Below are 57,671 nucleotides of genomic sequence, written 5' to 3' on the forward strand. Positions count from 1 at the left end.
TTGAAGAAGTTGCTTTTTTCATTTATGCTCTTGATTGTTTTAACTCTGCATTGACTGCTTCGTCAAATTCTTTTTCTGATTTCGAAACAACTACTGCTGCTACACCGTTACCAATTAAGTTCGTTACAGCACGAGCTTCTGACATGAAACGGTCAACCCCGATTAATAGCGCAATCCCTTCAACCGGAATCATTGGGAAGGCAGCTAAAGTTGCTGCAAGCGTGATGAATCCTGAGCCTGTTACTCCAGCTGCGCCTTTAGATGTAATCATTAGGATACCTAGTAGAGTGATGATTTGAACCCAAGTTAGTTCTACGCTATAAGCTTGTGCGATGAATAATGCGGCCATTGATAGGTAAATTGCTGTACCGTCCAAGTTGAATGAATAACCTGTAGGAACAACTAAACCTACAACTTGCTTAGAGCAGCCATATCTTTCTAGTTTACGCATCATTGATGGCAGGGCAGACTCGGATGAAGATGTACCGATTACCAAGAAAATTTCATCCTTAATATAAGCGATAAATTTAAAGATATTAAAGCCGTAGAATTTCGCGATGGAACCTAGGACTAGAATAAGGAATAGTGCCATTGTAATATAAACGGCCGCCATTAAGAATCCCAAGTTTCCAAGAGCTTCTAAACCAAAGTGACCAATCGTGTAAGCCATTGCACCGAATGCACCAATTGGAGAGAACTTCATAACCATACCAACGATTTTAAAGAAAATTTCTGAAACTTGTTCAAAGAAAGTAATTACTGGTTTCGATTTTTCACCAAGAGCTGCTGCTGCCATACCGAATAGTACAGCTGCGAATAATGTAGGCAATAATTCGCCGTTGGCTAATGCGCCAACAAAGTTTGATGGAATAATACTTGCAATGAAAGCACCAATCCCATGTTCTTGGTTTGCTGCTGCTTCTGTATATTGCGAAACATCCGAACTATTAGCAGAGTCTACATTCATTCCATCGCCTGCGTTAACTAGAAGCGCAACAGCGATACCAATCGCAAGTGCAATTGTAGAGACAACCTCAAAATAAATTAATGCTTTACCCCCGATTTTACCGACTTTCTTCATATCACCCATTGCCCCGATTCCGATAGCAACAGTTAAGAAGATAATTGGCGCAATTAACATCTTGATTAATTTTATGAATAAATCCGCTAATACTTTCAGGCTTGCACCGAACTCCGGCCAAATCGCCCCAACGATAATACCTAAAATGATTGCAATAATAACTTGGGCAGTCAAGTTCTTAAATAATTTCATTTCTCACCCATCCTCCTTATAAACTAATTCAGCAATAATGATATCGCTTTCAATATCTGAAACTATCATAACTCATCGTTTTCAAAAAATACTGTTTAGTTTTTAAAGGTTATATCGTTCATTTTGTTCTATAACATGTGAAAATGCTCACAAAATGCCATATATCAATGTTCTACCTGTTATAATACTATCTCTAGAATGCTGAATAGTGTTATAGTACAAATGTTGTATAGATAAAAAAAACTACCTTTTTCGCAAGGTAGTGTAATATTGTTCATTTTGTTCGTTGTGAATCAGTTTGATCTTATCTCTTTTAAAAGAGCTTCGAGATAATGGCTATTAATTTTCTTTTCGTAACGTGAATAAATTGGATTTAATTTTTCTTTCCAGGCGTTTTTTGTTTGTTCATCCAATTCATAAATATTCACATTTGGATTGGCTTTTAAATACGATAAGTTTTCTTCATTAAATAACTCAGCCCGTTCAAATTGCCAGTCCTGCATTTCTTCAAGCGAATCCGTGATGATAGTTTGAATTTCTTCATCCAGGCTATTCCAAAAATCTTCATTGATCATGACGGCATAGGCCAGAATCCCGTGATTTGAAAGGGTAATATGATTTTCCATCGTATGGAATTGCTTTGAGTAAATATTCGAAATTGTATTTTCTTGTGCATCTACAATATTATTCTTTAAGTCGGAGTAGACCTGGCCAAATGGAATGGCAATTGGTTTAGCATCCAGAAGATGAAATTGTTCCTGTAAAATGTCACCCGACATCATTCGCACACGCTGTCCTTTAAATTGCTCCACTTCGATAATAGGGGAAGTAGAGGCAATCTGCTTAAAACCATTGTTCCAGAAAGTCAATCCCTTTACATTAATTCTTTCAAGCTCCTGTAAGAGTGATTTACTTGTGTCTCCATTTAAGACCTTTTTTAATTGTTCATTACTTTCTATGATAAAAGGCAGATCTAGTACTTGCCAATTAGGTAATGTGTTTGTCACCTTTGAACTTGTCGGGGCAATCATTTGTACTTCGTTATCGCGAAGTGCTTCCAATTCATTTTCATCATTATATAGCATGCTATTAGGATAGATTTGAACAACTACTCTGCCATTGCTTTTTTCTTCAACTAACTCTTTAAATTTCTCGGCTGCAATTCCTTTAGGGGTATTTTCAGCCACTACATGGCTAAAGCTAATCGTTATTTGTTCATTCAAACCTTGTTGTTCGTCGTCATAAGGAAGTGTGGAAGTTGAAAAAATACTTTGACGGTAGCTAAATAGTACGATTAAGATAATGATGGTAATAAAAGATCCAGTTAGAAATAATTTCATTTTTTTCACCACATGACTAAAATTAATATTGAGTATCGGAACAGACAAATTTAGGTAAAGTCCACAATATTTATAGATAATTATATACATTAAAACAATAATGTAACAGTTTTATTTAAAGGAGAGACAACCATGAAAATACGAAAATTATCGGTGAACCAGAAAATCATGATGTTAACATTTTTCATAATTGTCTTTTCTTTTTTAATTGCTGGCACCTTTGTTATTGGAAGTTTATTAAAAGAAAAAGAAGAAGATATTGGACAAGAAGCAATGCTTGTAGCTCGTACTGTTGCAAATTTACCTGAAATTAAAACACTATTGCAAAGTAATGACTTTGAGACAGCATCCGCAACAATTAACGAAATGGTAGAGGAAATCCGCTTTATAAATCAAGCAGATTATATTGTTATAATGGATATTGATCGTAAAAAGTACTCCCATCCATCGAGTCGGGAAATCGGACAGGTAAGCAAATCATCGGATATGGATCCGGCTTTTGTTGAACATTATTATTTATCCAAAGCAAATGGCGACCAAGGAACAACAATCCGAGCTTTTGTACCCATTATGAATGAGTTTAATATCCAAGTTGGGGTAGCACTGGTAGGATTTATACTGCCCTCCGCAACTCAGATTTTTACTGATTATCAAAGCGAAATATTGATTACCATTGCAATTTCCGTTCTCTTCAGCATTTGGGGAGCGCATACACTTGGAAGACATATAAAGTTGCAGATGTTTGGTCTTGAACCGCATGAAATCTCCAAACTGTATGTAGAAAGAACGGAAACTTTCAATGCCATGCATGAGGGGATTATTGCGGTAGATAAAGATTTGAATATTACTATTTTCAATAAAAAGGCAAGTGAGATTTTAGGGGTTGAAGGGGAACATTCCCTTTATATAGGGAAAAATATTTATGATGTATTACCTGATACTCGATTGCCCGAGATTGTCCTTTCCGGAAAGCCGGTATACGACCAGGAAATTTATGTGAATGAACACAGTATTTTAAGCAACAGGATTCCCATACTTGTGAATGGAAAAAAGGTAGGGGCAGTCGCGGTCTTCAAGGATTTAACTGCCTTTAAACAATTGGCGGAAGAACTAACAGGCGTAAAAGCCTTTGTACAAGCATTAAGAGTGCAGACCCATGAATACAAGAATAAGTTGCATACCATCTCGGGGTTGTTGCATTTAGGACATATTAAACAGGCATTGGAGTATTTATCCCAAGTGCAGGATGAACATGATACAGTAACAAAATTTCTAAATGAGCGTATTTACAATGAAAATATTTCCGGATTATTATTAAGTAAGATAAGCCGGGGTAAAGAGCTTGGAATCGCAGTAAACCTGGATAAGGAAAGTAAATTTACAAAATTTCCCGAAAAACTGGATCATCACGATTTTGTTGTGTTATTTGGAAATTTAATCGAAAATGCTTTTGATTCATTCAGTTCGGTTTACGGAGAGGAAAAAGAAATTAACATATCGATAGATGATAATGATGGCATGCTTGCTATTTTAATAAGCGACAACGGAGCCGGAATGTCCGAAGAGATACAAAACCATATTTTTGAGAGTGGGTTTTCAACAAAGGACAAAGAGGGTAGGGGAATCGGCCTCTATTTAGTCAATGAAATCGTACAGAAAGGCAATGGTACAATAGAAGTAACGAGTGAAATAAATAAAGGGACGACATTTATCATTACATTCGAAATTTAAGGGGGAATTCATCGTTGGAGTCGATTAAAGTATTGCTTGTAGAAGATGACCCAATGGTAAGGGAAGTAAATCGACAATTTATCGAGCGTGTAGAAGGGTTCAAAATCATCGCTATGTGCAGTAATGGGGAGGAAGGCTATAACCAGATTATTGCACTGAGGCCCGATTTGGTCATTATGGATATCTTTATGCCCGAACAAGATGGGTTAATTACGCTTAGAAAAATACGTAATTCGAATTTGCCTGTTGATGTGATTACTGTAACAGCAGCAAATGATATGCAAACAATTCAACAAATCCTGCATTTAGGTGTTTATGATTATATTATGAAGCCGTTTACCTTTGAAAGGATGCAGCAAACTTTATTAAATTATTGTAACTTTAAAATGAAGACATTTGGTGTCCAGGATATTACACAGAAGGAATTGGATGAGATGATTCATCCATATCGCGAGATGGATGAATCCACCGGAAACGAACCTACATTGATGACTGAATTGCCAAAAGGATTTAATCGAACAACTTTAGATAAAGTTCTCCTTTTTGTAAAAGCATCCAAGGAGGGGGTATCAGCAGATGAAGTGGCCGCAGGTATCGGTGTCGCTCGCGTTACGGCACGAAGGTATCTGGACTTTCTGGAAAAACAAAATTTTATCCAGGTAGATGTACATTATGGCGGGGTTGGCAGGCCAATCAACCATTATTATGTATAATCTCTATAAAAATTCAGTAGTCATTTCGTGATGTAGGAAATGGCTATTTTTTATGTTCACAAAAGGATTGTTTTCAGGTTTTTCGAGAAGTCTCCACACATTTCCCGACCTATTTCGGATGTTGGATAAATGCTAAATCTAGTAAAAACGTACATTTAAATGCCTAATTGCATATGATACCTTAGAACAACTTCGTCTTAAGTGTAAAGAAAGGAGATTTATATGCGCCCTCAAAGTTTTCGTCAGCCCTTGCCACCCAACCGTCCTTTTAATCAGTTCCAAGGACCAAGAGGCAATTATGGAGCTAGACCACCACGATTCCCGTTCCCGCAGCCAGGAATGCAGCCGCCCCCTATCCAAGGTCAAGGTCCGGCACCTGGACTTGGGATTGGCACAGGAGGAGCTACGCCAAGATTACAATCGATTATGGATACTGCCAATAGGTTTTTGGCAACTGCACAAAGTTTTCAACCTCTAGTTCAACAAGCAACACCGATGTTTCGTAACTTACCTGCTCTCTGGAGGCTATATAAAGGGTTTCAAGGATTACCAAAGACCTCTGCTTCCAAGGATGATGAATCTGGAGAACAATTTGATTTCGATGAAAGTCTGGAAAGTCCGGAAATGTTTGCAAAACCCGAAAAGGCTGTTAAAGAAAAAACAGTTGAAAAACACAATAGACCAGAAAAACCAGCTAGACCGGAAATGTTTAAAAGACCTGCAAGACCAGCAAGCAGAGATAGATTTGAAGAATATGATTCATTTGAATCGCCTACAATTACTGAAAGAGTAAAACCCAAAAAAGTATCGACTAGACCATCAGTCCCGAGAATCTTCCAGCCACCCTATCATTTTGATGAATAGTGAATAATAGGCTGAAAGGAAGTTTTGTATTAAACGTGTCGCTCCGTTATAATAGAATTATGTATGGACTACAGAAGGAGTTGACATGATGCAAGTCATTAAAATAAATCCAAGAGGCTATTGTTATGGTGTAGTTGATGCAATGGTCATTGCACGGAATGCCTCTTTAGATAAAACATTACCAAGACCAATCTATATATTAGGCATGATAGTTCACAATAAACATGTAACGGATGCTTTCGAAAGGGATGGCATCATTACACTGGATGGCGAAAACCGAAAAGAGATTATTGAACAGGTTGAATCGGGTACTGTTATTTTCACAGCGCATGGCGTTTCCCCCGAAATTCGCGAGATTGCGAGAAAAAAAGGACTTGTTTCAATTGATGCGACATGTCCAGATGTAACCGTGACACACGATCTGATCCGTGAGAAGTCTGCGGAAGGATATGATATTATCTATATCGGCAAAAAGGGACATCCGGAACCAGAAGGGGCTATCGGCGTCGCACCCGACCATGTTCATTTAGTGCAAAGTGAACAAGATATCGAGAACCTGCAATTGAATAACGATAAATTGCTTGTGACGAACCAAACGACAATGAGCCAATGGGATGTAAAAGCTGCAATGGATAATTTAAAAGTAAAATATCCACATATTCAAATTCATGAAGAGATTTGTCTTGCTACGCAAGTTCGACAAGAAGCCGTTGCAGAGCAAGCAGGTAAAGCGGATCTACTAATCGTTGTTGGAGATCCAAAATCAAATAACTCAAATCGCTTAACACAAGTATCCGAGGAAATTGCCAACACGCCTTCATATCGTATTGCAGACATTACAGAATTAAATCTTCAGTGGTTGGAGGGAATTGAAACTGTTGCAGTGACTGCCGGGGCATCTACACCAACCCCGATCGTAAAAGAGGTCATTACGTTCTTGGAGAAATTCAACCCTCAAGTTCCATCAACACATGAAATTAATCGAACAGTGACAATAGATAAAATTCTGCCAAAAATTAAAGAACCAAAACCAGTTGAAAAAATTATGCCCTATTAAAATGGGGTAAACTAAAAAATCAGGAACATTCCTGGTTTTTTTATTTTGCTTACGGTTCATTTGAGCGAATAGCTTAAATATTCGAAAAGCCTTGATGCAGCTTGAGTTCGACATTAGTTTAGTTGTTCTTTGTTCATAATAGATGGTACAATATGAAACATATTAGGAGGTACGAAAAATGTCGAAGTACTCAGATTATGATTTTAGGCCATTTTTAAAGGAAGCAATTTCAAAACTTGGCTTTGAAGAACCAACACCCATTCAAAAGGAAATGATTCCGCTGATTCTAAAAGGGAAAAGTGCTATTGGACAAGCACACACCGGGACAGGGAAAACACATAGCTTTCTATTGCCGATTGTTCAACGCCTGAATGAAGAGAAACAAGAGGTGCAAGCGGTAATAACTTCTCCGACGAGAGAGCTTGCACAGCAAATTTTCGATGCATTAAGCGTGTTAATCGAAGAAACAGATATTCAGGCGAAACTGTTCATTGGTGGAACAGACAAGCAAAGAACGATTGATAAATTAAAAACACAGCCGCAAATTGTTGTAGGAACTCCGGGTCGAATTCGCGATCTAGTGAAAGAAGGGGCACTACTTGTCCATACTGCACCAATCCTGGTGGTAGATGAAGCTGACCTGGCTTTTGATATGGGATTCATCGAAGATATAGATGGTTTTGCATCCCATATGCCAGAAAAACTTGAAATGTTTGTTTTCTCCGCAACTATTCCTGAGAAATTACAACCGTTCCTGAAAAAATATATGGAAGCACCCGTCCATATCCATATGAATGATAAACGACCAGTAGCTGAAGGAATTGATTTTGTTTTAGTTCCAGTTCGTTCAAAATCCAGAAATCGCCGTTTAGTTGAAGTAATGGAAGCAATCAATCCTTATTTAGCGGTTATTTTCTGCAACACTAGAAAAAATGCTGAAGCTGTTGCTGGATACCTGGCAGAGCAAGGTTACCGAGTAGGACAAATTCATGGGGATCTAAGCCCTCGCGACCGAAAGAAAATGATGAAACAAATTCGCGATCTAGAATTCCAATACATCGTTGCAACAGACTTGGCAGCGCGTGGAATCGATATTCAAGGGATTTCCCATGTCATCAATTATGAAATTCCGGATGATCTGGAATTCTTCATTCACCGTGTAGGACGAACAGCTCGTGCAGGAAATAAAGGAACAGCCATTACATTATTCGAGCCGGAAGATGAAGATGCAGTAGTTCGTGTAGAAAAGATGGGGATTCCATTCGTTCAAAAAGATGTAAAAAATGGAGAATGGATCGAATTAAAAGAACGCCATGCACGCCAAAATCGAGCGAAGCATGAAAACGAAATTGACGCAATCGCAAAATCGAAGGTACGTAAACCTAAAAAGGTAAAACCAGGCTACAAACGAAATATGCGTTGGGAAATGGAAAAAATTAAAAAGAAAGAAAGACGAAAGAAAAATCGTCAAAAATAATGAAGAATCATTGTTTAGTTTAAGTTATAGGAGGACTTGAAAATGTTGCTAGGTTCACACGTTTCGATGAGTGGGAAAGAAATGCTTCTAGGTTCAAGTAAAGAAGCGGCTTCCTATGGGGCGTCAACGTTCATGATTTATACTGGTGCACCGCAGAATACTCGCCGCAAAGCAATTGAAGATTTAAATATTGCAGCGGGACTCGAACATATGAAAGAAAACGGACTTTCAAACATTGTGGTTCATGCACCATATATTATAAATATTGCAAATACCACAAAGCCTGAAACGTTTGCTTTAGGCGTCGATTTCCTGCAAAAAGAAATTGAACGCACCGCTGCTATCGGTGCAACGCAAATCGTTCTGCATCCTGGTGCCCATGTAGGTGCGGGTGTTGAGGCAGGAATTGCAAAAATTATTGAAGGCTTAAACGAGGTGCTATCCTCTGACTACCCTGTCCAGATTGCTTTGGAAACAATGGCAGGCAAGGGGACAGAAATCGGAAGATCATTTGAAGAATTAGCCCAAATTTTTGATGGCGTTAAAAACAATGAGCGTTTATCCGTCTGCTTTGATACGTGTCATACACATGATGCTGGCTATGACATCATTAACGATTTTGATGGTGTATTAGCTAAGTTCGATCAATTAATTGGAATCGACCAAATAAAGGTTGTCCATATTAATGACAGCAAAAATGTATGTGGAGCTGGCAAAGATCGCCATGAAAATATCGGCTTTGGACATATTGGATTTGAAGCACTTAAATCGATTGTTCATCACGAAGCCTTTAAAGAGGTACCAAAAATACTCGAAACGCCATGGGTAGGACCTGACGCAAAGAATAAAAAAGCACCATATAAATATGAAATTGAAATGCTTAAAACCGGGGAATATAAACCAACAGAAATCGAAGCATTACTAGTTTAATAAAGACTCAAAAACATCAAGCAAACTAACTTGCTTGATGTTTTTTTGCTAAGGAAATTATAAAATTTTTGCGTTGTGTAAAACTTTTAATAGTAATGTATGCAGGAGAAAGTAGTGATTTGAAAACATCAAAAGGAAATAGGGCAGCCGCTATTGCAACATGCAGGAAGCAAAGTGCATGGAACAGTAGAGAGGAGGCGCTATTGGGATGATGCATTAAGAAAAGTGCATCGAATGCTAGTAGGGCAATTCATATTACGATGATTCCAGAAGAAAACCGCTTCAAGAGGTAGCAAAGCAAAAGTTATCTAGATTAAAACTGTATAGTTATTTAAATAGAAAAGAGTCATTTATCGCACTACGGTAATACCTGATAGTTTACGCCAGCTTCCATAAAAGCCCCGCTTCTTCTTTGAAATGAATACTTTCCTGTTTACTTACTTGAAATACTTTATTTCTAAACTAATCAGTGAACACTAAAAACCTCGCTATCAGGTAGCTTGAACAAGTCGTATAAACACTCAATAATACATATAAATAGAGGAAAATTAATATAATTCTATAATCAATTTGGTTTTGTTTAAATGAATCGCTTAAGGATTAAAAAAGAAGCCAATACTAATAACATCTCAATTTTTTTGGAGGAATTAATGAAAACGAAGCTAATTCTTTCTCTGATCATTTTTTGTCTATTTATTATTCCACATCATCTTGTACAAGCAGCATCAAATCTAGAAAGTAGTGTCCAGAACCAATTAGGAAGCGAAGATATCAGTGTTTCATTGCGTGAATTAGATAGTGGAGAACTGCTATTTGAAAAAAACGGCGATTTAACGATGAAACCGGCATCTACGTTAAAGCTATTAACAGCATCAGCAGCACTCGGGATGCTCGGGCCGGATTATCGATTTCGAACAGAGATTTTTATAGATGGTGAGATAGAAGGCAAAACCCTAAACGGTGATCTCTATATCAAGGGTGGAGGAGATCCTACTTTACAGAAGAAGGATTTTATTTTTTTGGCAGGAGTCTTGAAGTCTAATGGAATTTCTGAAATCAAGGGTAATATTTATGGCGACGATTCCCTATTTGCAGGAGAACAACTCACTCCCGGTATTGCCAAGGAAGATGAGAGTTTCTATTTTGCCGCCAGAACATCTGCTTTAACCATGTCTCCTGATAATGATTACGATGCCGGAACAATTATCATCCATGTAAATGCTGCAAATGCAGGAGAGCGGCCACAAGTAACAGCGGATCCGGGAACAAGTGGCTTGATTATTGACAATCAAGCGTTGACAGTAAGTAGAAATCAGCCAAATACGATTGAAATTTTACGTCAATATGGAACAAATCAAGTTACTATAACGGGTAATATACCCCTTAGTACGACCTTCAAGGATTGGGTAACATTGATAGACCCAACTATCAATACATTAGAAGCCATCAAAGCCTCTTTGGAGGAATCTGGACTAACTTTGGCTAAAACCATTAAACTTGAGCGAAAATCAGTACCCAGAAAAGCAAAATCAATTTATACAAAGCATTCCTTACCGCTGGAATCCCTCATGCATCCATTTTTAAAGCTGAGTAATAATAGTATGGCTAATATTTTCATTAAAACATTAGGTCGTGAGTTTAATGGGAAAGGTGATACGAATGAAGGGCTGATTGCATTGAAGGACTATGGAATCTCGATCGGTTTGAATATGGAGAACTGGCGCCTTGAGGATGGTTCGGGTTTGTCGCATGCCAATAAAGTATCAGCAAATGAACTCTCACTTTTATTGACTAAAATGAATGAGATCCCTTCGTATAAAATCCTTCACTCTAGCCTGCCCATTGGTGGACAAGCTGATCGCAAGGTAGGGGGATCCTTGAAAAATCGATTCATCGAAGAGAAATATAGAAATCGGGTTATTGCAAAAACAGGGCATATATCAGGAGTCTATACATTAGCAGGCTACGTAAAAGCAAATAGCGGGCGTACTTATGCTTTTGCCATCATGACACAAAACCAGGCAGCCAACAGACTTAATGCAATCGACCAAGTAGTAAAACAAATGATTAAAGACTATTAGAGAACTTAATCATCGAAAAGCTAGATGGGTTTACTCAGCTGCACGTGAGTGGGTAAAAAATGAGTCTACTTTTATCTATTAAAAAGAGGTTTCTTTCAAAGAAGCCTCTTTTTTGTATAACCATCTTAGTTAATAGTTCTCCATATACTTTAAAAGTTTCTTTAATTTCTTCTTTCCAATAATTGATTCTACTTCTTTTAAAAAAGAATTCGGTATCCCGGTGAATAGCCAAGTGATGGAAGCGCGTTCTGAGAGCGGTCTTAATCGCTGCACCTCTTCAAGCGTTAAATCGATTCCATATTCCCTTGAAAATTTAACGATCTCTTTATCTGATTTAGATAAAAACTGTTCAATAAGCTCAATCTGTTTCAAAAAACTACATCCTTTCAAAAGTTCATTTCATTTTAAAATCAAATTTACTTATAATAAGATTACTTACTTTACAATTTGCGGCGAATCAACTATACTAACAAGTTGTAAATCGTAATGATTATGAATTAGAAAGAAGAGAAAAAATGAGTCAAACATTTATTGATATAAAAAACGTGTCTTTTCAATATGAATATACGCAAGTATTAAAAAACATCTCATTAAAGGTGGAGGAAGGAGATTTCCTGGCAATACTCGGGCCGAATGGTTCAGGTAAATCCACATTACTTAAATTATTGCTAGGGTTATTAAAACCAATGAGTGGGGAAGTTCAACTTTTTGGTCAATCGAACGAAACATTTCGTAATAGAGAATGGATTGGCTATGTTTCCCAAAAATCCAATGCATTTAACTCGGGCTTTCCAGCTACCGTCGAAGAAGTTGTAAAAAGTGGCTTAACGAAAAAGGTAGGCCTATTTAAGAAAATGCCAAAAGATGCAAATGTTAAAGTAGAAGAAGCTTTAACCTCTGTAGGTATGGAGCATTTTCGTTCTCGGAATATAGGTCAGTTATCCGGCGGTCAGCAACAGCGAGTGTTTATTGCAAGGGCTCTTATTTCAGACCCGAAAATTTTGATTCTGGATGAGCCGACTGTAGGGATCGATCACGAAAATGTTCAATCATTCTATGATATGTTGGCAAAGTTAAACGAGGAACAAAATAAGACAATTATTTTGGTGACACACGACGTGGATACAGTTTCAAACCGAATAAGTCATGTTGCCTGCTTAAATCAGACGATTCATTTCCATGGGTTCAAGAAGGAGTTTGATACAATTTCGCAAACTCAATTGGATAATTGGTATGGACATTCAGTTAGAAAGATTCATTAATGAGGAGAAGGCAGAATGATCGAAGCAATTTTAAACTATGAATTTTTACAAAATGCCTTTATCTCAGGGCTAATTATTGGAATCATTGCACCATTATTAGGTGTTTTTATCGTTGTACGCAGAATGTCCCTTATAGCGGATGCATTATCACATGTAACGTTGGCAGGGATTGCGGGGAGCTTATACTTAAGTCAGAGCTTCTCGGCACTAATTCTGTTAAATCCTATTTACTTGGGAATTGTGGCAGCAGTAAGCGGCTCAATTTTAATTGAACGCTTGCGCAGGCTATACAAACATTATGAAGAGTTGGCCATTCCGATTATCATGTCGGCAGGGATTGGACTAACTGCAATCTTTATCTCATTGGCAAGTGGATTTAATACCGACTTAATGAGCTATTTATTTGGTTCGGTTTCGGCTGTATCGAGACAGGACTTATGGATTGTCATATGTATTGCAATCGTTGTCATCGTCTTCTTGTCCTTATTTTTCAAAGAGATGTTCGTTCTGGCCTTCGATGAAGAATATGCGAACGCTAGCGGCCTGCCTGCAAAATGGATCCATTTCTTATTTATGCTGGTCGTTGCCTTAGTGATAGCAGCAAGTATGCGGATTGTGGGGATATTACTAGTTTCTTCACTAATAACATTGCCTGTGGCAGCCAGTATGCGTATTGCAAAAGGGTTTAAACAAACGATCATTTATTCGATTCTTTTTGGGGAAGCAGCCGTTATCCTTGGATTGATAAGTGCCTATTATTTGAATTTGGCACCGGGTGGTACAATTGTTGTTACTGCAATACTTATTTTATTGATCGTCATCCTTGTGAAAAAAATCGTACTTAATATAAATGCAAAAGAAAGGGGAGCAGTTAAATGAATCTGACAAAAGCATGGGAAATACTTAAGGATAATGGTTACAAAAAAACAGATAAACGTGAGTTAATATTGAATATGTTCCAGGAAACGGATAAATATTTAACTGCAAAAGATCTTTTGTCTGTTTTAAAGAAGGATTTTCCCGGGATGAGTTTTGATACAATCTATCGAAACTTGTCTACTTTTGTGGACCTGGGGATTTTGGAGGAAACCGAGTTGAGTGGTGAAAGGAATTTCAGAATGCAGTGTGAATCCGATCACCATCATCACCATTTCATTTGTATGGAGTGTGGGAATGTAAAAGAAATCTCTATCTGCCCGATGGAGTTGTTAAATGAAAAACTTCCAGGGTATACGGTTGAAGCACATAAATTCGAAATATATGGGAAATGTGTAAATTGCAGTTAAGCGCTGTGTTCTATTTTCTCTTCTCTATAAAAAATATGAATACTATTTTTTAGAAAAATATGATATATTTCACTTAAGTGAATAGTGTTTGCAGGAAAAAGATGCGTGAAAACGATTAAATGGGAATTCGGTGCAAAACCGAAGCTGTATCCGCAACTGTATGTGTTAATTTCAAGAATTCGCCACTGTCTATCTTTAGATGGGAAGGCTCGTTGAAATGCTATACACAAGCCAGGAGACCTGTCTTTTTCTGATCGTAACTAACCTCTTCGGAAATAAAGGGAATGTACGGCATAATTGAATAAATAGAATTCTATGATTTATTCTGTTGATTTTTGCCATCCAATTTTCGCGGATGGCTTTTTATTTTCGTTTCTAGATGAATGGGTTTTTCACTTATTGACTTTTTGGGGGTGGATTGAAGATTCGAAAGGATATAAGGTTTAGTTGTTATCCATTTATGCGCGAGCAACAGAGTTTAGTAGATTTTGAAATTCGAACAGATTCCCTGACGACACGAATTGGGGCTGTTTTGCCAGCTTTACGTACTATTGAGAATTGTCAAGTGGTCTATGAGGATTTGCAAGTCATCCAGCCTAATGCTTATCATGTCAACGGCTCTGTGCGTGGGAAATTAGCGATTTCAGAGGAAGATTTACAATGGTTGAGTGACCGATATGATTACTATGTAGGTCAAGTAGGGGATGTAATCAAGCAATTTCTTCTACCGCAAGGAAGTGAAGCGGGTGCTTTGCTTCATGTTTGCCGCAGTGAAGCGAAAAAATCATATCGTGCACTCCACAAAGTAAGTGAAGAGCGTGATGTTCCGGAAATTTTATTCGACTATTTGGGTCTCCTTGCAAATGTATTTTTTGTGATGGCCGTCTACATTAGCCGTAAACAAGGCGTTGAAGAAATTCCTTTTGTAAGTAAATCCTATCCTATAAAGAAAAAACGAAAAGAGGAAATACAATGAAATTAGTAAACAAAAAGTGGCTTGCTCCATTAGCTGTCTCATTGCTATTGGTGGGATGTGGAGATTCGGAAGACACAACCAAGAGCGATAAAGTTGAAACAAAAGAGACAACTAAGAACACGGAAACTACTGAAGAAACTGGTCCCTATACAGTGATGGATGACCGTGGTGTTGAAGTGACATTTGAAGAAGTACCGGAATCAATCGTTTCTCTGCAGCCAAGTAATACGGAAATCTTATTTGAGCTGGGGGCAGGAGAGCAAATCATCGGTGCAACAGAATATGATACATATCCTGAAGAAGCACTTGAAATCGAACGTGTTTCAGATTCAATGACGATTGATACAGAGAGAGTAATTGAAATGCAGCCTGATGTTGTATTTGCCTACACAGTAGGTGAAGAAGCTCATATCGAACAACTGGAAAGCGCCGGATTAAAGGTATTTGTTATCAAAACTGCGGCAACAATCGACGATGTTTATGGAGACATTGAGCAAATGGCGGAAGTACTGAAAGTTGAGGAAAAAGCAGATGAAATCGTTTCTGGAATCGAAGATCAAATTGCAGCGGTTCAAGAAAAAACAGCATCAATCGATAAGAAGGAAAAAGTATACTTTGAAATAGCGCCTGCTCCAGAAATTTGGTCAGTTGGCTCTGGTACTTTCCAGCAAGAGCTTATTGAAGCGGCAGGTGTTGAAAACATCTATGCTGATCAGCAAGATTGGTTTGAAGTAACAGAAGAGGATTTAATTACCCGTAATCCAGAAGCAATTATCACAACAGTAAATTACAGCGAGGATCCAAAAGGGGAAATAATGGCCCGTGAAGGATGGTCGAATATTACCGCTATTCAGAATGAGGAAGTATATGAATTAAATGCCGACATCATGGATCGTCCAGGACCACGAATCGGCGAAGCAATTGAATTAATCGCATCCACAATCTATCCGGAAATATTTAACTAAAAAGCAGCAGGGCAAATTCTTGGATCAAGAGTTTGCTCTTTTGTTATTCAAGATTTATGAAATTTCCTTGGAGGTACAAATGTGTAAATTAGTCTTTATCACAGGAGGCGTTAGAAGCGGAAAAAGCGCTTTTGCGGAATGCTATGCAAAACAGCTCCATCAACAATTTGAACGTACATATCTGTACTATATTGCTTCGGGTGTTGCTATGGATGAAGAGATGTCAACCCGAATTAAACGGCACCAGGAAGATCGTCAGGGCTCGGCGGTTGTATGGAATACAATTGAAATACAAGCGGACTTAGGGCCAGCCGAAGCAATTTCCCCCAAGCAATCGGTAATTCTCTGGGATTGTATAACAACTTGGCTAAGCAATGTTCTTTATAAAACGGAAGAACTTGACGAGAATGGCAGAATGGTTGAAATTGAAAAGTATTTAGGAAAACTAAAGAAACAGCTTATTCAATGGACAAAGGATGGCGGGATTGTGCTGCTTGTATCAAACGAAATCTTGGATGAACCAAATTCCTCCTACTCAGAGGTAAATGTGTACCGCCAACTATTAGGGGAATTACATCAGTGGATTGCTCATTATAGCGACGAGGCATACGAAATGGATTACAGTAAGGTGAAACGTTGGAAATAGGGAGGTACCCATTTTGAAGAACAGCATAACCGGATTTCTTTTAGCATTTCAGTTTTTTTCCTCATTACCAATTCGTAAGCAACTTCCGATGAATCAGCAAACAGTAACAATCATGTATATAATGCTTCCTTTTTTAGGGTTATTGATGGGAGGCAGCCTAATTCTCCTAAACCTGATCAATGAACAATATTTTCAGGTTTCTGTTTTATTATTTGCTATTTTGGTTGTTGTTGCAGGAATCGTCATGACGGGAGGACTCCATTTAGACGGTTGGATTGATATGGGTGATGCATATTTTTCTTATCAGAATCAAGAGAGAAGGCTCGAAATCCTGGAAGATTCAAGGGTTGGCGCCTTTGGGGCTATATGTTTAGTCGTATTGCTGCTATTAAAAACAGGATTTATCTATGAACTGTTACAAAATCATCCACGGAATATCAGTTTTTATTTCATTACAATCCCTTTTCTAAGTAGATTAGCCCTATTATTCTACTTCATTATAACCCATACAGTGAAAGAGAAAGGGTTAGCCGCCTTTTTTAAATCTAATGTAAACCACACAATAATTTGGAGCGCGCTTATAATCTATACGCTATTGTTCACTATACTTTCATATATTTCTATTGGGCTAGATGGAATTATTTTAGTTGGATGCATGCTTCTGTTCGTTGTTCTATATAGAATATGGACGATTAAAAACTTCGGAGGAATGACAGGAGACTTGCTGGGAGCACTAAATGAAGGGACTGAGCTGTTCTTATGGGGAATCCTGCTGTTGTTCATCTAATAAGACACGAAAAGACAGATGCTAACTTGAAAAGGAAATACATTGGTTGGACCGATGAACCTATTGATATAAAGGAACAGTATTTCAATATTACTATAAATCCTGGTGTGGTTTATGGAAGTGATTTAAAAAGGTGCATCGAAACAGCACACCTATACTTTCCGCAGGCTACCTATTTACCGGATAGAAATCTCAGAGAATTAAACTTTGGGGATTTTGAAATGAAGACTTATGAAGAACTGAGGAACTTATCTTTGTATCGCCGTTGGATTGATGATCCCAAAACAACTACACCTCCCAATGGCGAGTCCTATGATGATTTTGAGCAAAGGGTGCTTCGCTCTTTTTTTCACATTGTTTCGCAAAATGACGAAAGCACTTTTGTTGTCCATGGTGGCGTCATTCGCGTTTTGCTGTTTTTATTTGGTCCGGTGGAAAACACTTTTCAGCAGATCATGATATCCCATAGAACCATCTATTCTCTGCAATGGCCTGATTATTCGGAATTGAAGGAGGGGAAACGGTGCAAATTGTTATCGGAGGAGCCTATAATGGCAAAAGAAAATTTGTAAAAGATAGATTAGCAAATCAATTATCAGGCAATTACTATTTTTTTGAAGGCATAATACCGAATGAAACGAAGTTCTATAAAGAAGACGTCATTATTATAGGAGATTTCGAAAAGATCATTCTTCAAAAAATACATTTGGATGAAGAAGCAATAGCGGAAGAAATTTTCAACAACCTTTATCGGTTGAACCAGCAAGTACAAGTCATTTGTATTTGTACAGATATTGGAAGGGGGATTGTACCTTTATTAAAGGAAGAAAGAAAATTACGCGATGCTTGTGGACGTTTATATCAAAAGCTTTTTTCCGAAAGTGAAAGTGTCGTTAGAGTTTGGTATGGCATCCCACAAGTATTAAAGGGTGGGGGGCTGTAAAAGTGGAGATTTCGAAATTAAAAAAATTGATCTTAACAGCGTTAGTTGCTGCAATTTGTGTAATCGGAAGCTTTATAAAGGTACCTGGATTTGTGGCCACTGCTGCATTGGATTCTGCCCCTGCATTAATTAGTGTCGCATTTTTACCACCACTGTACTCAGGATTCGCGGCAGGCCTGGGACATTTAGCAACAGCTCTAACATCCGGATTTCCATCAGGACCATTTCATCTCCTCATCGCTTTGGAAATGTTGATCATTACGTATATCTTTAATGTACTGCATAGAAATGGATTACATATATTAAAATGGATATTTTTCATTATCGGAAATGGTGTACTTGCTGCACTACCTTTCTATTACCTAATTTCACCCGCATTTTTTATTGGCGCTGTGCCAAGCTTGGTGGTTGCAGCAGTCATCAATGCTGTAATTACGGCGATTGCCTTGCCTATTATCGGGAAAGTATCAGCGAAAGGAAAGTATGAAATATATGAGAAATGCGATTAAAATAGACGAGACGTCGGTCGTGACGATTGATAATTCAGGCTGTATTGGTGAAAAAGAATTGGATGAAGTGCATGCTTCAAATGAATTGACTGCTTACTATACTACACGTGTTGCGTTATTTGAACAGTGGTGTGCGGGTGCAGAGCCTACACATATCTTCTTATCAAACTTTACCGGTGAGGAAGCGTGGGAAGATTATAAGAGGGGGATTCAAGCAGCATTTGACGAAATAGGTGCAGCATTGCCAGCAATCAATGGCTCTTCTGAATCAAATTTTAAATCATTGCAATCCGGTATTAGTTTAATGATCGTAGGTAAAGTAAAGTATGAAAACTCTATAGAAAATCTCCAATGGTTTGTTGTTGGAAAGCCGTTGGTAGGACAAGAAGTAATAATGGAACCACAGGATGTTGTTAAATTGAAAGAAGTACACAATTTAATTCAATTGAAAGTTGCAAAACACATCTGGCCTGTTGGCTCTAAAGGCATTCGATCAGAACTTGAAAGGATTTTCCCGAATCGTAAATTCGAATGTCCGCTGGATTTGGAAAAATCCAGCGGACCGGCAACCTCGGTCATTGTAGGGATACCTTTTGACAAGATAGAAGAGTTCAAAAATCTAATAACTACTGACTGCTATTTGGTAAAGATAAACTAAGTAATAATTTAAAGCCCAGCTATCTTCTAGAGAAAAGAATAGCTGGGCTTTATATATATATAATGAGAATTAAATCCCCGAGCCTATAAAAGGGATTTCTGATATTGATCTACATATAAGAAATAAGCTTCGTCATAGCATTTTTTAACCATTTGTGTAAATGAACCTTCCCGCAGCTCCTGCACAGCTGCTTTAACAAATTGTGCCTGATCTTCAAGGAAGATTTGAATTTCCTCATCCGTGCCTTCGAGAGCCTCAAAGTAACGACGGGTTTTGCAACGCTCCATCATGTCATGTAATTCATATTTTTCCATTACAAGCTTGATCCATTCGTTTAAACCTGTCGCCAAAAATAGAGAAGAGAGATAGAACAACTCAGGTGATGCATCTGTTCTTTCCTTTAAATTCTGGAAATGTGCCTCAACCTTGAATGCGTCATAAATCAGAACATTAGCTGTATAATAAATCGATGTCTCGTCCGTTTTAATGATTATGTCATCATCTGGCAACAGCAGCAGCCAAATATTAAAGGCCATTATCCATCCATCCATTAGGGTAATCCCGCCTTCTTTCAGAAGGTAAGAATAGTTGTCCAATTTTGTTGCCATTTGTTTAAAAGTGTCAACATGATGCTGTTCAATGTATAAAATACTGTGGTCTATAGTAATCTTCTCATACATCATAAACACCTCTTAAAGTATAATTAACAGCTTATGTAGATAGTTTATACTTAGTTTATGGAAATTATCTAATATTGACAATTAGAAAGTATATAATGTCGATAAAATAAGTAAAAGATAATGGAAAGGGATAGTCCCAGTATTAATTTTATGTGTAAAGAGACATAAGAAAACTCCTTCCAATTTAAAAATTGGAAGGAGGGGATATTACGATTCGCCTAGTTCTTTAATCGTTGGGTTGTTGTAAATGTCTTTATCCAGGTCACCCAAAATTCTTGCCGTCGTAACACCGGCAGTCATAGAACCACTAACATTCAAAGCAGTACGTCCCATATCAATCAATGGTTCAACTGAAATCAATACCCCTGCAAGTGCAACAGGCAGGTCAAGTGCCGACAAAACGATTATGGCAGCAAATGTTGCGCCACCACCGACTCCGGCCACACCAAATGAACTAATGGCAACAATAACTATAACAGTTGCGATAAAGCCAATATCAAGGGGATTAATCCCTACGGTTGGTGCAATCATGATTGCCAGCATCGCAGGGTAAACACCCGCACATCCATTCTGGCCAATCGAAAGTCCAAATGAACCCGCGAAATTTGCTATTCCATCAGGTACACCTAAACGTTCTTCTTGTGTTTTTAAATTCAATGGCAGGGTTCCAGCACTGGATCTTGATGTAAAAGCAAAAAGTAAAGTTTCACTTACTTTTTTCAGATACATAATAGGGCTTAAACCAGTTAGCGAAATGATGATCAAGTGAACAAGGAATACAACAAGTAATGCCGCATAAGAAGCGATTACGAATTTCCCTAAATTATAAATTGCTCCAAAATCACTCGTTGCTACAGTTCGTGCCATTATAGCCAAAATCCCGTAAGGTGTTAATCTTAAGACAATCGTCACGACGCCCATAACCAACGAATAGATTGCATCAATCGCCTTATTAATCGTTTTGGAAGTCCCTTCATCTTTACGGACAATTCTTAAATAAGAAAAACCTAGAAAGGCAGCGAAAATAACTACTGCAATAGTAGAAGTTGAACGTGCACCAGTTAAATCCAGGAATGGATTAGCAGGAAACAGCTCAATAATTTGTTCTGGCAGGGATTTCACTTCCGCCGATTGTTCTTCCAAGGAAGTACCTCTTTCGATTTCTGCTTCACCTTGAACTAATTGAGAGGCATCAAGGTCGAATACGGTAGCAGAAAGTATGCCGACACCGGCAGAAATTGCTGTTGTACCAACAAGTATAAGTAAAATAAGCCCAGCAATTTTGCCTAAATTATTGCCAAGTTTCATTTTGGTAAAGGCTGCCAATATGGATATGAACACAAGTGGCATTGCAATCATTTGCAAAAGTTTAACATAGCCGGTACCAATGATGTTGTACCAAGGGACAGTACCTGTAACCACATCGGAAGTAGCACCAAAAATAAGCTGAAGGGCTAAGCCTAACAGAATACCAAGGCCCAGGCCTGCAAATACACGGTTGGAAAACTTAACATGTTTTTTATTTAAATAGCGTAAGAATCCCATAAGTACAATTAATATTGCGACATTAAGAATTATCATTATTGTCATCTAGTTTCACCTCGAAAAATAGTATACCAGAATCCTAAGGATTATAGGAGAAAAATGTTTATAAGATTTATAGGAATTATAAGTTTAGAAGGGTATAAGGTGTTTCAACACTGCTTATTATGGTGGATTTGCCTTCTTAGTATGTGTTTTATGAGAAAATTCATTTATAAGGTTGTAAATGTAAACATTTACTGTAAAGTTTGATACAATACAAATTATTCTAGTTACATACATTGGAAAGGAAGAAAAGACATGAAATCCCCATATACGTTTAAGCATATTGCACCAACAAATAATAGTGAAGAGCATCAAGGGGCCATCTTTTTATTTCATGGCTTAGGAAGCAATGAAGAGGATTTGCTGCAGCTAGTAGAAGAATTTAAAGGCCAATGCCATATCTTTAGTTTAAGAGGGCCTATAACACATACTCCTGGATTTGCTTTCTATACTTTTGAAGAAGAAGGGAAGCCGACAAGAGAAGTGTTTGATAAAATGATTACCTTTACTCAAAGTTTTATAATAGAAGCTATCGACCAGTTCCATCTCGATATCAACAAGATTTTTTTAATCGGATTTAACCAGGGTGCGGCAGTTGTCGAAACACTTACCCTAACATTGGGTAATCTTGTTAATGCTGCGGTTGCCTTGAGTGGTTATTTACCGGAATTCGTAATGAATGAATATAAAAAAGTTCCTTTAGAGCGAACGAAGATATTTATCTCTCATGGTGAATATGATTATGACTTTCCAATCCAATGGGGACTAAGCAGTAAAAATTACTTTGAAGAGATCGGTGTGCAAGTTACCTTTAAAACTTATCCGGATGGCCACGGTGTAACACCTGAAAATTTAAAGGATATGGTTGACTTTATTGCCGTTAATCTAGTGGATACAGTGAACTAATAAAAGACGCCTATACAGTATTGCTGTATAGGCGAAGTATTTACTAGATCGAATCAAGCAGATTTTCAGCTTCCTCCAGAGGCATTGGTTTGTGGAAATAATAGCCTTGTCCTGATTTGCATCCAATTTGCTGCAATATAGAATACTGCTCAGGGGTTTCGATACCTTCCGCTACAACATGCATTCTTAACTTTTCGGCAAGTTGGACAATCGTTTGTACCACTGCATGCATATCACTGTTATTGATACTATTAATAAAACTGCGATCAATTTTAATCTCCGAGAAAGGCAGCTGCTGCAAATAGCTAAGACTTGAAAAACCAACCCCAAAATCATCAATGGAGCTCTCATATCCTAATTCATTTAGTTCCAATAGGATTTCTTTAGCCTTCCTGAAATCGAACAACTCAACACTTTCGGTTACTTCAATCTTTATCAGATCTGGCGTTATCTCATATTCCTCCACCAAAGAAAGAAAATCTTTCACAAAAGTTTCGCTATAGAAGTGAACAGGTGAAATATTGACAGCGATAGGCACCATTTTCAGACCCCTGGAAAGACGGACATTTTGGAATTTGAGTACTTTTCTCAGAATCAAAATATCCACTTCATTTATTTTTCCACTCTTTTCAGCACTTGGTATAAATTCAGCAGGAGAGACATGACCTAAAACCGGTGAATACCACCTTGCCAAAGCTTCAAAGCCTTCAATTTCATCTGTATTCAGGTTGATTTTTGGTTGTAAGTGGACGGTAAATTCTTCATTTTGAATGCCGAATTGTAATTGATTTAATATATTGAGTTCTCTTTGAATGATTTCATCTGAGCCCATTTCAAAATACGATACCACGGAATTTTGAAGACGTGATTTTGTTAAAGCTGTATCTGCACGCCGAATACTTTCATCAATAGTTAAGTCTTTATTAAAGTGAGATACCCCAATTCTTAATGTGATGAATATTTCTCTTTCGGCGATTGTAAATGGAATCGATGTTACTTGTATGATTTGATTGATAAACTGATCTAGATTTTCTCCATCAGTTTGTTTAACCCCCAAGATAAAGGAAGTAGTTGAAAATCTACCATATATAACCTCTTCACTTAGTTCATTCATTGATAAAAAGCGATGTACAATCTGACCAATTAATTCATCCCCAAATTTCCTCCCGTATAAATCAACAATGCTTGAATATTCATTTGGTTGAATGAGCAGGAGGGAGCCTTTTATTTTCTGATCAGCCCAAGTGGCTAAACTTGTGTAAAAGTTATTATAATTTGGTATGCCTGTCGTCATATCAAAAAATGCTAATTTTTTTAGTTCCTGTTTCTGTTTCACATATTTCATGGAGAGAGCAACTATGGGAGAAAGTTTTTTTAGAAATTCAATATCTACCAGCCTAAGTTGCATTTCTTCTTTTATGTATATCGAAAAATAGCCGAGTAAAATTTTTTCATTAGTAAAAATGGGCTTTGACCAACATGAAGATAGATTATATCTTTTTATTAGTTTATTTGAATCGTGACTTGTTGTCGCTATATCATTAATATAGATAACACTCTCGTTATAGCCTGTTGCTCCCCCAATTTCCAGATGATTCATGGTTTTAATCAAGGAAAGTGGGAGGGAACCGCTGGCAATGGCCGTTAAATTGCGTTCTGGGTTCACGATATGGATTGCACAGTAAATATCACGAATATAATATTCTTCAACCTTTTCAGTTATTAGCTGCAGAATATTGTTTAGCTCGCCATTCTCTTCCAAATCAATATATACTTCATGTTCAAGCTTTGAGAGCATCTTGCTTAACATCTGCTCTGTAATATCTTTGCAATGAATTATAGCATAGGAAGCTATATCGTTATGATCCTTGATTGGTTGACAGGTGATATGGTTCCAAAAAGCGGATCCATCTTTTTTATAATGTATAATGTTCTTTTCGAAAGAGTTTTTATTGGCAAAATTAAAAAAGAGTTCCTCATTATGCTCAATACTTGTTTTAATCCCATTTAATAAATCGAAGTTTTCCTCAATTAATTCATTTTGCAGGTAACCAGTTAATGTTGTAAATGCTTCATTCACATAGACAAAAGGATAATCATTTCTTTCTAAGCTTATGATGGCGATACCAATATGAAATTGCTCACTAAGATTACAAAGAAATGGAAATAACTCATCCTTTGTGAGGGGCATTTTCGTTTTATACATGCCTGTTCCCCCGATGCAATAAATTGTTTAAAAAAAGTATAACAAATTAATATAGATTATAGCAGTATTATTTTATAATAGTTTGAATATTTGATTATTACAGGAAGGGATATATAGATCGCTGCTGTCATTGGAGGACTGGAGATGGTCTACTTTAACAAGTAGATTACTGTTCCTTTTTTTCCTAATTAACAAGTTTTCTCTCCTTGAACCTAAAGTAGTGAATTTAAGTTAATGCGCTATTTTTTCATAATGTTACTTGTACGAACGTAAAATAGTTTCAAGCAAAATACCAAAAACTCTCTTTTTACTGAGCTTGCTTTGATGACAACTTAAAAGGTTGGATGACTGAAAGAGTAATAGAACTGCTTTTTCAAGGAAGATTATACCCTGAAAAATTGAGAAGGGAAGTATGAATGAAGATAGATGATGTTGTTTTGGAGAAATTAGGGGTCTATTTTGTGTATCATGATATCTATAATCGGTATGGAATTCGCTTTGAAACATTTGTAGAGAGGTGGGAAAAGGGGATTTTGGAAATATAAGAAAAACAGGCAACAGTAACTCTACATGTTGCCTGTTCTGCTAGAAGTGTTTTAATATCCACTGATTAGCATCAGCCCAGGTATTAATTCTCACGACATTTGATGGAATCGACTTGCGATTGTATGGTGTATCAAATAATAACACCGGGATATCCAGTTCTTCTGCCAGCATCACTGCGTTATCATGTTTATCCTCAAAGAAGACGTCTACAGCGTGCTTTTTGGCTACAGCTAATTTATCATGGCTTCCGATCAACTCGATATGATGGAAGGGAACTTTATGATCCTCGAACCATTTTTGCGTAATATTAAATACACTTATATCACGTGCAGAAATATAAAAAAGTTCATATGAATGCTGCCATTTTTCTAAAATAGTCTGTGCATCCTGTGCAATGGTGCTAACAGAATACATATACGCTTCATTTTCCCTGAACCATTTTGCAAATTCATTACGGTCCACTGGATGGGGAAAAGCGCTTAAAAAGTCATATTCAATAACATCGTTCAAGACTATGTTTGTCTTATAGCGTTCGTTAATGTGAGGAATGAGCGTGTCTGGTGTAGTCACTGTTCCATCAATATCAATCCCGAAACGTGGTTTCTGCTTGGAAATCATAAAAAAACTCCTAGCCTAAGTTAACTTGTGCTTCTTTCTTTTCTCGTTCTTCAACCATTTCAGCAGCCAATTTATCAATTTCTTTTTTCAGTTCTTCAACCATAGTGGCTTCAGGTACTTTACGAACTGTTTTTCCTTTCATAAATAACAGTCCTTCCCCGCGTGCACCGGCAATACCGATATCAGCTTCGCGTGCTTCCCCGGGACCATTTACCGCACAACCAAGAACGGCTACTTTTAAAGGAACATTTAATTTTGAGATGTATTCTTCTACTTCGTTGGCAATTGAAATAAGATCGATTTCAATTCGACCGCAAGTAGGACAAGAGATAAGGGTAGCCATATTTGATGCTAGGCCAAAGGATTTTAATAATTCACGCGCAACCTTCACTTCTTCTACTGGATCGGCTGATAGGGAAATGCGAAGTGTATTCCCGATACCCTTAGACAGGATTGCACCCAGACCTGCAGCAGATTTAACTGTACCTGCAAATAAAGTGCCTGACTCTGTAATCCCTAAGTGTAATGGGTAGTCAAAGGCTTTGGCAGCTTTTTCATAGGCTTCAATTGCAAGATTAACATCAGAAGCTTTCATTGAAACGATAATATCATGGAAATCCAAGTCTTCTAAAATTTTAATATGATGCAATGCGGATTCTACCATACCATCGGCAGTCGGGTAACCGTACTTCTCTAATATATGTCGCTCTAATGAACCGGCGTTTACCCCGATACGGATCGGAATGCCTTTTGCTTTAGCTGCATTCACAACAGCTTCGACTTTCTCGCGACGGCCGATATTTCCTGGATTGATGCGTACTTTATCGATCCCGTTTTCAATTGCCTTTAATGCTAACTTATAATCAAAATGAATATCCGCTACTAGAGGGATATTTATACGTTTTTTAATATCAGCAATCGCATCTGCAGCACGCTCGTCTGGCACTGCTACACGAACGATTTGGCAACCTGCTTCTTCTAACCTAAGAATTTCTGCAACTGTTGCTTCTACATCATGTGTTTTTGTTGTACACATACTTTGGATGAATAGTTCATTACTACCACCAATCGTTAAATTACCCACACGTACAGGACGTGTTTTTGAACGGTGAATGAGTTCACTCATGAAGATTCTCTCCTTTTTAAGGTACGTAGCTTAACATTTCTCGTACCGCACTTCCATTATTTTATCAGTGTAGTGAAAGATGAACAAGGAAGAAGCGTCATTTTTTAATCATCAGCAATTATTTTCTGTTTTATCATAGATTGGTATTTTAATAAGCTCCCCGGTAACCATGGCTTGCTTTTGCAAATGAGGATTCAGTTGATAGAATTGTGCCATTCTTTCTGGATAAGATAAATCAACTTCCGAAGGATATGCTGCAAGCAAGGATTGTACAGTATCACCGGCAACTGTCACTACAGAAAGGGTTTTAATGGTAATTTGCTGCTCGCATGCTTCAATTTCTTTTTCGTGATCAAAGGCTGCCAATGGGACAGTCCCTTCAGTTAAATCTATTTTAATCACGGCTGCTATCAGGAAAAACACAGCCGTAAAGATTAGAAATCTCATAAAATTCCCTCCTTTCTCTCACTATATGTAGAGAAGGAGGAATCATGCCTATTATTTTTTTGGTATTTTTGGATATTTTGTTGAAGCTAAAATTAATAGAATGATCGTAATAAGAATCCCCAGTATAGTAGAAACTATGCTAGAAATCTTTAATATTGATAATAGTACAGTTAGAAGTGTCGACCAAGTAATCGCCAATGCGGCTGTACGCCACATATGCCGGTATTCCCCTCGGCGATGCATCACTTTTAAAAGGATTACACCAACAAATGCATATATACTAACCCTTATAAAAATGAGAATTGTCGATGTTAGTGTTAAGAGTACAAAAGCGAAAGGATACAGGAGCCATTGTATATCTTTTACATATTCCGTTAACCCTGTAAAGTTGTATGAAGTCTCCGTTACGCCTGTTAAAAATTGGAAGAATGAATAGATTGTTACCACAGCGATTAGTAGAAAAACATATTGAATTGTTTTACCGATCGTTAATAATCTATAAGCCGCTAATTTTTTTGGATGAACGAGACTATCAATAATAAGTTGCGAGTGTTTTACCATATTTTCTCCTCCATATGTGAGTTTAACATGAAGATAAATGGTCTATAAAGATACAAGCGATAAATTTAATAGAATAAAAATTATTAATTCTTCATTTGAAACTTTTTAAGAAGTCTATCGTATATCATTGGTAATCAGGAATAGGAGTTGTTTTTTTGGATATAATTGCATGGGTACTAATTATTGCTAGCTTTGCCGTCGCGTTTGTAGGTCTGGTTTATCCGATCATTCCATCCGTACTTTTTATTGTACTGGGCTTTATCGTATATGGGTTGTTTTACTCATTCGCAGATCTGGGCTGGTTATTCTGGACAATTCAAATCTTGTTTATAATCCTGTTATTTGTTGCAGATTCCCTTTCCAATTTGGTTGGAGTGAAAAAATTTGGCGGTACAAAAGCGGGAATGTGGGGAAGTACAATTGGCTTGCTTATTGGACCATTCATTATCCCTGTAGCGGGAATTTTGATTGGACCTTTTATTGGGGCCGTCATAGGGGAACTTTTAGTCACGAAAACAGAATATAAACAAGCACTGAAAGCTGGTGTAGGGTCATTAGTAGGCTTTTTGACATCCATCGTAACAAAGGGGATCATCCAGGTAATTATGATCATTATTTTTATCATTGCGATTTGAATGAAAGAAGTCTAGAGGTAAATGCAGCCAACCTTTCCGTCAAAAGGCTGAATTGTAATTCTGAAGTGTTTATTGATTGAATCAGGTCAATAATTTTGATAACCTAGAAAAGGAATCGAGATTACTTTTTATTTTGAGGGAGGAAATACAAAATGGCTTATGAATTACCACAATTAACTTATGCTTATGATGCATTAGAACCAAACATTGATGCAAAAACTATGGAAATCCACCATTCTAAACATCACAACACGTATGTAACAAACTTAAACGCTGCAGTTGAAGGAACAGAATTTGCAGGCAAAGATCTTTTGGAACTTATTTCAAACATCGATGCTCTTCCAGCTGACAAACAAACAGCTGTACGCAACAATGGTGGTGGACATGCCAACCATACATTATTCTGGGAAATCCTGGCTCCAGGTGGAGCAACAGCTCCAACTGGTGAATTAGCTGCTGCAATTGACGCTAAATTCGGTAGCTTTGATGCATTCAAAGAAGAATTCGCAAAAGCTGCAACTGGCCGTTTCGGTTCAGGTTGGGCTTGGTTAGTAGTAGATGGCGGCGAAATCGCAATCACTTCAACTCCAAACCAAGACTCTCCAGTAATGGAAGGTAAAACACCAGTACTAGGCTTAGACGTTTGGGAGCATGCATACTACCTAAACTACCAAAACCGTCGTCCTGACTATATTACTGCATTCTGGAATGTAGTAAACTGGGATGTAGTTGAATCTAAATATCAAGCTGCAAAATAAGCTGAATTAGACCCAAAGAAGTAAAATAAAAGCGCTGGCTCAATACATTTATGAGCCAGCGCTTTTTTAACTATGTAGGGGACTAGTCTGTTTCTTACCGACAGGACCTATAAAGGAATAAGAATATTTGAATCCAGGAAGGAATACATTAGACAGAGATCCTATTTCTGGAGTGAATCACTTATAAAAGTTGATTGATTGTGCAATTTGCATAATGAATGGAGTGGATTATTGGTTGCAATAGTGAGTTCTATTAGTATAGTATTACTTACTCTTGTTCTTAGCTCAGTATTTCGGCGACAGTCCAAAGAAAACCATCTTTCCAGTTGCTTAGCCATGTTTGTAACGATGACGAAAAGTACATTAGTGGGAATACTGGTTGGAATGTGGATTACCGATATGGTATTTGCTACAGTTATTGCAATACTTATCAGCTTTTTGTTGGTTTGCATCATGACCTATCAGCTTTCCATTAAAATTGTTTTAGAGAGTGTAAGTGCACTTTTTATGGGGGCAATGATGGGGGCGATGCTCAGTATCATGACAACAAACAATCAACTGCTTAGCATCGTTTTTTTTACAATTATTTATTTAGTTAGCTGCATTTTGGCAGCAGGACTATGGAACAGACAAACCTACCACAATTTTATTAAAGGTATTCCATCCAAGGTAAAGCTGAGTATTGCATTAGCTGTTCTATTTTTGGCAGTAACGGCTTTTATCGATTTAAGGTCGATAGCAAACGATGAAGTGAAAACTGAGCAGCATCAACATCATCATTAATCGATTCAGCATGAAGTTTATCGCTTCATGCTTTTTTAGTTTTAACCAAAAGCATAATAATCCGCTAAAAGGTTCAAATTATGCTATATGGAGGTGAAGATGTTGAATAAAGATAAAAAAAACTCACTGGATCGAGAAGAATATGGACATGGCTACGATTTGAGTCCTGATGATTTTGATGTCATTGGTCAAAACGATGAGGCGAAAAAACAAAACCAGAATGAAAATAATGACAAGCGTGATAATAAACATAACCCATCCAGATTAAATCAATAATAAAACGAAGGCATTCGGCTTCAAAGCAAATTAATTTGAAGCTTAATGCTTTTTTTTCGCAATAATACATCATGTCGAATGTTTTTTTCGACAGAAGTTCTAAAAACTCCCCTTTTTTCTTAAAGTGTAACGAGAACAAATAAAGGGGAGTGTACATGCTTATTGATGGAGTGTTCTCAGGTGGCGGTATAAAAGGATTTGCATATATTGGGGCGATGCAGGTTCTGGAAGAAAAGAATTATCGCTTTAAACGTGTGGCAGGAACAAGTGCTGGTGCCATATTGGCATGTTTTATAGCTGCAGGCTATACTGCAAATGAGATAGAAGAAATCTTGGATGAACTCAATTTGAAATCACTTCTCGATCCTCCAAAGCCAGCTGGTACTCTTCCTTTTTTAAAGTGGCTGAATTTATACTTTCGGATGGGATTATATAAAGGAAAAGCACTCGAAAAATGGTTTCATAAAAAACTGGCGATTAAAGGGATCCTGACATTTAATGATTTACCAAAAGATTCATTAAAGCTCATTGCGTCGGATCTGACAAATGGCAGAATGATTGTCATACCCGACGATTTAGCTTCCTATGGCATTGATTGGAGAAAGTTCCCGGTGGCCAAAGCATTGCGTATGAGTTGCGGCATACCATTTTTCTTTGAACCAATTAAGTTAAGTAATCGAAATGGTGAGTGCCTATTTGTAGATGGGGGAGTTCTTAGCAATTTTCCATTGTGGGTTTTTGATAATGGAAATAAACAACGCCCTACTATTGGGTTGAAACTGAGTAATCCCAGAGAAGATATGCCACCCCAGAAAATCAAAAATGGATTGAATTTATTTGAAGCACTGTTTTCAACAATGAAAAATGCCCATGATGAACGTTATATTGCCAGGAAGCATGAACGGAATATTGTTTTTATACCTGTGGAAAAGTATAGTGCAACACAGTTTGACTTGGACGAAGAAACCAAAAAAACGTTGATAGAAATTGGGAGAAAGCGTACTTCTAGATTTCTGGAAACCTGGAGACCGTCGTAAAGCAGATTGGATAATTCCCGCTGCACATCACATACTTATCATGATATGTAAAAGGGAGAGAAGAAGATGTCAAAAACACCGGAGAACACAGCAGCAAAAATATTGGAAGATAATATGGTCGGAACAATGGCGACAATTGAAGGGAATAAACCTCACGCTCGTTATATGACTTTCTTTAATGATAATTTTACTTTATATACTGCAACAAGCAAAGATACACATAAAGTGGAGGAATTATCAAAAAATCCACATACTCATATCCTTATTGGATACGATGGTAAAGGGCTCGGCGATGAATATCTGGAAATTGCAGGAGAAGTTGAAATATCCAACGATGATGCAATGCGGGAAAAAGTATGGAATAATTCTTTAAAAGATTGGTTTACAGGCCCACATGATCCAAAGATGGTCATTCTAAAAGTTACCCCAACCCAAATAAAACTCATGAATACAAAGGGGAAGGACCCTGTAAATATTAACTTTTTATAGCTGCCTGATTATATGGCTCAATTTATATCCAGAGGCGGTTGTCAGCAATGGGCAATCGCCTAATTCTTATGAAGAAAATAAAAGATATGATGGATTTAGTAAAAAGATTTAAGAAACTGGTTCTATCTTGTCCAATTTTTCTTACACTAAAGTATGAAGAAGAATTGAGGTGGATAGTTTGTCGAAGAAATGGAGCATAGCTGCGCTGGTTTTGTACGTAGTCTACGCTGTTGGTATGTATTTTTACATATTTCATGGGGCATCGGGAGGCGTTCCAGCTACATTGAAGGGGACTGTAGCTGACCCGCAAACCTTCATGACGGAACGGGAACTTTATTTAAGTGATGATTATTCAAAAATACGAAATTTCCTCTTCTTTGTTGTTACACCTTTTGAATGGCTAGTTTATTTTTTAATTTTATTTATGGGGATTTCCCGGGTTTTCGAAAAATGGGCGGATACCAAGTGGCGGTTATTTAAAAATGGCGCTTATTTATTCCTTCTAAATCTTTTTACGACGATTGTCTTTTATCCGATTGATATCTATCGCTATTCCCTGAGTAAAGAATATGGAATTAGCACCCAAGGATTTTCTTCATGGATGAGGGATTACGTGATTGATTTTTGGGTGAATTTCGGAACGACATTACTCATTGTTTTAGTGTTGTATTGGTTGATTCAGAAGAGCGCAAAAAAATGGTGGCTTTACGCATGGTTACTTACAATCCCGTTTGCTATTTTTATGATGTACCTTCAGCCGGTTGTCATCGATCCTCTTTATAATGAGTTTACACCACTGAAGGATAAGGAGCTTGAAGCGAAAATCCTAAGCCTTGCAGATCAAGCGGACATTCCTTCAGATCATGTATTTGAGGTGGATATGTCCGAAAAAACCAATGCACTGAATGCATATGTAACAGGAATAGGAGGCAACTCGAGAATTGTCTTATGGGATACAACACTCAATAACTTGACAGATGAAGAAATTCTATTCATTATGGCGCACGAGATGGGGCACTACGTAGAGAAACATATTTATATTGGAATTGCCCTCTATTTGCTGTCTATGTTAGTTGGATTATGGTTAATCTCCAAAATCATGCCATGGATGGTTTCGAAATTTGGGCGAGTGTTGAATATCGAGAAGGTGAGCGATATTCGTTCACTTCCTTTATTCTTGGTATTAGCTTCATTTTTACTGTTTATTTCTAACCCAATTTCCAATACTGTTTCAAGGTATCAAGAAACAAGGTCAGATGAATATGCAATGGAACTAACCGGAGACGCCGAGGCTGCGGTCAGCACATTCCAGAATCTTGCTAAAGCGGGGTTAAGTGAAGTAAATCCTCCATGGCTAGTTAAGATATTCCGATATACACATCCACCAATGTTGGAACGCATCAATACAATCGCAAGATATACGGATAAAAACGAAGTTGAAACGGAACAGCAAGCCGAATAATAGAAAATTTAAGAATAGCTAACAATGTAAAATCACTGTTAGCTATTTATTTTTCGTCAAAAAATAGAAAATCCTCTATTCCTGATAGAAGTAAGAGATTTTTGTAATAATTGACTAATATATATTGTCGGAATACTTCGTCTTATCTACCGCTTCTATGTTATATTAAAAGTTATTAAATAATAAAAAGTTATGGGCAGATGTAATTTGACAGTAAATAATTATCTATCCCATTATTCTGCTTTTTATGAAGGGGAGTAAACAAGATGGCACAATTAACAGCACCATTTCGTTATGATCATGTGGGAAGCTTTTTAAGACCGGCAGAGTTAAAAGAAGCGCGTTCCAAGTTCCTAAATAACGAAATTACATATGAAGAATTGAAAAAAGTAGAAGATCAATCAATCATTCGTTTAATCCAAAAACAAAAAGAAATGGGTGTTCTAGCGATTACTGACGGGGAGTTCCGTCGCAGCTGGTGGCACTTTGATTTCCTGGGTGGCCTTGAGGGAATGGATTATTACGAAAAAGAACAAGGCTTAAATTTCCATAACCTTGAGACTCGGAAAGAAGGAGTGCGAGTGGTCGGGAAAATCGACTTTGGCAACCATCCATTTCTAGATCATTTTAAATTCTTGAAAGAACATGCTGGTGATTCAACGGCGAAATTCACAATCCCAAGTCCGAATATGCTGCATGCCCGTGCAGATGGTAATGCAGAGATCTATCCAGATGATCAAGAGCTAATTGAAGATACAATCAAGGCTTACCAAAAAGCAATTCAGGCTTTTTATGATGCAGGCTGCCGCTATTTACAACTTGATGATACTTCTTGGGCAAGCTTATTCTCCGAGGAATCACGAGCTAAATTAGTGTCTGAAGGCAGAGACCCTCAAAAGTTCATGGAGACGCTTCAATATGTCATTAATGAATCGATCAAGAATAAACCTAGTGACATGACAATTACTATGCATATTTGCCGTGGAAATTATAAATCGACATTCTTCTCCAGTGGTGGATACAATTATGCCGCTGAAGTGATTTTCGGTGGATTAAATGTCGATGGGCTATTCCTTGAGTTTGATGATGAGCGTTCTGGAAGCTTTGAGCCATTACAATATGTAAATCGCCCTGATCTGAAAATTGTACTGGGCTTAATCACATCAAAATTTGGTGAACTAGAGGATAAGGAAGAAATCAAAGCACGCATTCAACAGGCAGCAAAATATGTTTCTTTAGATCAACTTTGCTTGAGCCCGCAATGCGGATTTTCTTCAACAGAAGATGGAAACATTCTGGAAGAGGAAAACCAATGGCAGAAGCTTACATTAGTTAAGGAAATAGCTGAAGAAGTTTGGGGTTAAATAGTAAGTAAAAAACTTGGGCTTACACTTATGTGTAGGTTCAAGTTTTTTTATAGTGGACGAAAAAAATTCGAAATATTGTAATTTGTAAACGTATACACCGTTTTCTATAATTAAATAAAGAGCTTCAATAAATTGTTTGGAGGGGTTAGATGGCGGCTATACAAAAATCCAGGCAAAACATTTGGTTGATCCTGCTTCTATTCGTTCTTGGAAGTAACATGATTTTATATCGTACGGAATTAGGTGAAAGTGTAATTGAAGGAGCAACAAAAGGTGTTGTGATTGGGTCGTTAATTGATTTGGCGATTGTGTCACCATTGCTATTTTTATTATGGAAAAAACAAAAAAGTGTCAAAGTGTTTGTTCTGCTTACGGCAACAGGTCTTGTCATCGCAAGATTCGTTATACCGATGGAGTATTTAGCGCCATATGCAGCGATTACCTGGGCAGCAATTGCAGTTGAGGCTGGACTGGTATTATTGGAATTGCTTTTGATTGTGACCTTATTTAGATTTCTGCCAAAAATAGTGAAGGCAACGAAGGAAAGTCCGCTGCCAATGAGTTTTGGTTTTTCCAACGCGGTCGATCTATATGTAAAAAAACACCCAATTATTCATATCATTTGTTCGGAAATGTTAATGTTCTATTATGCATTAATGAGTTGGAGAAAAAGGCCAAATCAAAATGACGGCACTTTAACTTTACACAAAAACTCAAGCTATATTGCGTTTCAGGTTATGATGATCCATGCCATCGTAATTGAAACGGTAGGTATCCACTGGTGGCTGCATGACAAATCGATCATCTTATCGCTAGTTTTGCTCATCTTTAATATCTATTCCGTAATTTTCTTCTTAGCAGACATCCAGGCAGTCCGATTGAACCCTGTCCATTTAGACGAAAACAAATTTTACATTTCACTCGGTTTGATAAAACGGATGGAAATCGAGTGGGATCAAATCGAAGAAATTATTACGGATAAAGAAATATTGAGGCAAAAAATTAAGAAAGATACAATCGATTTTATGGCAAAAGACTTCGAGGAAGTTATCCCGGATGTCATTCTAAAGTTAAAGAAACCTAAAGAAGCAACACTGATTATGGGAATCAAAAAACCATATCAAAAAGTGGCTGTTAAATTTGATAATCATCAGCTTTTTATGGATGCACTTAAAAAATATAAAACTATTTAATTAAAAGAGGAGCAATAGGCTGCCTCTTTTTTTTTCTGGACCAAAAAATTGTTAAAGAAATTGCTCTGTAGTATAGAAGTTCGATATATAATATAGGAAAGTTTGTTAAAATTCCCTAAAAAAGCTAGGTGGACGTTTTTGAAATTATTTATGCTCCGATTAACCTGGATTGCTGTCATAATTGGTACCCTGCTTATAAATACCTTACATACAAAAGCTGCTTTCGCAAGTGCGTTATTTATACTATCAGGAATCTTTTGTTTCTATTTTTTAATGCCGGTTGTAAAAATACCTCTTATAAATTTTATTCTTATTTTACTTTTAATTTCGCTTAGTAGTTTTATTTCGACGGATCATGCCTATTGGTTGCCTTTAATAGGATTTATGATGGTTGAAGCCACCATTCTATTAAAAGGCAAGCACTATTTTATATTCTGCATAACTTCAATCGTAGTCTCTATTATGTTCAGCTTTGTAAACAATCTATCAATTTATGATTTACTTCTAATGGCAACTATCTTTGTAGTTTGTTATTTGCTTTATCAATTTAAAGAGAATGCGCAATTAAAAGCATCAATCTATGATGAATTGTTAATGGAATATAGGCTGCTGAAGAGGATGTCTGTTGAACAAGAGCAGCTTGTACGCGCAGAAGAGCGTACAAAAATTGCAAGGGATATCCATGATTCCGTCGGGCACAAACTCACCTCTTTATTAATGCAACTGGAAGTTATCTCCATACAAAATAGCATGGATAGTATAGGGGAAGCGAAGCAGTTGGCAAGAGAAAGTTTGGAAGAGACAAGATACGCGGTAAGACAATTGAAATCTGCTGAAACAACAGGAATTCAGTCCGTTATCCAGCTTATACGAAAGCTGGAGATGGAAAGTCGGCTGCATATTCGCTTCACCCTTGAAAAAGGTGTCTTATCCTTACCTTTATCCAATAAACAAAGTGTCGTAATTTATAGAGTTTTACAGGAAAGTCTAACAAATGCCATGAAATATAGCCATTCCAAAGAGGTAGAAGTTATTCTGGGTGTAAATTCTTTGCAGCATCTACAATTTGAAGTGAAAAACAAATTGATTTCCAATAATCCAATTATTCAAGGGTTCGGGTTAAGCAACATGGAAGACCGACTGAGAGAAATTGGGGGAGAACTATCCATCTTAAGAACCGATCAACACTTTATATTGAGGGGCACCTTTCCAATAAAAAAAGATAAAAATACGGCTGAATCTATTGATGATGGGGTGAAAAGAAATGACAGTTCGAATTTTACTGGTTGAAGACCAGGCAATTGTCCGAAATGGCTTAAAACTAATTCTTGAACAAGATGAAAAGTTTCAGGTTATAGCGGAAGCAAGCAATGGGGCTGAGGCAATAAGCAATCTAAGAAATCACCAAGTTGATCTTGTGTTGATGGATGTCCGTATGCCTGAGATGAGCGGAATTGAAGCTACTAAACGTATTAAATCCCAATACCCGGATTTAAAGGTTATTATTCTAACTACATTTGAAGACGAAGAATATGCCTATCAAACCTTGAAAGACGGGGCAAATGGTTTCTTGCTGAAATCCTCTGAACCCGAAAAGCTGCTTTCTTCCATTCATAGTGTATTAAGCGGTGGATTAGTATTGCAGGAAGACGTTGCTGCAAAACTAATGCCAAAATTATTGCAGCAGAGAGTTGGACCCATGGATGAAGAAAAGTACCTTCCATTAACTGAGCGTGAAGTATCGATTGTCAGATTAGTAGGAGAAGGCAGAACAAATAAAGAAATAGCGAATAGTTTATTCTTATCCATCGGAACAGTTAAAAACCATATTACACATATTCTTCAAGAATTGGATTTGCGTGATCGAACACAACTAGCTATTTATGCGGTGAAAAATGGGTTGGTTTAAGCGGGTTTTACACCGCTTTTTTTATTTGGAATGGATAAACAAATAAAAAATGACTTAGGTCACTTTGTTTAGTGACGTCCGCTACTTAGAAGTTTTTTTCCAAATTGTTAAAGTATAAATAGAAAGGATGGGGTTGATTTGATTGAAGTGGTTAATTTGTCAAAAAATTTTAAAAAAGTTACAGCGGTGGATCAAGTTAATTTATATATTGAACCCGGGGAAATTGTAGGGTTACTTGGCCCTAATGGTGCGGGGAAATCGACAACGATTGCAATGCTCTCTACATTGATTTCTCCGACTGAGGGCGATGTATTGCTGAATCAAAAAAGTATTCTTAAGAATCCTTCAGATCTCAGAGGTGTTCTGGGTGTGGTTCCTCAAGAGATTGCACTATACCAGGATTTAACTGCAAGGGAAAATCTTCAATTTTTCGGCAGCATCCAGAAAATGGCCAAACAAGTTTTAAATAAACGCATCGACATTGTACTTGAACAAATTGGATTGCAAAATGAACCGAAAAAGTTGGTAAAACACTATTCTGGCGGTATGAAAAGACGTCTCAATATTGGGGTTGCAATGCTTCACGAACCAAAATATCTAATAATGGATGAGCCGACTGTTGGAATAGATCCACAATCAAGGAACCATATTTTAAAAACAGTCAAAACCTTGAACGAAAATTCGAATATGGCCATTATCTATACTAGCCACTACATGGAGGAAGTCGAATTTCTATGCAACCGTATCTACATCATGGATAAAGGAAGAATCATTGCATCTGGTACAAAGGAAGAAATAAAAGCGGTCCTTTCATCGGAAAACACTGTACATGTAAAACTTGAATATCATTCGAAAGGCTTTGTCAATGATTTGCTGGAGCAGCCAATGTTATCTAATATCAATGCAAAAGAAGGTGAAATCACCTTTACTGTTGCCAAAGGGATGGATTTTTTACCGATGTTGCTTTCCCTTTGTGAAAAAAATAATGTCATTCTAAAAAGCTTCCAGGTGGAAGAGCCGACTCTTGAAGATGTGTTTCTTCATTTGACTGGGCGGGCATTGCGAAATTAGGAGGGGGCAAAACTATGTTTATAGCACTGCTAAAAAAGCAGATGAAGATACTATTTCGAAGTCCTTCCGAGGTATTCACATTATTCGTGATGCCTATTGTACTAATTCTGATTTTAAGCTATGCCTTGGGATCTATAATGGGAGGCGACTCCGAGATGACGACCATCGAAATGGCTATTATTCATCACGGTGATGAACAAGAACAATTCCGGAATGTTATCAATGATCTTCCTCCAAATCTAGTTTTAGATCAACAAGCAATTGACAATATAGAGAATTCCTTACCGGTTTCTTTGTTGTTTGAGGAGCTTACAACTGATAAGGAAATGCAGAATTTAATCCATGTAACACAACTGGAAGGTAAAAGCTTGGCTGAGGTAAAGGAAAATGGGGATTATGATGTTGTGGTGGAAATACCCCAAAACTTTACGAAAGAGTTTTTGCAAGCCAAGTTCTTTAATCAGGAAAAACCTGCTTTTAATGTGTATTTAAATGAAAGTGAACAAATCACTTCAACAATTGTCAAAGATCTTGTCGATTATTTTCAGCTGCAATATACATTGCAATCCGAGTTATCGGAAAATAATATCCAGATAAATAACACTGCACTCCCTTCTGCACAAATCAATTCCACCATACGAACAGTTGATTCGCTAGAAGAGGTAACCTCAAGTGTCTACTACACTTTTAGCATGGCTGTCATGTTCATGTTATTTGTTGCCGGAACTCTTGCTGGTCAATCGTTCATAGAAAAGAATACCCATATTTTTGATCGCATCTTGCTGGCAAGAATCCATCTGGGTACTTATTTGCTAAGTATTATTGTTTCATCGGTCGTATTTACATTGCTGCAGGTATTGGTTTTATTCTCATTCTCTTATTTTGTATTTCATATCAGCTTTGCTAGGTGGGAACTGTTTCTGTTGCTGACTATTGTTTTTTCGCTGGTTATTGGAGCAATTGCGGCACTATTATCTTCTATTAATTACCGTTCCAATTCTGCGGGTGCTTCCAATTTATTTTCAACAGCAATTGTAGCGATTTTGGCATTTTTCGGGGGAAGCTACTTTAATATCAGTAGCCTATCGCCATTTCTTGCAAAGGTTGGCATGTGGACGCCTAACGGGGCAGCATTGGATGGCTACTTAACAATTGCACAAAACGGCAGTTTAAGTGATCTACTGCCGAATATCACAATTCTTTCGTTTCTGGCTGTTCTGTTTATGCTGTTAGCCTTCCTTCTGTTCCCGAAAAGAGGTGGAATCGTATGATACACATATTTAAAACAAAATTGTTACTGCTGTCACGCCAACCAGCGAGCTTTATCATCATTACCGTAATTATTTGCGCTTTTGCCTATGTGCTTGGTCTGGGCTCTCAATCAAAATTGCAGATTGGTGTTTACTCGGACCTGGACGATGAGAAAACTAAAGCTTACATGGCCGAATTTGAAAGAATCCCTCAAACGGAATATATTTTATTTTCAGAGGAAAAAGCAATTTCACTTGTTGAAGAGGGAGAATTTGAAGTAGCAGTGCACTTAATGTTGGATGGTTTTGAGCTAATTACTTCACCGGATTTTATGGATGCTCCTTTAATTTCAAATGAATTGACAACCATCTATAGTAGACTTACACAAGAAGAAGCAATATTAAGTGCAGCCCCTATCAATAAACACGATGAAGTAGAGAAGATTATAGGAGAAGCTGCTGTACATCCAAGCTTCCATATTAACTATTCAAGCTTTACAAATGATGAAGAGTTTGTTTGGGATTCGAAGCTCCATAGCCTATTTGGATTTAGTTTATTTATGGTAATCTATACAGTGGCAAATGGAGTATATCCAATTATCATGGATAGAAGAATGCGTATATGGGATCGTTTAACAATCTCGGCCATTGGAAAGACGGAGATTTACATGGCCAATATTTTATATAGTTTTTTAATGGGCTATTTACAAATAGTACTTGTTCTATCTATCTTTCACTTTGGTGTCGGCGTTGATTTTTATGGAGGCTTTTATTACAGTTTGCTATTGGTGATTCCCTACCTGATTTGTATTGTCTCATTGTCGATATTTATTGCCTCTGTGGCAAGTACGCCAGGTAAGTTCAACGCAATAATCTATGGGATGGCAGTACCATTCGCCATGTTGGGTGGTGCTTATTGGCCGCTTGAAATTGTGAATTCAGATGTTATTCTAGCATTGTCAAACATCTCCCCAATAACTTATGGGTTGGAATTATTAAACGGTGCCACGATAAATAACAGCCCTTTTGGGGATTTAATACAGCCACTCGGAGTATTGCTATTCATGTCGGTAGTTCTAATGGGGGTCGGTATTAACTTGATGGAGAGAAGAGAAGTATAGTAACCCTTTATTATGGTAATCGCAGACTCTATGCCTGCCGCAAATATATTCTTGAAATGGTCACACTAGGTATATTGGCGGAATAAGGCATCAATTGAATAAGCTGTCATTATTTTGGGGGATGGAATCCTATTTCCATCCTCTTTGCAGTAGTTCATAATTTTATAAGAATCCTCTCGTACTGAACTGATTTGAAATATATGTGGCTAAAAAAAGGAATTATAAAGAGGAATAATTATTTTTAATCAGAAGGAACCATTTTCTATTTTTACCGTCACAAAACATGAAGATTAAGACCTTCAGTGCTTTTTTATCATACGCTCAAATGCTATACTAAAATGTATGTTTTTATCCTTGGAAAGTCAAAATTAAGAAAGGGGGAGCCATTTCAATTGCGAAAAAAAACAAAAACTCAACGTGCATCCAGTGTAAAGGCAAAATACCGGGCTAGTTTATCATTTCGTATGAACGTCCTTTTCTTTTCCATTTTCCTATTATTTTCCATGCTCATATTCCGACTTGGATACCTGCAAATTGTAAAAGGCGAAGATTATGTACGGGCTCTCGAAAGAACCGAAGAGGTTGCGGTGAATACGAGCGTTCCTCGGGGAAGAATATATGATCGATACGGAAGAGTATTAGTTGACAATGAACCTGAAAATGCTATTACATATACGAAAATGCAATCAACAACTACCTCGGAGATGCTGGATATCGCAGAGCAACTAGCCATGTTGATCGAACAGCCGATTGATCGAGTGACTTTACGAGATAAGCAAGATTTCTGGATCATGAAAAATAAAGATGTTGCTTATAAGAAAGTAACGAAAGAAGAAGAAAAAAAACTAAATGAAAACGAAGAGCTTGAAGATAAAGAGGTTCAGGCTGAGATCGATCGTTTAGTCCGTGAGCGCATTACAGAGGAAGATTTAGCTCAGCTAACACAGTTTGATCTGGAAGTGCTGGCGATTTATCGAGAAATGTCATCCGGCTACAATTTATCTCCTCAAATAATCAAAAGTGAAAATGTGACAGATGAAGAATTTGCCCGTGTCTCGGAACGTTTATCAGACTTGCCGGGAGTGAATACAACAACAGATTGGAAACGTGTAAAATTATCTTCATTGGCGATTTTGGGCAGAACAACAATCCCAAGTAAAGGGATACCCAAGTCCAAGCTTAATTATTATCTAGCAAGAGATTATTCACGAAACGACCGAGTTGGGGAAAGTTATTTCGAAGCAAGCTACGAAGAACTTCTGCAAGGTCAAAAATCCGTAGTGAAAAATGTAACGAATAAACAAGGTCAGGTAATCGATACAGTAACAACGTATGAAGGGGAACCAGGCAGTGACCTCGTTACAACGATTGATATTGAGCTGCAGGCAGCAGCCGACCGAATCGTGGAAGAAAAATTACTGGAATTAAAATCGATGAGCCAATCCCAGTTACTTGATAGAGCGTTTTTTGTTATGATGGACCCGAACACTGGGGAATTATTATCAGTGGTTGGGAAGAAACTTGAAACCGACAAAGAGACAGGTAAGCGATATGTGGTAGATTATTCCTACGGCTCCTTTACAACTGCTTATGAAGTAGGTTCGACAGTTAAAGCAGCCACATTGCTAATGGGGTATTCAGAGGGTGCCATCGAACCAGGGCAAACGCTGATCGACCAACCAATTAAGCTGGCCGGAACAAATGTAAAGAGCTCGATCTTTAACCGTAATGGCAGTATCCCAATGAATGATCAGATGGCGTTGGAACGCTCGTCGAACTCATATATGTTCCAGACTGCCATCAAAATTGCCGGTTCAACATATAGCTATAACATGCCATTCAGAATTAAGGATGGCACACTCCAAACGATGAGAAATGACTATGCACAGTTTGGACTTGGGGTAAATACAGGCATCGATTTGCCAAATGAATTCGCTGGTTTCGCCGGGGAGTTAACCGATAATGGTAAGATTTTGAACCTTGCCATTGGACAATTTGATACCTATACGCCGCTGCAAATGGTGCAATATATTTCTACTGTTGCTAATGGTGGTTATCGCATTCAGCCGCGAATGTTAAAAGAAGTCAGAGAACCATCGAAGGATGGGGAGATGCTGGGTCCTTTAGTAGAGGAAGTTTCACCCAAAATATTAAACCGAATATCTAATCCAACCGATGAAATTAACCATGTTAAAGAAGGGTTGAGAAGAGTGTATGTTGGTGAGAACGGGTCAGCACGCTCTTATTTCGCGGATGCACCATACACAGCCGCTGGAAAAACGGGGACGGCAGAGGTAGTCTACTACGGTCCAAACCGTAATGAGTGGGCGACTGAGACAATCAATATTGCGCATGTCGGTTTTGCACCATATGAAAACCCGGAAGTAGCCTATGCCGTTATTTTCCCATGGGCAACAACAAATTATAATATTTCGTTGCCGCAAGCTGGCCAAACTGCCAGAGAGATTTTAGATGTGTATTTCGAGCTGAAAAAGAAATATGCTAAAGAAGGGCAAACTTCAAGTTCGGTAAAACAAGAAATCCTTCCTACTACCACTGGCGAAAAAATAGATGAAGATACAGAAGAAGAAACAGTAACTGAATAAAGGATTAAAAAATCGAAATCCCTTAGGAATCTATTTTCTAAGGGATTTTTTCTATTTTGAACATGCTGTACTTAGAATAGAAAATCTATCTTTAAAAAACAATTTTGTTAAATGGAAGTGGATTTAAATCTATTAAAAAAGCACATATGTTTACAAAATTCGATATCGATTTACAATTTCTTTACAAAGCGTTTATATGACATCAATAAACTAGCTTTATAGTATTACCTGTAAGACAAACTTACTATGAATTTGATGGAGGAAATAAGAGATGAAAAAGTGGAAATACTTAACAATGACAGCCGCACTAGGCTCAGCTTTAGTTTTAGGTGCGTGTGGAGCCGAAGACTCTGATACAGAGACAGAAACAGAGACAGAAGATGGAGCGGCAACAGGTAGTGACACTACTGAAACAGCAGATTCAGGTGATGCAAAATTATCTGGTGAGGTACTAGGTGATGGTTCATCAACTGTGGCACCGATTACAGAAGCACTTGTTGAAGAATACGCTGGAGTTCAACCAGATGTAAAAGTGTCTGCTGGTGTTTCAGGTACTGGCGGTGGTTTCGAGAAATTTATCGCTGGAGAAACGGACTTCTCTAACGCATCCCGTCCAATTAAAGAAGAAGAAATAGCTGAATTAGAAAAAGCAGGTATTGATTATACAGAATTCCTAGTTGCTAATGATGGTTTAACAGTAGTTGTTAACCCTGAAAATGATTGGGCTACTGATTTAACAGTAGAACAATTAAAACAACTTTGGATTGAAGATGGAACGACAAAAAAATGGTCTGATATCGATCCATCATGGCCAGAAGAAGAAGTAGTATTCTATTCTCCAGGTACTGACTCAGGTACATACGACTACTTCGATGAAGTAATCCTGGAAGGTGCTGACTTAGCAAAAGCCGCAACACTATCTGAAGATGATAACGTATTGGTTCAAGGTGTTGCTGGTGATAAAAACGCAATCGGATTCTTCGGTTATGCTTACTACCTAGAAAACCAAGATCAATTAACAGCTGTAAAGATCGATGGTGTTGAACCAAATAACGAAACAATTGAGTCTGGAGAATATACTCCACTATCTCGTCCACTATTCGTTTATGCGAAAAACTCTGCATTACAAGAAAATGAAGCATTCTATGATTTCATGAAATTCTCTTTAGAAAATGCTGGCGATATGGCTGAAGCTGTTGGTTACGTAAGATTACCAGCTGAAAAGTATGAAGAAGGTTTATCAACTCTAGAAGGTTTAAAGTAATTTAGCATTAAAAAGTAAATAAAATGTGTGGGAACCGCCACTAAGGTATCTCACACATTTTCTCACGTATTTGAAGGGAGTTTGTACAATGGCTTCTCAAGGCTTAGGGAAAGAGCAATCAATTCAAGAAATGGTTGCACAATCCCGTAACAGAAAAGGCAAAAAATTTATAGAAAAATTAATGCCCATTATTTTGATTATAACTGCACTAATATCTGTACTTACTACAATTGGTATCGTTTTTACGTTAATTTTTGAAACGTTTGAATTTTTTCAGAGGGTATCAATTACCGACTATTTATTCGGTAGAGAGTGGCTGCCATTCTCAGGAAGCGAACCATTATACGGTGTACTACCTTTAATTCTAGGTACATTAAAAGTTTCGGTAATCGCAGCATGTGTTGCTGTACCCTTAGGGATTGCAGCTGCAATTTATCTAAGTGAATATGCTTCGGACAAAACGCGTCGAACGATTAAACCAATCTTGGAGGTCTTGGCTGGTGTCCCGACAATTGTGTATGGTTTTTTTGCCTTAACATTTGTTACACCCTTACTTCAAGAATTGATACCGTCGCTGAAAATATTCAATGCCCTTAGTCCAGGGATTGTTGTTGGAATTATGATCCTTCCAATGATTGCATCATTATCTGAAGATGCAATGAGCTCAGTACCAAATTCAATTAGGGAAGGTGCTTTAGCCTTAGGTGCTACTAAGTTGGAGGTTTCAATAAAAGTAGTTTTACCAGCAGCTTTATCAGGTATAATCGCTTCTGTGGTACTAGCAGTTTCTCGTGCGATCGGAGAAACAATGATCGTATCACTTGCAGGTGGAGCTACGCCTACATTTGATTTTAATGTAACGGGTTCTATACAAACAATGACTGCCTATATTGTTCAAGTTTCTTCTGGTGATGCTGGTTATGGAACAACTATTTATTACTCAATTTATGCAGTAGGATTTACATTATTTGTATTTACTCTAATCATGAATTTACTCGCACAATACATTTCTAAACGCTTCAGGGAGGAGTATTAACATGAAATATATCGATGATACTGTTGTAATGAAGCGTATGAAATCGCGGTTAAAATATAATTCTATCTGGAAAATGATCTTCCTAATTGCAACGACACTAGCTTTACTTACTTTAGTTATTTTGCTTGTCCGTATCGTGACACAAGGATCTGGATATTTAAACTGGGACTTCTTCAATAATTTTGGCTCTCGCTTCCCTGAGAAAGCAGGGATTAAAGCAGCTTTAATTGGTTCCGTGTTATTGATGCTGATTATTGCACCAGTTTCTATGATTTTAGGTGTGGGAACAGCTATTTATTTAGAGGAATATGCGAAGAAAAATAAGTTTACTAGCTTTATCCAAATGAATATCTCCAATTTAGCTGGAGTTCCATCTATCGTTTTCGGTTTACTAGGTCTTACAATATTTGTTCGTATGTTAGTACTGGGGAAAAGTTTACTCGCTGCTGGTTTTACAATGAGTTTGCTAATTTTGCCTGTTATCATTGTTGCTTCCCAAGAGGCAATCCGTGCAGTACCAAAGGAGCAACGTGAAGCTTCGTATGGTATGGGCGCAACAAAGTGGCAAACAATCACTCGTGTTGTATTACCGGCTGCCATTCCTGGTATTTTGACTGGTAGTATTTTGGCCTTGTCCCGTGCTGTAGGAGAAACGGCTCCGCTGGTTGTTTTGGGGATTCCGGTAATCTTACAATTCTTGCCTGATGGCCTATTAAGTCAATTTACTACTTTGCCGCTTCAGATTTATGACTGGGCAAAACGTCCACAGGAAGCTTTCCAGTATGTTGCTTCCGCAGGTATTATTGTATTGATGATTCTTCTAGTGATTATGAACTCTATTGCTATATTTATTCGCAATAAGTTCCAAAAACGATATTAAGGATGTGTGAAAGTGGTAGAGCTTATGAATAAAACTAATAAACAAGAAACAGCTAATATAAAAACTCCGTCACAAATAGTCGGTGAATCAACTAAATCAGTTGAAAGAAACTCTGTGTTCAATACAAAAAATTTTAACCTTTGGTATGGGGATCACCATGCTTTAAAAGATATTAACCTAGATATTAGGGAAAACGAAGTAACTGCAATTATCGGACCATCTGGTTGCGGTAAATCCACTTATATTAAAGCTTTAAATCGTATGGTGGAATTAGTACCTATCGTTAAAACGAATGGTGAAATTAATTACCGCGGCCGAAATATTCTGGAGGCATCATATGAAGTAGAAGAGTTACGCACTCGCGTAGGTATGGTATTCCAAAAGCCGAATCCATTCCCAAAATCAATCTATGATAATATCGCTTACGGACCCCGCATTCATGGAATAAAAAATAAAAAAGTTCTTGATGAAATTGTGGAAAAATCCTTGCGTGGTGCAGCTATTTGGGATGAAGTTAAAGACCGTTTAAACCAAAATGCATATGGATTATCCGGTGGTCAGCAACAACGTATTTGTATCGCACGTTGTTTAGCTATAGAGCCAGATGTAATTCTTATGGATGAACCAACATCAGCACTTGATCCAATCTCGACTTTAAAAGTAGAAGAACTTGTCCAGGAATTAAAGGATAACTATTCTATCATTATTGTTACACACAATATGCAGCAAGCAGCACGTATATCTGATAAAACGGCTTTCTTCTTAAATGGTGAGGTAGTAGAATTCGATCATACAGATAAAATATTCTCTACTCCAAAAGATCAACGTACAGAAGACTATATTTCAGGTCGTTTCGGATAATAAGAAGGGATTGGTTTATTCATGGCAGCTAGAGAGCGCTTTGATCATGAAATTCAGGCCATTCAATCAGAACTATTAAAGTTAAGTATTCTCAGTATTCAGGCTCTGGAAATATCCTTTAATGCATTCATCGAAAAGGACCTTGATAAGGCGAGAGAAGTTATAGAACAAGATGTGATTATTAATCGTTTGGAAGAAGAGATTAATGATCGTGTTATTATAGTGATGACCCGCCAACAGCCAGTTGCAAAGGATCTGCGTCGATTGGTTGTATTATTAAAGGCTGCAGCTGATATGGAGCGTGTTGGGGATTATGCTGTAAATATCGCCAAAGAATCAATTCGTATCGGTAAAGAGCGGTTTATCACCTCTGTTGAATTGCTTGAAGACATGTGTTTTAAAACAACCTTAATGCTTCGCCAAGTAATTGAAGCTTTTGTAGATGAAAATATGAGTAAAGCAAAAGAAATAGCAGAATTTGACGATCAAATTGATGAAATGTATGGCAATATCATTACACATTTAATGCGATTAAGCTTAGTTGTCCCTGAAAGTATTTCACAAATTACCTATCTATCCTTTATTTGCCGCTATATTGAACGATGTGCAGATCATGCCACAAATATTGCTGAGTATTTACTCTATTTAAAAAAAGGTCAAAGATATGATCTAAACCAATAATAACCAAGGAACTTCATGAAAATCATGGAGTTCCTCTTTTTTTGCGAAATTGTTTGAATAGAAGGAAAACTTGTTATAAAATGATTGTAAGTTAATAATTAAAGCAATGATGAAAAAGAGTAGTATTATGGAGTGGCATAGAGAGCCAGCGGTTGGTGGAAGCTGGAGCACGATATGATATGAATGGGCTTTCTAGCTTCTAGTACTGAACCAAAGTAGGTGCTAGCGTTCTGTAACGTTAAAAACAGTTAAGTGGATTAAAGTATTTCTTTCCAGGAGAGCTTTAGTCAATGAAGGTGGCACCACGGCTCTTTCCGTCCTTTTTGTGATGGAAGGGCCTTTTTATATTGTCTAAATGCTTATCCAATGTATTCAGGCAAAGTGCACAAGAGAGCAGAGATGAGAAGAGAAAGGAAGAGTTGAGATGACTGTTGAGATGAAAAATTATGTACTCAAAGAATTACAAGGTGATATGATGACCCCCATTTCCATTTTCGAAAGTTTAACAGGAAGCAGGAAAGTATTATTTGAATCTTCCGCAAAACACGAAGAGAGTGGTCGTTATTCATTTATCGCATTAAATCCAATCGCTGAATTAAAAGGTAATAAAGATCATTATTGTTACCGACTTGAAGGTGATGAACCACAATTAGAAGAGGGTTCGGTACTGGGAAAACTTCGCGGTGTGTTACCAATCGAGCATGGAGCTTATCCCTTTTCTTTTTTCGGAGGAGCAATTGGCTATTTTGGCTACGATACAGCCTTTTATAATGAAGAAATTGGGGAAACACTTGAAGATGAGCTGAAAATGCCGGATGTTCACGTTTATTTTTATGACACTTTTATTGTTTTTGATCATTTAACTCAAAAAGTATCTGTTGTTTCGGTTGATTTATTGAAAAGCGGAAGAACAGAAAATGAGATGGAAAAATCCGTGAAAGAAATTTTACAGGAGATTAAGCTGGGTAAAACATATACAGAAGAAACATCTGTTTCCGTTCATTTTGAACCGATAATTGAAAAAGAAGAGTTTATTAGAATGGTAGAAACAGCGAAAAGACATATTGAACGGGGAGATATTTTTCAAGTTGTATTGTCGCAAAGATTCAAGACAGACTTCTCGGGGAATCCCTTCTCATTATACCGCAGATTACGCACTTCCAATCCATCACCTTATATGTTCTATCTTGAGTTAGACGGTTATACAATTCTAGGGACTTCACCTGAAAGTTTAGTGAAGGTAGAGAATCGAAAAGTTACAACGAACCCCATTGCTGGAACAAAACCTAGGGGAAAGACAGTGGAAGAAGATGAGAATCTTGCAGATCTGCTGATACATGACGAAAAAGAAATTGCAGAGCACCGGATGCTGGTTGATCTAGGTCGCAATGACATAGGGCGGGTAAGCAAAATAGGTACAGTTCAAGTAGCTAAATATATGAATATTGAACGGTATAAACATGTCATGCATATTGTTTCTGAAGTAACAGGTGAATTAAATGAAGATGCTCATGTCCTGGATGTGCTAACTTCTTGTCTGCCAGCAGGAACTGTTTCTGGAGCACCCAAGATTAGAGCTATGCAAATCATCAACGGATTGGAACAACTAAAAAGAGGCGTATATTCAGGGGCAATTGGCTACATTTCAGGAAATGGCAATATGGATTTGGCTCTGGCCATTAGAACAATGATCGTAAAGGATGAGAAGGCTTTTGTGCAGGCTGGTGCCGGAATCGTTTATGATTCCATACCGGAATCGGAATACGAAGAGACGATCAACAAAGCAAAGGCTCTATTGGAGGTGCACAGATGATTTTACTAATCGATAATTACGATTCATTTACGTATAACTTATATCAACAAATCTCATCTTTTAGAAAATCCGTTAAAGTGTTCCGAAACGATTCATTGACGATTGAGGAAATCCGACAGTTAAAACCAGAGGCAATTGTATTGTCCCCAGGTCCTGGTACGCCTTCAGAAGCGGGGATTACAGTTGATATAGTAAAAGAATTATATAAGGAATTTCCGATTTTGGGAATTTGTCTGGGTCATCAATCGATTGGAGAAGCATTTGGTGGTAAGGTAGTGCGTGCAGAAAATATTATGCACGGAAAACTCTCTAACTTAGACTACAAAAAAGTGGGGATGTTCGAATCGCTGGATGGTGAAATCCAGGTCATGCGCTACCATTCATTAATCATTGATCCTGCTACATTACCGCAAGATTTAGAGGTTATTGCAATCTCTCAAGGAGATAGTGAAATAATGGCTATCCAGCATAGAGAGTTTCCTGTCTTTGGTCTGCAGTTCCACCCGGAGTCGATTGGAACAGAATCAGGTACGAGGATGATCCAATCATTTTTGCAGCAAACTGATTTATTAGAAGTTCTATAGATTTAAGAAAGGGAAGGAGCAGGGTTTTGGAAAAAACAATAGAAGAATTCCTGGCAATGACTGATGAACAACTTAGAAGTGAAATACCGTTACTATTGCAACTAGTTGATGAAAAAAAGGTAGAGAACATACAAATGGTGGCTGAGTTGCTGCTTAAGTTTCCAACCGAGATTACACCCTTTATTTTTGAGTTGTTTGAATCTGAAAGTACTAGTATTACGATGAAGGAATGGAGTTTGGACTATATTGTTCCACAACTGCCCTTTTTCGTAAAAATTGCATTGGAGGATGCTTTGCAAAAAATTGTCCACTCTCCAACTGATGACGAAAAATTAGCCGAACTTGATCAAAAAGCAATGGATGTACTGAATGGGTTTGTTTAATTTAATGAGCGCACACATTTTGAAAAAAAGTGTGTGCTTTTTTCGTCTAATTAAAAATTCCCTGCGTCTATATAAAAGAGAGAGAAAGAAAGGAGGGAGGCATTTTGCAAAAACATCTAGAAGAAGTACTCGAGCTATATGGCGATTACTTGCTTCGTATTGCTTATACATATGTAAAAGACAAAAGAATCGCGGAAGAAATACTCCAGGATGTTATTTTTGCCTACTATAGGAAACATGGCCAGTACAGGGGAGAGGCAACGCTCAAAACCTATTTAACAAGAATGACAATCAATCGGTCCTATGACCATTTGAGAAGCTGGAAAAACAAAAAAGAGCTTCTAATGAAGAAGATTTTTGACAAGGATAAATCGAAAAGTGTTGAAATGTGCTACATAGAAAATGAAGAAAAATTAGAGATAACCAGGATAGTTTTTACTTTAAAGGTAAAGCAGCGGGAGATTATTCTGCTTTATTATTATGCTGACCATACAACCAAAGAAATTGCTGAGATTTTAAACAAACCTGAATCCACTATTAAATCCAGGCTGCAAAAGGCTAGAGCCGAATTAAGAGGAAAGCTTCAAGATACTGATTGGGAGGTGTTGGTCGATGAAAATAGAAAAACCTTTTAAGGAAGCATGGAAAAAAGAACTTGATTTCATTTATATGAAACCTGAAATGAAGGAGGAGTTAATAAAAAAAGTCATTTCTCAAGGTGGACTTTCATCAAGCGGGAAATGGACTTATCCAACTGTTATGGCCACTTTTGCTCTAGGAATTGTTTTTTTTCTAGTAATTACAATTCAAGGCAATCCACAATATCTAACTGGATCCCCAACACAAGCTACGAATACGTTTTTATTAATAGAGAGGCTCTTCTATACAGAAAAATTTTACTGGGTAGCAGGCACGATCCTGCTGGAGACAATCACGGTTCTATTATTTTTTGAGGTCATAAAGAAAACAAAAAGGTGGCAGTCAAAGCAAAAGATCAGATATTTTAATAAATTGCTAGCAACAAAAAGACGCAATTTACTAATTCCTGGATTTTGCTGCATTTTTTTTGGTGCTGTAATTGCATATATAGCAAGCATAGTATCATTAAATACCATCCAAATCTTAGCGTCGTTTATCATGGTATTATTTAATTGCTTGCTGATGTTGTGGTTCATCCGGAAACTAAACAAGTCAACATGTCCACATTGCGGATACACCTTTTCACGAAAGGAACTTTTTAAAAATACATGGTCAACTTATCGTGTAAAATGTAACCGATGTGAAGAGGAAGTTTATTATAGTTATTCATCAAGTAAAAATTACCTATATATGTTCATACCGATTATTACCCATTATGGTTTAGGATTTCTCGGTATTCCTTTTGCTATCGCCGTCTTTTCATATCTCCTTGTCGGATTATTTTTCAACTTCTACATTATGAATTTCACTACGATTTATTCAGAGAAAGATGAACCGTTATGGTAATTAAAAGGACGCGAATTTGAATTGGCGTCCTCTTTTTGGTTATAAATATTTTACGATGTCGTCTTCAAACTTCGAAGGTTTATCAGTTGGTGCAAAGCGTTTCACGACATTGCCATCACGATCGACTAAAAATTTTGTGAAATTCCATTTTACACTTTTACCTAGAAGACCTTTTGTTTCTTCAGTAAGATATTTGAAGAGGGGATGGGCATTCTCTCCATTAACTTTAATAAGCTCATGCATGGGGAAGGTAACGCCGTATGTAAGTCGACAAGCTTCTGCTGCTTCGTTGCCTGAGCTCAATTCCTGCTTGAATTGATCGGATGGGAAACCGAGTATTTCCAAACCTTGTTCACGATACTTTTTGTATAGTTCTTCCAATTCATCAAACTGGGGTGCGAGACCGCATTTTGTTGCAGTGTTTACTATGAGTAAGACCTTTCCTTTAAAATTTTCAAGTGAATAGGGTGTACCGTTTTCATCTTTAACATCAAAGTTATATACGTTCATTGTCATCCTTCTTTCCTCAGGCATTGTAAGTGTCTCAAGCTTTCTCGGGTCTTCGATTCAACAATACTATTGTAACAGCTAACGTAAATGCTGTAACGATACAAGCACTTATAAATGCAATGACTCCATTCCATCCCCATCTCACCCAGAAAAATCCTCCGGTCGTACCACCTACACTCGATCCGAAATAATAGGCGAAAAGATAAAGAGAGGATGCTTGCGCACGATCTTTCGTCGCACGGGAACTTACCCAGCCACTTGCGATGGAGTGGGATCCAAAAAATCCAAATGTAAAAATTACGATTCCCATAATCTTAATAAAGAGATTAACTGGAAGTGTTAGTATAGCACCAGAAAACATAATCGCGATCCCGGCGAGCAATATTTTTTGGCGGCCGAATTTATCGGAAAGACCGCCGAACCAAGTGGAACTAAATGTTCCCACCAGATACACGACAAATACCCATCCGACAACAGTATTACTCAAATTATATGGTGACGCGAGCAGTTTATAGCTAATATAATTATAAAGTGTGACAAACCCGCCCATTAACATAAATGAAATACCAAATAAACAAAGTAAGCCAGGATCCTTTAAATGATGAAATAATGACTTTGACAATGCCTTAAATTCAAGCCTTCTCGGTGTGAAATGCTTTGAAGCCGGGAGTGCCCATACAAAATAGAGGCAAATTAGCAAACTTAGCAATCCTGTAAAGATCATTCCTATCTGCCAATTGAAATGGTCGTTCATGATACCCATTATAATTCGGCCGGATAGCCCGCCAATCGAATTTCCACTGATATAAAGTCCCATTGCGACCCCGAGGCTCTTGGAATCTACTTCTTCACCTAAATAAGCCATCGCGATTGCTGGTACACCGGCAAAAACAAAGCCTTGCAACATCCGTAATAAAAGTAGAATTTCAAAGCTTGGAGCAAAAGCAAGTAATACGGTTAGGCTTGAAGCAGCGAATACTGAAATGGTCATTAACCGCTTGCGCCCCCACGATTCTGAAAGGGATCCAAATAATAATAAGGCAACAGACAATACCCCTGTTGACAAAGAAAGGGAGAGGCTGGCAGTAGCTGGGGAAACACCAAAGGAGTCCGTAAATTCGGGAAATAATGGCTGTGTTATATACAGATTTGCGAAGGTGATAAAACCAGCAGCAAATAGAGCTAAATTTGCCAAGGTAAATTCTCTTGATCCTTTTTGTAAATAATCCATGCTGATACGCCTCTTTTTCTAAGATTCACATCTACTAAACTTTAAATTTATTATAATGAAGAAAGAGATATAATGAAAATTCATTGTATTTATGTGTCTTATAAATTTTAGTAATAAGGAGTCCCAAAATGGATTTTAATTCACTTCGTTATTTTGTTTTGGTAGCAAAATTTGAAAACATGTCACGTGCTGCTGAAAGTTTACATATTACTCAACCTGCGCTAAGTAAATCCATTTCCTTATTGGAGGAGAATTTGGGAGTTTCTTTATTTGACCGAAACGGAAGGGCAATCAAATTAAATCGCTATGGTCAATTTTTTTTAGAACGAGCGGAGTTTATATTGAAAGAATATGACATCACAAAAGATGATCTTTTAAATCTTGTTTCTCCGGGACAGGGAGTCGTTTCCATAGGTTTTATGCATACGCTCGGTCTTGAAGTGATTCCCCGGTTAATGGCTGCTGTTCAAAAAGTCTACCCGCAAATGAAGATCCAACTTACTCAAAGTAATTCTAGTACTATCTTAAGTAGGCTCAATGTAGGGGAGTTGGATTTATGTTTAATTTCCTCGTCAAATACTAATAAGGATTTGGTATGGGAAAAACTTTGGGAGGAAGAATTATATCTAATTGTTCCAGAAAATCATCCACTTGCGTATAAAAAGCTAGTAAGTGTAGAGGATTTTGCTTCCGAACCCTTCATTTCCATTAAAAAAGGCAATACATTGCGTAAAACTGTTGACGATTTATTCAAACAAGAAGGGTTTCAACTGAATATAGCACTTGAGGGGGAAGAGATTCATACGGTTACCGGTTTAGTTGAAAGTGGCCTCGGTGTTTCGCTGATTCCCAATATAAAGGGATTGGAACAATATAAAATTCGGCTTATAGAAGTAGATGCGCCGAATTGTCGACGTGAAATAGGATTGGCATATCTAAACAACTACTATAAAAGCGCCGCAACCAGACTCCTTGCTGATTTTATGCGGGAGTATTTCTCGAAGATCAAACCTGGACAATAAAGGATGCAGCGTTTAAATACAAATAAAAGGGAAGCCTGCTTAAAAATGGGCTTCCCTGAAATTATTCTTTGTCTGATTGTCCTGTAATAATATTGGCTATTTCTTCTATTGACATGGTGGAACTTAATTGGAATTGTCCTTTTTGAATGGAAGTTGCATACTCCGGTTGAGCCAAGAACAGTTCCATTTCCACACTATTTGCAATAATCTCCATATCCTTTAGTTTTTGGGCAACTTCGGCGGGAGTTAGACCAGCATAAATATAGAGAGTTTCTGTTACCACTTCATCTGTGGCCGCGCTTTGGGAATCCGCGAGCTCCGTTTCTTCTTTTAGTTGTTTCTCTTCTGGAACAACTGCCTCAGTTGCTTGTTGTGAATCCTTCACTCCTTCCAAACTGGAAAGTTGTTCGTTTGCCGCTTTCAATTGTTGTTCCAGTTGAACTATTTCAGTTTTATATTGTTCTGCCATTTTCGTTTCAGGTGAAGATATGAAAGGTAGATTTGTGTTTTGCGAAAAAGTAATGAGAAAGCCGATGATGAAACAGGCAATACCAAAGGCACGTAAAGATGATTTTTTCATCGGTTGCCACCACTCTTTAATATAGTAATAATTTGCTCTTTTGATAAAGTGGACATTTTGCTAATTTCATCGACTGGATAACCTTGTTTATTTAGCTGGATGACTTGGCTAACGAGTATTTCATTTATTTGTTGGCTGTTGTTAGCTGATATTGCTGGTTTTGGTGCCGTTGCTTGAGCACTTTTTTTATATGCTTCCAATTGTTTTTTACTTGTGTCTTGTTTAACAGTAAAACTCGGTTCTAAAAGTAACTCTTCCTCTATAATTTTCAAGCGCTTCTTTAGCGAATTTGTTTCTTGGTATATACTGATAGATAAATCTTCAAGGTCTTGTTCTAATTTCTTTGAAGTATCTTTTAGGAAAAATGATGCTACGATACAGACGATACCGACGATCATTAAAATTGTTGAAAATTCCACGTTGTTTCCTCCGTTGACAGGCATTTTATGTTATTTTACCATACGAAAAGTTAATAATAAATCATGCTAGATTTTTTTTCAGTTTGTGTTATAATGATTTAGTCGTATAAATCATGCTCAAATGTAATACAAGTCTTGATATAGAGTGGGAGGGTTAATAATGCGCGTAAACATTACTTTAGCTTGCACAGATTGTGGCGAACGTAACTACATTTCTAAAAAGAACAAACGTAACAATCCAGAGCGTCTTGAACTTAAAAAATATTGCTCTCGCGAGAAGAAATACACTCTTCACCGTGAAACTAAGTAAGCATTATTGCCAAAACCACTTGTGGTTTTGGCTTTTTAATTATAAACAATATTATTTTAATAGGAATGAATTGTATTGGATAAGAAACGATTAAGAAATCAGGTTAGACACTCCTTACAGGAAATGAACTCCGAACAGTTCATGCTTTCATCTCTACATATAAAGGAGAATTTTTTTAAAGAGCCTTCTATATTGGAAGGAAAGACGATTGCTATCACGATATCCAACAAACAAGAAGTCGATACAAAAGAAATTATAGAAATGCTATGGACCCTGAATAAGAGAGTTGTAGTGCCAAAATGCAACCCAAATGACCGTTCTATGAATTTCTATGAAATTGAGAATTTCAATCAACTAGAAAACGTATATATGGATTTGCAGGAACCAATTCCGGAAATTACACGACTTGTACCTTCCGAAAATATTGATTGCATAATCGTGCCAGGAATCGTCTTTGATGTCAACGGATATAGAATCGGG

62 protein-coding genes, 1 riboswitch and 1 other annotated feature (1 of these 64 running past the window's edge) are annotated in these 57,671 nt (G+C 37.4%); of the genes, 48 read left to right on the forward strand and 14 right to left on the reverse strand.

Features of this window, described 5'->3' with window-relative positions; all coding sequences use genetic code 11:
* Window positions 1-22 precede the first annotated feature (22 nt).
* On the reverse strand, window positions 23-1,273 hold the full coding sequence (locus QYB95_RS06840; protein ID WP_301137542.1) for a dicarboxylate/amino acid:cation symporter: 1,251 nt from the start codon (window positions 1,271-1,273) through the stop codon (window positions 23-25).
* 293 nt (window positions 1,274-1,566) lie between these two features.
* Window positions 1,567-2,613: a DctP family TRAP transporter solute-binding subunit gene (locus QYB95_RS06845; RefSeq protein WP_301137543.1), complete on the reverse strand. Its 1,047-nt coding sequence runs from the start codon at window positions 2,611-2,613 to the stop codon at window positions 1,567-1,569.
* Window positions 2,614-2,751: 138 nt separating this feature from the next.
* Here QYB95_RS06845 and QYB95_RS06850 point away from each other — a divergent pair, with 138 nt between their 5' ends.
* From QYB95_RS06850 to dacB, 7 genes are all read left to right on the forward strand, one after another.
* Window positions 2,752-4,344 carry an ATP-binding protein gene (locus QYB95_RS06850; protein WP_425609190.1) on the forward strand — a complete coding sequence of 531 codons (1,593 nt, stop codon included), beginning with the start codon at window positions 2,752-2,754 and terminating at the stop codon, window positions 4,342-4,344.
* A gap of 14 nt (window positions 4,345-4,358) precedes the next feature.
* Window positions 4,359-5,057, forward strand: coding sequence for a response regulator (locus QYB95_RS06855; protein WP_301137545.1), 699 nt, complete (start codon window positions 4,359-4,361; stop codon window positions 5,055-5,057).
* 222 nt (window positions 5,058-5,279) lie between these two features.
* Entirely contained in the window at window positions 5,280-5,921 is a 642-nt protein-coding gene (gene vrrA, locus QYB95_RS06860) for a VrrA/YqfQ family protein (protein WP_301137546.1), read from the forward strand.
* Between the two features lie 88 nt (window positions 5,922-6,009).
* Window positions 6,010-6,978 (forward strand): 4-hydroxy-3-methylbut-2-enyl diphosphate reductase, encoded by a 969-nt coding sequence (locus QYB95_RS06865; RefSeq protein WP_301137873.1) that lies wholly within the window; start codon window positions 6,010-6,012, stop codon window positions 6,976-6,978.
* Between the two features lie 178 nt (window positions 6,979-7,156).
* On the forward strand, window positions 7,157-8,455 hold the full coding sequence (locus QYB95_RS06870) for a DEAD/DEAH box helicase (protein WP_301137547.1): 1,299 nt from the start codon (window positions 7,157-7,159) through the stop codon (window positions 8,453-8,455).
* Between the two features lie 42 nt (window positions 8,456-8,497).
* A complete protein-coding gene (locus QYB95_RS06875; protein WP_301137548.1) occupies window positions 8,498-9,385 on the forward strand; it encodes a deoxyribonuclease IV in 888 nt (295 codons plus the stop codon).
* Between the two features lie 650 nt (window positions 9,386-10,035).
* Window positions 10,036-11,466: a D-alanyl-D-alanine carboxypeptidase/D-alanyl-D-alanine endopeptidase gene (gene dacB, locus QYB95_RS06880; RefSeq protein WP_301137549.1), complete on the forward strand. Its 1,431-nt coding sequence runs from the start codon at window positions 10,036-10,038 to the stop codon at window positions 11,464-11,466.
* Between the two features lie 129 nt (window positions 11,467-11,595).
* Here the strand turns inward: dacB and QYB95_RS06885 are convergent, their stop codons facing one another.
* Window positions 11,596-11,838 carry an endonuclease IV gene (locus QYB95_RS06885; protein WP_301137550.1) on the reverse strand — a complete coding sequence of 81 codons (243 nt, stop codon included), beginning with the start codon at window positions 11,836-11,838 and terminating at the stop codon, window positions 11,596-11,598.
* Between the two features lie 143 nt (window positions 11,839-11,981).
* On the opposite strand from QYB95_RS06885, the gene QYB95_RS06890 reads away from it, so the two are divergent.
* The 11 genes from QYB95_RS06890 (at window position 11,982) to QYB95_RS06940 (ending at window position 19,498) form a co-directional block, all read left to right on the forward strand.
* Window positions 11,982-12,728, forward strand: a complete 747-nt coding sequence (locus QYB95_RS06890) for a metal ABC transporter ATP-binding protein (protein WP_301137551.1) — start codon at window positions 11,982-11,984, stop codon at window positions 12,726-12,728.
* Window positions 12,729-12,743: 15 nt separating this feature from the next.
* The gene (locus QYB95_RS06895; RefSeq protein ID WP_301137552.1) at window positions 12,744-13,607 is read left to right on the forward strand and encodes a metal ABC transporter permease; all 864 of its coding nucleotides are present in this window, start codon (window positions 12,744-12,746) and stop codon (window positions 13,605-13,607) included.
* The gene (locus QYB95_RS06900; RefSeq protein ID WP_301137553.1) at window positions 13,604-14,014 is read left to right on the forward strand and encodes a Fur family transcriptional regulator; all 411 of its coding nucleotides are present in this window, start codon (window positions 13,604-13,606) and stop codon (window positions 14,012-14,014) included. The genes QYB95_RS06895 and QYB95_RS06900 overlap by 4 nt, the downstream gene beginning before the upstream one ends.
* 82 nt (window positions 14,015-14,096) lie before the next feature.
* A riboswitch (cobalamin riboswitch) is annotated at window positions 14,097-14,276 on the forward strand.
* Window positions 14,277-14,438: 162 nt separating this feature from the next.
* Window positions 14,439-14,990, forward strand: a complete 552-nt coding sequence (locus QYB95_RS06905; protein WP_301137874.1) for a hypothetical protein — start codon at window positions 14,439-14,441, stop codon at window positions 14,988-14,990.
* A complete protein-coding gene (locus QYB95_RS06910) occupies window positions 14,987-15,955 on the forward strand; it encodes an ABC transporter substrate-binding protein (RefSeq protein ID WP_301137554.1) in 969 nt (322 codons plus the stop codon). Before QYB95_RS06905 ends, QYB95_RS06910 begins: the two co-directional genes overlap by 4 nt.
* Window positions 15,956-16,034: 79 nt before the next feature.
* A complete protein-coding gene (locus QYB95_RS06915) occupies window positions 16,035-16,601 on the forward strand; it encodes a bifunctional adenosylcobinamide kinase/adenosylcobinamide-phosphate guanylyltransferase (protein WP_301137556.1) in 567 nt (188 codons plus the stop codon).
* Window positions 16,602-16,614: 13 nt separating this feature from the next.
* Entirely contained in the window at window positions 16,615-17,388 is a 774-nt protein-coding gene (gene cobS / locus QYB95_RS06920; protein WP_301137557.1) for an adenosylcobinamide-GDP ribazoletransferase, read from the forward strand.
* Window positions 17,361-17,960, forward strand: a complete 600-nt coding sequence (locus QYB95_RS06925) for a histidine phosphatase family protein (protein ID WP_301137558.1) — start codon at window positions 17,361-17,363, stop codon at window positions 17,958-17,960. Before cobS ends, QYB95_RS06925 begins: the two co-directional genes overlap by 28 nt.
* Window positions 17,912-18,331: a bifunctional adenosylcobinamide kinase/adenosylcobinamide-phosphate guanylyltransferase gene (locus tag QYB95_RS06930; protein ID WP_301137559.1), complete on the forward strand. Its 420-nt coding sequence runs from the start codon at window positions 17,912-17,914 to the stop codon at window positions 18,329-18,331. Before QYB95_RS06925 ends, QYB95_RS06930 begins: the two co-directional genes overlap by 49 nt.
* 2 nt (window positions 18,332-18,333) lie before the next feature.
* Complete coding sequence (locus tag QYB95_RS06935) at window positions 18,334-18,840, forward strand: ECF transporter S component (RefSeq protein ID WP_301137560.1); 507 nt, start codon at window positions 18,334-18,336, stop codon at window positions 18,838-18,840.
* Window positions 18,815-19,498, forward strand: coding sequence for a hypothetical protein (locus tag QYB95_RS06940; RefSeq protein ID WP_301137561.1), 684 nt, complete (start codon window positions 18,815-18,817; stop codon window positions 19,496-19,498). Before QYB95_RS06935 ends, QYB95_RS06940 begins: the two co-directional genes overlap by 26 nt.
* 83 nt (window positions 19,499-19,581) lie before the next feature.
* Here QYB95_RS06940 and QYB95_RS06945 read toward each other — a convergent pair whose 3' ends face one another.
* Both QYB95_RS06945 and QYB95_RS06950 read right to left on the reverse strand, forming a co-directional pair.
* Entirely contained in the window at window positions 19,582-20,181 is a 600-nt protein-coding gene (locus tag QYB95_RS06945) for a hypothetical protein (protein ID WP_301137562.1), read from the reverse strand.
* Between the two features lie 204 nt (window positions 20,182-20,385).
* Window positions 20,386-21,768 (reverse strand): L-cystine transporter, encoded by a 1,383-nt coding sequence (locus QYB95_RS06950; RefSeq protein ID WP_301137564.1) that lies wholly within the window; start codon window positions 21,766-21,768, stop codon window positions 20,386-20,388.
* Window positions 21,769-22,020: 252 nt separating this feature from the next.
* On the opposite strand from QYB95_RS06950, the gene QYB95_RS06955 reads away from it, so the two are divergent.
* The gene (locus QYB95_RS06955) at window positions 22,021-22,671 is read left to right on the forward strand and encodes an alpha/beta hydrolase (RefSeq protein WP_301137565.1); all 651 of its coding nucleotides are present in this window, start codon (window positions 22,021-22,023) and stop codon (window positions 22,669-22,671) included.
* A 43-nt stretch (window positions 22,672-22,714) separates the two neighbouring features.
* On the opposite strand, the gene QYB95_RS06960 is transcribed toward QYB95_RS06955, so the two are convergent.
* Window positions 22,715-24,877 carry an EAL domain-containing protein gene (locus QYB95_RS06960; protein WP_301137567.1) on the reverse strand — a complete coding sequence of 721 codons (2,163 nt, stop codon included), beginning with the start codon at window positions 24,875-24,877 and terminating at the stop codon, window positions 22,715-22,717.
* A gap of 416 nt (window positions 24,878-25,293) precedes the next feature.
* On the opposite strand from QYB95_RS06960, the gene QYB95_RS06965 reads away from it, so the two are divergent.
* A complete protein-coding gene (locus QYB95_RS06965) occupies window positions 25,294-25,422 on the forward strand; it encodes a hypothetical protein (RefSeq protein ID WP_301137569.1) in 129 nt (42 codons plus the stop codon).
* A gap of 40 nt (window positions 25,423-25,462) precedes the next feature.
* Here QYB95_RS06965 and QYB95_RS06970 read toward each other — a convergent pair whose 3' ends face one another.
* The 4 genes from QYB95_RS06970 to QYB95_RS06985 form a co-directional block, all read right to left on the reverse strand.
* Entirely contained in the window at window positions 25,463-26,041 is a 579-nt protein-coding gene (locus tag QYB95_RS06970; protein ID WP_301137570.1) for a 5' nucleotidase, NT5C type, read from the reverse strand.
* A gap of 10 nt (window positions 26,042-26,051) precedes the next feature.
* Window positions 26,052-27,167, reverse strand: coding sequence for a flavodoxin-dependent (E)-4-hydroxy-3-methylbut-2-enyl-diphosphate synthase (gene ispG, locus QYB95_RS06975; protein ID WP_301137572.1), 1,116 nt, complete (start codon window positions 27,165-27,167; stop codon window positions 26,052-26,054).
* A gap of 111 nt (window positions 27,168-27,278) precedes the next feature.
* A complete protein-coding gene (locus QYB95_RS06980) occupies window positions 27,279-27,614 on the reverse strand; it encodes a hypothetical protein (protein WP_301137573.1) in 336 nt (111 codons plus the stop codon).
* 51 nt (window positions 27,615-27,665) lie between these two features.
* Window positions 27,666-28,175: a DUF1189 family protein gene (locus QYB95_RS06985; RefSeq protein ID WP_301137574.1), complete on the reverse strand. Its 510-nt coding sequence runs from the start codon at window positions 28,173-28,175 to the stop codon at window positions 27,666-27,668.
* A gap of 155 nt (window positions 28,176-28,330) precedes the next feature.
* Between QYB95_RS06985 and QYB95_RS06990 the strand changes: the two genes are divergently transcribed.
* From QYB95_RS06990 to QYB95_RS07110, 25 genes are all read left to right on the forward strand, one after another.
* Window positions 28,331-28,810: a DUF456 domain-containing protein gene (locus QYB95_RS06990; RefSeq protein ID WP_301137576.1), complete on the forward strand. Its 480-nt coding sequence runs from the start codon at window positions 28,331-28,333 to the stop codon at window positions 28,808-28,810.
* A 152-nt stretch (window positions 28,811-28,962) separates the two neighbouring features.
* A complete protein-coding gene (locus QYB95_RS06995) occupies window positions 28,963-29,568 on the forward strand; it encodes a superoxide dismutase (protein ID WP_301137577.1) in 606 nt (201 codons plus the stop codon).
* Window positions 29,569-29,916: 348 nt separating this feature from the next.
* Entirely contained in the window at window positions 29,917-30,351 is a 435-nt protein-coding gene (locus QYB95_RS07000; protein ID WP_301137578.1) for a hypothetical protein, read from the forward strand.
* Window positions 30,352-30,450: 99 nt separating this feature from the next.
* The gene (locus QYB95_RS07005; protein WP_301137579.1) at window positions 30,451-30,627 is read left to right on the forward strand and encodes a hypothetical protein; all 177 of its coding nucleotides are present in this window, start codon (window positions 30,451-30,453) and stop codon (window positions 30,625-30,627) included.
* Between the two features lie 155 nt (window positions 30,628-30,782).
* Window positions 30,783-31,664: a patatin-like phospholipase family protein gene (locus QYB95_RS07010; RefSeq protein ID WP_301137581.1), complete on the forward strand. Its 882-nt coding sequence runs from the start codon at window positions 30,783-30,785 to the stop codon at window positions 31,662-31,664.
* Between the two features lie 66 nt (window positions 31,665-31,730).
* Complete coding sequence (locus QYB95_RS07015) at window positions 31,731-32,153, forward strand: pyridoxamine 5'-phosphate oxidase family protein (protein WP_301137583.1); 423 nt, start codon at window positions 31,731-31,733, stop codon at window positions 32,151-32,153.
* A 178-nt stretch (window positions 32,154-32,331) separates the two neighbouring features.
* The gene (locus QYB95_RS07020) at window positions 32,332-33,615 is read left to right on the forward strand and encodes a M48 family metallopeptidase (protein ID WP_301137585.1); all 1,284 of its coding nucleotides are present in this window, start codon (window positions 32,332-32,334) and stop codon (window positions 33,613-33,615) included.
* A 266-nt stretch (window positions 33,616-33,881) separates the two neighbouring features.
* The gene (locus QYB95_RS07025; RefSeq protein ID WP_301137587.1) at window positions 33,882-34,979 is read left to right on the forward strand and encodes a 5-methyltetrahydropteroyltriglutamate--homocysteine S-methyltransferase; all 1,098 of its coding nucleotides are present in this window, start codon (window positions 33,882-33,884) and stop codon (window positions 34,977-34,979) included.
* 152 nt (window positions 34,980-35,131) lie between these two features.
* The gene (locus QYB95_RS07030) at window positions 35,132-36,175 is read left to right on the forward strand and encodes a beta-carotene 15,15'-monooxygenase (RefSeq protein ID WP_301137588.1); all 1,044 of its coding nucleotides are present in this window, start codon (window positions 35,132-35,134) and stop codon (window positions 36,173-36,175) included.
* A 138-nt stretch (window positions 36,176-36,313) separates the two neighbouring features.
* On the forward strand, window positions 36,314-37,465 hold the full coding sequence (locus QYB95_RS07035) for a sensor histidine kinase (protein WP_301137590.1): 1,152 nt from the start codon (window positions 36,314-36,316) through the stop codon (window positions 37,463-37,465).
* Window positions 37,440-38,084: a response regulator transcription factor gene (locus QYB95_RS07040; protein ID WP_301137591.1), complete on the forward strand. Its 645-nt coding sequence runs from the start codon at window positions 37,440-37,442 to the stop codon at window positions 38,082-38,084. Before QYB95_RS07035 ends, QYB95_RS07040 begins: the two co-directional genes overlap by 26 nt.
* A gap of 138 nt (window positions 38,085-38,222) precedes the next feature.
* Window positions 38,223-39,155 carry an ABC transporter ATP-binding protein gene (locus QYB95_RS07045; protein ID WP_301137592.1) on the forward strand — a complete coding sequence of 311 codons (933 nt, stop codon included), beginning with the start codon at window positions 38,223-38,225 and terminating at the stop codon, window positions 39,153-39,155.
* 14 nt (window positions 39,156-39,169) lie between these two features.
* Complete coding sequence (locus tag QYB95_RS07050; RefSeq protein ID WP_301137593.1) at window positions 39,170-40,426, forward strand: ABC transporter permease; 1,257 nt, start codon at window positions 39,170-39,172, stop codon at window positions 40,424-40,426.
* A complete protein-coding gene (locus QYB95_RS07055) occupies window positions 40,423-41,526 on the forward strand; it encodes an ABC transporter permease (protein ID WP_301137594.1) in 1,104 nt (367 codons plus the stop codon). Before QYB95_RS07050 ends, QYB95_RS07055 begins: the two co-directional genes overlap by 4 nt.
* Window positions 41,527-41,918: 392 nt before the next feature.
* On the forward strand, window positions 41,919-44,132 hold the full coding sequence (locus tag QYB95_RS07060; RefSeq protein ID WP_425609183.1) for a peptidoglycan D,D-transpeptidase FtsI family protein: 2,214 nt from the start codon (window positions 41,919-41,921) through the stop codon (window positions 44,130-44,132).
* 271 nt (window positions 44,133-44,403) lie between these two features.
* Entirely contained in the window at window positions 44,404-45,396 is a 993-nt protein-coding gene (locus QYB95_RS07065) for a PstS family phosphate ABC transporter substrate-binding protein (RefSeq protein WP_301137596.1), read from the forward strand.
* Between the two features lie 88 nt (window positions 45,397-45,484).
* Window positions 45,485-46,432 carry a phosphate ABC transporter permease subunit PstC gene (pstC, locus tag QYB95_RS07070; protein WP_301137598.1) on the forward strand — a complete coding sequence of 316 codons (948 nt, stop codon included), beginning with the start codon at window positions 45,485-45,487 and terminating at the stop codon, window positions 46,430-46,432.
* 1 nt (window position 46,433) lies between these two features.
* The gene (pstA, locus tag QYB95_RS07075) at window positions 46,434-47,312 is read left to right on the forward strand and encodes a phosphate ABC transporter permease PstA (protein ID WP_301137599.1); all 879 of its coding nucleotides are present in this window, start codon (window positions 46,434-46,436) and stop codon (window positions 47,310-47,312) included.
* 24 nt (window positions 47,313-47,336) lie between these two features.
* Window positions 47,337-48,173 (forward strand): phosphate ABC transporter ATP-binding protein PstB, encoded by an 837-nt coding sequence (gene pstB / locus QYB95_RS07080; RefSeq protein WP_301137600.1) that lies wholly within the window; start codon window positions 47,337-47,339, stop codon window positions 48,171-48,173.
* A 21-nt stretch (window positions 48,174-48,194) separates the two neighbouring features.
* Window positions 48,195-48,854, forward strand: a complete 660-nt coding sequence (gene phoU, locus QYB95_RS07085; RefSeq protein WP_301137601.1) for a phosphate signaling complex protein PhoU — start codon at window positions 48,195-48,197, stop codon at window positions 48,852-48,854.
* Window positions 48,855-48,951: 97 nt separating this feature from the next.
* Window positions 48,952-49,179 (forward strand) — a binding site (T-box leader).
* 99 nt (window positions 49,180-49,278) lie between these two features.
* Window positions 49,279-50,667 (forward strand): anthranilate synthase component I, encoded by a 1,389-nt coding sequence (gene trpE, locus QYB95_RS07090; RefSeq protein WP_301137602.1) that lies wholly within the window; start codon window positions 49,279-49,281, stop codon window positions 50,665-50,667.
* Window positions 50,664-51,251, forward strand: coding sequence for an anthranilate synthase component II (locus QYB95_RS07095; RefSeq protein ID WP_301137603.1), 588 nt, complete (start codon window positions 50,664-50,666; stop codon window positions 51,249-51,251). Before trpE ends, QYB95_RS07095 begins: the two co-directional genes overlap by 4 nt.
* Window positions 51,252-51,277: 26 nt before the next feature.
* Window positions 51,278-51,634, forward strand: coding sequence for a DUF5071 domain-containing protein (locus tag QYB95_RS07100; RefSeq protein WP_301137604.1), 357 nt, complete (start codon window positions 51,278-51,280; stop codon window positions 51,632-51,634).
* Window positions 51,635-51,738: 104 nt separating this feature from the next.
* Window positions 51,739-52,269 carry an RNA polymerase sigma factor gene (locus tag QYB95_RS07105; RefSeq protein WP_301137606.1) on the forward strand — a complete coding sequence of 177 codons (531 nt, stop codon included), beginning with the start codon at window positions 51,739-51,741 and terminating at the stop codon, window positions 52,267-52,269.
* Entirely contained in the window at window positions 52,247-53,119 is an 873-nt protein-coding gene (locus tag QYB95_RS07110) for a TIGR04104 family putative zinc finger protein (protein WP_301137607.1), read from the forward strand. Before QYB95_RS07105 ends, QYB95_RS07110 begins: the two co-directional genes overlap by 23 nt.
* Window positions 53,120-53,158: 39 nt before the next feature.
* On the opposite strand, the gene QYB95_RS07115 is transcribed toward QYB95_RS07110, so the two are convergent.
* Together QYB95_RS07115 and QYB95_RS07120 are read right to left on the reverse strand one after the other, a co-directional pair.
* A complete protein-coding gene (locus QYB95_RS07115; RefSeq protein WP_301137608.1) occupies window positions 53,159-53,629 on the reverse strand; it encodes a glutathione peroxidase in 471 nt (156 codons plus the stop codon).
* 34 nt (window positions 53,630-53,663) lie between these two features.
* Window positions 53,664-54,860: an MFS transporter gene (locus tag QYB95_RS07120; RefSeq protein WP_301137609.1), complete on the reverse strand. Its 1,197-nt coding sequence runs from the start codon at window positions 54,858-54,860 to the stop codon at window positions 53,664-53,666.
* Between the two features lie 128 nt (window positions 54,861-54,988).
* Between QYB95_RS07120 and QYB95_RS07125 the strand changes: the two genes are divergently transcribed.
* Entirely contained in the window at window positions 54,989-55,882 is an 894-nt protein-coding gene (locus QYB95_RS07125; protein WP_301137610.1) for a LysR family transcriptional regulator, read from the forward strand.
* Window positions 55,883-55,943: 61 nt separating this feature from the next.
* Here QYB95_RS07125 and QYB95_RS07130 read toward each other — a convergent pair whose 3' ends face one another.
* Together QYB95_RS07130 and QYB95_RS07135 are read right to left on the reverse strand one after the other, a co-directional pair.
* A complete protein-coding gene (locus QYB95_RS07130) occupies window positions 55,944-56,462 on the reverse strand; it encodes a hypothetical protein (protein WP_301137611.1) in 519 nt (172 codons plus the stop codon).
* Window positions 56,459-56,881: a hypothetical protein gene (locus QYB95_RS07135; protein WP_301137612.1), complete on the reverse strand. Its 423-nt coding sequence runs from the start codon at window positions 56,879-56,881 to the stop codon at window positions 56,459-56,461. The genes QYB95_RS07130 and QYB95_RS07135 overlap by 4 nt, the downstream gene beginning before the upstream one ends.
* Before the next feature lie 160 nt (window positions 56,882-57,041).
* On the opposite strand from QYB95_RS07135, the gene rpmG reads away from it, so the two are divergent.
* Complete coding sequence (gene rpmG / locus QYB95_RS07140; protein WP_008408521.1) at window positions 57,042-57,191, forward strand: 50S ribosomal protein L33; 150 nt, start codon at window positions 57,042-57,044, stop codon at window positions 57,189-57,191.
* Window positions 57,192-57,266: 75 nt separating this feature from the next.
* Window positions 57,267-57,671, forward strand: the 5' portion of a protein-coding gene (locus tag QYB95_RS07145; protein WP_301137615.1) for a 5-formyltetrahydrofolate cyclo-ligase. The gene runs 183 nt beyond the window's last position; the window shows 405 of its 588 coding nt (coding positions 1-405); it begins with the start codon at window positions 57,267-57,269; the stop codon falls past the right edge of the window.

This window comes from Ureibacillus aquaedulcis (genome assembly GCF_030418165.1).
Lineage (GTDB): Bacteria > Bacillota > Bacilli > Bacillales_A > Planococcaceae > Ureibacillus > Ureibacillus aquaedulcis.

What these genes read in the sequence shown, in the direction of transcription:
- QYB95_RS06890 (WP_301137551.1), top strand. Translation starts at nt 11,982, where the DNA reads ATGAGTCAAACATTTATTGATATAAAAAACGTGTCTTTTCAATATGAA.
- QYB95_RS07005 (WP_301137579.1), top strand. Translation starts at nt 30,451, where the DNA reads ATGTTGAATAAAGATAAAAAAAACTCACTGGATCGAGAAGAATATGGA.
- QYB95_RS06960 (WP_301137567.1), bottom strand. Translation starts at nt 24,877, where the DNA reads ATGTATAAAACGAAAATGCCCCTCACAAAGGATGAGTTATTTCCATTT.
- QYB95_RS06910 (WP_301137554.1), top strand. Translation starts at nt 14,987, where the DNA reads ATGAAATTAGTAAACAAAAAGTGGCTTGCTCCATTAGCTGTCTCATTG.
- QYB95_RS06895 (WP_301137552.1), top strand. Translation starts at nt 12,744, where the DNA reads ATGATCGAAGCAATTTTAAACTATGAATTTTTACAAAATGCCTTTATC.
- QYB95_RS07055 (WP_301137594.1), top strand. Translation starts at nt 40,423, where the DNA reads ATGATACACATATTTAAAACAAAATTGTTACTGCTGTCACGCCAACCA.
- vrrA (WP_301137546.1), top strand. Translation starts at nt 5,280, where the DNA reads ATGCGCCCTCAAAGTTTTCGTCAGCCCTTGCCACCCAACCGTCCTTTT.
- rpmG (WP_008408521.1), top strand. Translation starts at nt 57,042, where the DNA reads ATGCGCGTAAACATTACTTTAGCTTGCACAGATTGTGGCGAACGTAAC.
- QYB95_RS07120 (WP_301137609.1), bottom strand. Translation starts at nt 54,860, where the DNA reads ATGGATTATTTACAAAAAGGATCAAGAGAATTTACCTTGGCAAATTTA.
- QYB95_RS06870 (WP_301137547.1), top strand. Translation starts at nt 7,157, where the DNA reads ATGTCGAAGTACTCAGATTATGATTTTAGGCCATTTTTAAAGGAAGCA.
- dacB (WP_301137549.1), top strand. Translation starts at nt 10,036, where the DNA reads ATGAAAACGAAGCTAATTCTTTCTCTGATCATTTTTTGTCTATTTATT.
- QYB95_RS06940 (WP_301137561.1), top strand. Translation starts at nt 18,815, where the DNA reads ATGAAATATATGAGAAATGCGATTAAAATAGACGAGACGTCGGTCGTG.
- QYB95_RS07125 (WP_301137610.1), top strand. Translation starts at nt 54,989, where the DNA reads ATGGATTTTAATTCACTTCGTTATTTTGTTTTGGTAGCAAAATTTGAA.
- trpE (WP_301137602.1), top strand. Translation starts at nt 49,279, where the DNA reads ATGACTGTTGAGATGAAAAATTATGTACTCAAAGAATTACAAGGTGAT.
- QYB95_RS07065 (WP_301137596.1), top strand. Translation starts at nt 44,404, where the DNA reads ATGAAAAAGTGGAAATACTTAACAATGACAGCCGCACTAGGCTCAGCT.
- ispG (WP_301137572.1), bottom strand. Translation starts at nt 27,167, where the DNA reads ATGAGTGAACTCATTCACCGTTCAAAAACACGTCCTGTACGTGTGGGT.
- QYB95_RS06955 (WP_301137565.1), top strand. Translation starts at nt 22,021, where the DNA reads ATGAAATCCCCATATACGTTTAAGCATATTGCACCAACAAATAATAGT.
- QYB95_RS07040 (WP_301137591.1), top strand. Translation starts at nt 37,440, where the DNA reads ATGACAGTTCGAATTTTACTGGTTGAAGACCAGGCAATTGTCCGAAAT.
- QYB95_RS06965 (WP_301137569.1), top strand. Translation starts at nt 25,294, where the DNA reads ATGAAGATAGATGATGTTGTTTTGGAGAAATTAGGGGTCTATTTTGTG.
- QYB95_RS06995 (WP_301137577.1), top strand. Translation starts at nt 28,963, where the DNA reads ATGGCTTATGAATTACCACAATTAACTTATGCTTATGATGCATTAGAA.
- QYB95_RS06980 (WP_301137573.1), bottom strand. Translation starts at nt 27,614, where the DNA reads ATGAGATTTCTAATCTTTACGGCTGTGTTTTTCCTGATAGCAGCCGTG.
- QYB95_RS06845 (WP_301137543.1), bottom strand. Translation starts at nt 2,613, where the DNA reads ATGAAATTATTTCTAACTGGATCTTTTATTACCATCATTATCTTAATC.
- pstC (WP_301137598.1), top strand. Translation starts at nt 45,485, where the DNA reads ATGGCTTCTCAAGGCTTAGGGAAAGAGCAATCAATTCAAGAAATGGTT.
- QYB95_RS06970 (WP_301137570.1), bottom strand. Translation starts at nt 26,041, where the DNA reads ATGATTTCCAAGCAGAAACCACGTTTCGGGATTGATATTGATGGAACA.
- pstB (WP_301137600.1), top strand. Translation starts at nt 47,337, where the DNA reads ATGAATAAAACTAATAAACAAGAAACAGCTAATATAAAAACTCCGTCA.
- QYB95_RS06875 (WP_301137548.1), top strand. Translation starts at nt 8,498, where the DNA reads ATGTTGCTAGGTTCACACGTTTCGATGAGTGGGAAAGAAATGCTTCTA.
- QYB95_RS06900 (WP_301137553.1), top strand. Translation starts at nt 13,604, where the DNA reads ATGAATCTGACAAAAGCATGGGAAATACTTAAGGATAATGGTTACAAA.
- QYB95_RS07010 (WP_301137581.1), top strand. Translation starts at nt 30,783, where the DNA reads ATGCTTATTGATGGAGTGTTCTCAGGTGGCGGTATAAAAGGATTTGCA.
- QYB95_RS07015 (WP_301137583.1), top strand. Translation starts at nt 31,731, where the DNA reads ATGTCAAAAACACCGGAGAACACAGCAGCAAAAATATTGGAAGATAAT.
- QYB95_RS07000 (WP_301137578.1), top strand. Translation starts at nt 29,917, where the DNA reads ATGACGAAAAGTACATTAGTGGGAATACTGGTTGGAATGTGGATTACC.
- QYB95_RS06985 (WP_301137574.1), bottom strand. Translation starts at nt 28,175, where the DNA reads ATGGTAAAACACTCGCAACTTATTATTGATAGTCTCGTTCATCCAAAA.
- QYB95_RS06945 (WP_301137562.1), bottom strand. Translation starts at nt 20,181, where the DNA reads ATGATGTATGAGAAGATTACTATAGACCACAGTATTTTATACATTGAA.
- QYB95_RS07130 (WP_301137611.1), bottom strand. Translation starts at nt 56,462, where the DNA reads ATGAAAAAATCATCTTTACGTGCCTTTGGTATTGCCTGTTTCATCATC.
- QYB95_RS06950 (WP_301137564.1), bottom strand. Translation starts at nt 21,768, where the DNA reads ATGACAATAATGATAATTCTTAATGTCGCAATATTAATTGTACTTATG.
- pstA (WP_301137599.1), top strand. Translation starts at nt 46,434, where the DNA reads ATGAAATATATCGATGATACTGTTGTAATGAAGCGTATGAAATCGCGG.
- QYB95_RS06865 (WP_301137873.1), top strand. Translation starts at nt 6,010, where the DNA reads ATGCAAGTCATTAAAATAAATCCAAGAGGCTATTGTTATGGTGTAGTT.
- QYB95_RS07095 (WP_301137603.1), top strand. Translation starts at nt 50,664, where the DNA reads ATGATTTTACTAATCGATAATTACGATTCATTTACGTATAACTTATAT.
- QYB95_RS06915 (WP_301137556.1), top strand. Translation starts at nt 16,035, where the DNA reads ATGTGTAAATTAGTCTTTATCACAGGAGGCGTTAGAAGCGGAAAAAGC.
- QYB95_RS07115 (WP_301137608.1), bottom strand. Translation starts at nt 53,629, where the DNA reads ATGAACGTATATAACTTTGATGTTAAAGATGAAAACGGTACACCCTAT.
- QYB95_RS07030 (WP_301137588.1), top strand. Translation starts at nt 35,132, where the DNA reads ATGGCGGCTATACAAAAATCCAGGCAAAACATTTGGTTGATCCTGCTT.
- phoU (WP_301137601.1), top strand. Translation starts at nt 48,195, where the DNA reads ATGGCAGCTAGAGAGCGCTTTGATCATGAAATTCAGGCCATTCAATCA.
- QYB95_RS07050 (WP_301137593.1), top strand. Translation starts at nt 39,170, where the DNA reads ATGTTTATAGCACTGCTAAAAAAGCAGATGAAGATACTATTTCGAAGT.
- QYB95_RS06925 (WP_301137558.1), top strand. Translation starts at nt 17,361, where the DNA reads ATGGGGAATCCTGCTGTTGTTCATCTAATAAGACACGAAAAGACAGAT.
- QYB95_RS06840 (WP_301137542.1), bottom strand. Translation starts at nt 1,273, where the DNA reads ATGAAATTATTTAAGAACTTGACTGCCCAAGTTATTATTGCAATCATT.
- QYB95_RS07110 (WP_301137607.1), top strand. Translation starts at nt 52,247, where the DNA reads ATGAAAATAGAAAAACCTTTTAAGGAAGCATGGAAAAAAGAACTTGAT.
- QYB95_RS07025 (WP_301137587.1), top strand. Translation starts at nt 33,882, where the DNA reads ATGGCACAATTAACAGCACCATTTCGTTATGATCATGTGGGAAGCTTT.